We start from the raw sequence: 54,155 nt of genomic DNA, 5'->3' as shown, positions 1-54,155 counted from the left end.
TGCTAGAGTGGCGACCTGCCGGTGCTACACTGAGCGCCTATGGAGCGAGGCGGCAGTGGCCTTGGCGGAAGGCGTGGTAGAGTCTGCGGTCATCTCGACCCGCTGAAGCGAAGTCCGCACAATCAACAGTCGCCAACCCTAATGCATTGGTCGTTCCATTGATTGAAAAACTCGACATCCAAGGCTTCGCGATCTTCAAGCAACCGCTCGAATGGCGAAGGCACGGCGGCCTGAATCTCATCATCGGCGAGAACGATACCGGCAAGACGCATTTGCTGAAGTTGCTGTATGCCGTGACGCGGGTGGCCGAGGAGTACTGGAAGAAGGCGGCCGGCCCAAGCCCGGTGGAGCTGCCTGAGATCCTAGCGGCCAAACTGCGCTGGGTGTTTCTTCCGCAACAGATGGAACTGGGTCGGTTGGTCAGCCGGGGCGGCCACTACCGGCTCAAGGTTGACCTGGGCATGAGCGGGGACGGGTCACTCAGGTTTGAGTTCGGCAAAGACACGACGAGCAAGATTCTTCAATGGCAGAGCGATGGTCTGTCCGCGCTGAAGGGATTGCGCGCTAACTATCTGCCACCAAAAGAGATCCTGTCGATCTTCGATGCCATCGTCGCCACGCGTGAGGCGCAAGAGATTGCAGCCTTCGACGATACCTATTACGACTTGGTTCAAGACTTCCGCCAACCAACGACGGCCGGGAAATGGCAGAACAATGTGGCGCGCGCCGTGAAACATCTCGACCAAGTGACTTGTGGCGGCGAGGTGGAGATGGATGCTAAGGGTATCTGGTTTCGGCGCGGCAATGAGCGCTATAACATGCATCAAACGGCCGAGGGCATCAAGAAGATCGGCATCCTGCATCGGCTCATGCGCAATCGCCGTCTGACGCCAAAGGGTGGGTGCCTGCTGTTTGTCGATGAGCCGGAAACCAATCTGCATCCGAAGGCCGTTGTGCGTTTTGCGGAAATGCTCTTCGAGTACGCCCGCTCCGGGATTCAAGTCTATACGACAACACACAGTTACTTTCTGTTGAAGCGGTTGGAGCAGCTCGCGCGCGAGGGTCAAACGGATGATACCTTGTTGGATCTTCGGCGTGAGAACGGCGAAGGTGTTCGCGGCATGATCACGCGCCTGGCCGATGGCCTTCCGGATAGCCCGATTATCGAGCAATCGATGGCCTTGTTCGATGAAGATGTGCGCCTGGATTTAGGGTTATGACGCATGAATACATTGAGGAATCAGGCTTGCGCCTTGGTTTTCCGGCCGGAGCCGTTTTTCGCTTCCAGGATTTGGCCGGTTATCGCGCACTCTGCGGGCAATCGCTCAAGGAAATGGATTTTGCCTGGCGGCATGAGACAACACTCTACCTGCTTGAGATCCGAGATTATCGCAATCTTGCGCAAGCACTGTATCGTGACGATCTAGTACCTTCGATCAAAGGCGATGCCCCCTATCGCTTCCTGCAGTTGGTCGACAAGGTCACTGACAGTGTGTTGATGCTCTTGGCGTTGCGGGCCAATACAAGGCGAAGTCAGGCATTGCGCGACGGTTTGCCGGACTTCGCCAAGTCTCGAATTCGGCTGCGCCTGATCATCGCTTTGGGCTTGCCCGCGAACCTGAACATTCACTTGGGTGCTTTGCGACACACTGTTAACTCACGACTCAAGGGACGGATTGCGTTGGCGGATATTGATGCCATTTCCGTTCTGGACTATGACCGCCTCTGCGAAAAAGCGCCGCTATTGGGTATCGACTGCGAACCCATCGCCGATACTCGCAACGCTTGACCCTGAGGCCCATGAGTCTCCTCCGCCTCTACAGTTTCTTCCACCTCAACCTGGCCTACTCGGCCATTGAGGAAGATCGCCCGCACGTCATCGAGCGCTGTTACTGGTCCCTGCTGCGCCTGGCGCGGCAACGCGCTCTGCCGTTCGGCATCGAGCTGTCGGGCTATACGCTGGAGACGACTATTTCAGCGGGCATTTGGTCTTCGAGACGCCGGGGTGCCCGAAGATGACTGATCTGAATGCGGTTGAGCCGCGATTGATGCGGGTTGCCGGTGGGCTTGCGGTGACCGGGGTGGTGCCGACGCCGCTGGGTCCGATCGAGAAACGCTGGTTGATCGATGAGGCGGGTGGACGCGGCTTGGCGAACAGGCTCAAAGTCGCGCTATCCTGTAGATCAGGTATTCTAAAAGGCTGAAAAGATGGGCGCGGCTCGATTACAAAAACTCGCGTTGGGCAACTTTACGTTGTTTGACGAATGCGAGTTATCTTTCACGCCGGGCATCAATGTGATCCTGGGCGAGAATGCGACTGGCAAGACGCATCTTCTCAAACTGCTCTATGCCGTCTGCCGCTCCGTGGCGACGGCGAAGGACTTGGATTGCAGCAAGACGGGGTTCACGACGCATCTCAGCAAGCGCTTGGTTCGGAATTTTCAGGTGGATGCCGTGGGTCGCTTGGCTTCCCGTGTGCAAGGGCATAAGCACTCAACGGTGACAGTGACAGCAGAGGGCTCAATCTCTTTCGAATTCTCGGCCCGAGATCGGGAAGTGGACCTCCGGAGGTGGGAGATCGGCAAGCAACTCTGGCCTGATCCTGTTTACCTGCCGACCAAGGAGGTACTCTCCATGTTCCATGGGTTGGTGCCTGCGATGGCGGAATCGCATCTTGAGCTTGAGGAGTTGTATAGCGATCTGGCGCTGAAGCTTGGCGCGCGGGCTGGTGCGGGGAAGCGGGCGGATTGGCAGCAAAAGCTGATCATGCCGTTGGAGAAAATGCTAAAGGCCAGTATCGATTACGATGAGCATGCCCAGCGCTTCTATATCAAGCAACGCGGACTTGGTCGTGTCGAGGCGGGGCTTGCGGCGGAAGGCTATCGAAAGATCGGCATGCTGTTGCAGTTGGTGGCGAATCGCGGTCTTGCGGACAATGCGGTGCTGTTTTGGGATGAGCCGGAAGCCAACATGAATCCCGCCTTTGCTGAGCCTCTGGCCGAGCTGTTGGCGACATTCGCGCGACAGGGTACGCAAGTCTTCCTTGCTACGCATGACTATTTTACGCTTAAGTACCTCGCGCTCACTGCAGCGGCACAAAAGGCGCCAGTCCGATATTTCGGGTTGTACAGGGAGGTCCCGACGGATAAGTTTGTTCGCTTCAGCATCGAGAATCATCTGTATGATCTGGAACCCAACCCAGTCATCGATGCCTTTGAACGCCTCTATCAGCGTGAATCGAAACAGTTCTACTCGGGCAGGCTCAGACGTGAATCGAGGCCGTCGTGACGAATACTCCATGGAGTGATTGGGTATCCGAGTCGCCCTTTGAGCTGCGTTTTCGCTTGCCTTTTGTCGATTACGACGGGGCTGATGGGCCGTATGAGACCGTTCGGTTTTGTGGTCTGAAAGCAGCAGATTTTGCGATTGTCGATCCATCTCGTCAGGTGTTGTATCTGCTCGAAGTCAAGAGTGCCGAGTGGTTTCTTATCGATAAGGCGAGTGATTGGGATGCGAAGGTTTGCGACCTCTTTCGTTGTTTTATCGACTCGTTGGGGATTTGTGCGCGCCTGACTGACTCCCAGTGGCAGGATGTGCGTGATGCCGCGCGAACGTATCAGGTTCAGCTCGTGTTGTTTGCTGGTGATCATCCTGGCGACCCTGAAGCGCCGATGATCTTTGCCGAGACGATCAGGCGTTATCTGCGAAAGAAGCTGCGCGCGCTGGATATCGAACCCTTCGTCTTGGTGGAGACGTTGCCACATCAAACGCGTGAACTCTTTGAGGCGCGTATCGAAGACGATCAGCGCGCTCCTTGATGCTCGCTCGTGATCACGGCGTCCTCACAAAGAGACGTTGGATTGCGGTGATGATGTGATGCTGTTGCGATTCGGTGAGGGCCGGAAAGAGCGGTAGGCTGAGCGCCCGGCTGTAATAGGCCTCTGCGACAGGATAGTCGCCAAGATTGAAGCCCAAGCGTTGGTAGTCGGGCTGAGTGTGCACTGGAATGTAGTGCACGTTGACGCCGATGTCAGCGTCGCGCAGGGCTTGGAAGGTCTTGGCGCGCGTGGTGCGATCGGCGAGCTGAATGGGGTAGAGGTGCAGCGCTGAGCGATGTCTGGGATCTCGGTACGGTAGCCGTATCGGTAGGTCGGCTAGCAGACGGTCGTAACGCTCGGCCAGTGCGTGGCGGCGGGCGATGTAGTCATCCAGGCGCTGCAGTTGGCTGAGTCCGAGTGCGGCTTGGATATCGGTCATGCGGTAGTTGTAGCCGAGCGCGAGCTGTTGGTAGTACCAGGGGTCTCTCGATGTGCTCAGTACGGGCTCGCCAAACCTGGGCTTAGCAGAGACAGGCTCCGCTAGTGCAGCATGATGAGGCGTCGGCTGCCCAGAATCGGTTTGCATCCGCGCTGGGTCGCGGGTGATGCCGTGGCTGCGCAGGCGGGCCATGCGCTCGGCGAGTTCTGGGTCATTGGTGGTGGCCGATGGCCTTGGCGACATCGGTGATGCGATAGCTCGGGAGCTTGGGCACGAAGCGTTCGCCGCGGGCGTTGTTGAGCGCCCAACGCACCCTGTCGACGCCTTCTTGCAGGCTGATGTTGAAGCGGGTCATGGCCGGATCGGTGATCGGCAGCACGCCGGTATGGCGGCGCTCGAGGAAGAAGGGGATCACCGAGCCGCGACTGCCTATGACGTTGCCGTAGCGCACCACGGCGAAGGTGAGATCGCGGCTGCCTTTGATGCGGTTGGCGGCGATGAAGAGCTTATCCGAGCAGAGCTTAGTGACTGTCCATTTTCTACTTCCCGATCATCGCCCAACAGTGGCCCTCAAATCGGGAAGAAGTTGATGGACAGTTTCTTAGTGGCGCCTTAGAGGTTGACCGGCGCGGCGGCCTTGTCGGTGGACAGCGCGATAACCCGTTTGACGCCGCTATCGAGGTAGGACTCGATCAGGTTCTGGGCGCCAAGGATGTTGGTCTTGATGCACTCGAAGGGGTTGTACTCGGCGGCGGGTACCTGCTTGAGCGCGGCGGCATGCACCACGGTGTCGATGCCTTCGAGCGCGCGATGCAGGCGTTTGTGGTCGCGCACGTCGCCGATGAAGTCGCGCAGTCCCGGCTAGTCGGCCGGGCTGAACACCTGCGCCATCTCGAACTGCTTGAGCTCATCGCGGCTGTAGACCACCAGGCGCTGGATGTGCGGATGCTCGGCCAAGACGGTCTTGACGAAGGCCTGGCCGAAGGAGCCGGTGCCGCCGGTGATGAGCAGGCCTTGGATGTGGTGCATCGGTGTCTCCCAGTATCTCCCCAGGGCGTTCCAGGACGGCCGCGGTAGGGGATTGCGCAAGCCGCTGAGCTTAATCGATCTTGGGCCTGTTTGCCTGCGGTGACGTCGCTTGTGGTTGCGCTGGGGCAAGACGAAGCCGCCCCAGGCCATGGCTGATCAAGCCGATGTGGCAGCGCGTGATCCGGCCGATGCGCCCGCCACGCTCGATCAAACAGCGGCGCCAGCCAACCTGGCACACCACGTCTACATCCTGTTTGAGCACAAGCGCCAGACCGACGATTGGGTCTTGCTGCAACTGCTGCGCGACATCGCGCTGCAGGGCGAGGCCTACCGCAAGCAGCATCCCGAGGTCAAGACCCTGCCGCCGGTCTATCCGCTGGTGCTCTATCACGGCCAGCGCCGTTGGCGGATGCCGAGCGACTTCCACGCCCTGATCCGACCGCTGCCAGAGGCGCTCAAGCCCTCTGTGCCACAATTTCGCTACGCGCTGCAGGATCTCTCACCGCGCAGCGACGCCGAGATCAAAGGCGATGTGCTGACCCGCTTGGTGCAGCTCGTCCTGCGCTGGATCTTCAGCGACCAGCCACTGGAGCACCTTGAGCGACCAGATCGCCGACCGCGACACCGCGCTGCAGAGTCTGGAATCGCTGCTGCGATACGATGTCCAAGGGACACAACTAATGAACAAGCTTCTCAGTGGACGGCCAATCGTAGAAACGCTTCTTCAGCAGATCATCTAGCGGCCAGTGCGGCGAGCAGTTCGTCCATCTGCGCGGCGCTGGTGTTGTGCTCCAGCGTCACCGGATGAAAGGTGATCAGCAGGTGGCGCGAAGCCAGCCTGAAATCGAGGGCGGCTTCTCGCTCATCACGCGCCAAGAGTTTGAGACGCTGAATGTTATCGATGCCGAGCCCGCCGACGCGAAAGACCCGTTCCGGCTGTTCGCCGAGTTGAATCACCCGACGCCGATACTCTTCGGCAGCGACAAAGTGCAGGTGCGACATCTTGGTCAGGCTGTGTCGGATCGGCTCATCGATGACTCCCTCAGTGGTCTCGCCCCCATGCAGATGGGCAACGGGGACGCGCGCGATCATCGCGGCAGCGGTAGCGGAGAAGATCTCGTAGCGATTACCCAGCACCAGCATGAGATCTGGCTGTAAGTCCGCTAGCGCGTCAGCGAAGCCGATTAGGCCGAGGCCCATGGATTTGGTGACGCCGACCGCAGTGTCCGAGCTCAGCAGCATCTCAACCTTGCGATCGACCTGAAAGCCATCAGCCTTGATCGCCTCAACGGTGAGCCCGAATTCGGGCGAGAGGTGCATGCCGGTGGCGATGAGTTGCAGCTCCAGCACGGGTGACTGGCGGATGCCCTCCATGACCCAGCGCAGCAGACCGTATTCGGCGCGGGTGCCGGTGACGACGCAGATACGCTTAGGTTGTGTCTGCATCAGAGAGATCGGTAGCGGGTCAGGCTTTCTGGAGCAAGATCCTCGCCCTCGGGCCAACACAAGGCTCCGAGTGGATCAATGCCAACCTGTCGAAAATACCGCTCCTGGCGAAGTCGCCAGTACGCATCACGACGCTGAATCAATGGCTTGAGATCGATCAGCCATTGTTCGCCGCTGTTGAGCAACACCTGCAGTTGATATTGTTCAAGTGGTGTTGCCTTGACTACCTGTGGCCAAGGGGTTTCAGCCGCTAAGCTCATCCCACTTCTCCAACAACTCAGCGTTGTTATCGCAGATAAAGCGCTTGATCTTTTTTGACTGTGCGGGAGGCATCTGTCCAGCCATTAGTTCGCCATCATCAAGTCGAAAAGCGCCAGCGTAGTCGCCATAGATTGCATGGCAATGCGGGGTGCCGTGATCGTCCATGTACATGTAGATCGAAATTCCAAAGAAGAACGCGATTCTCGGCATCCAAATACCTCAGATTTCAAGCAGTTCATCGATAGTATAGTCGCGCCTAGCAATCCGGCCCATCACCTCATCCCAGCGCATCGGCGAGAGGCCGGTGCCGGGACGCTTGGCGGTGACATTCTCTGGTGTGAACGGTTCGCCAGCGCGGATGGGTCGAGCGGCGACCAGGGATTTGCGGGCGATGGGCCGGTTCTTGGCTTCGCTGGGGCTCGGGCGCTTGATGCCGCTGCGCGGGGTGCCGGCGGCGCAAGCGCGGCAGTGGCCGCCGCCGCCGAGTAGAAGGAGCGACTCCACGCTCGTCGGCTCTACTCAGGCCGCTGAGACCATCGGCGCCTGCTCATGCCGGCGCGCGAGAGGAACCACCAATCGGGCGAGCGGATGGGGCGTCTCGATCATCGTAAAATCCTGCCCTGTTGCCGAGCCGTCGCGCTGCCGATCTGCTTGCTTCTGAACCCGTTTGAGCGTGTCTAACACCTCTCCACCACGACCTGGTTGATAGTCCCTTACCCGCAAAATCTTGAACAAAATGACGAAGACTTTATTGCACCCGTCCGGCGAGCGCGGGGTTGATGAAGTACTCACGTAGGCAGAGCGCCGCGGTGGTCACGCGCCGCCCGAGCTTGGTGAAGAAGTACTTGTAGGTATGCCCGACCTTCTTGATCAACCCATGGGTGCGCAGGCGCTTGATCAGATAAGAAGCGCCACTGGTGCTGAGGCCGCTGATGTGCTGGCGCAGATCGCGCGCACGAAAGCCAGAGATCGACCACTCGCCGCGGGCCAGCGTCAGGAAGAGACGATAGTCGGGATCAAGGGCTTGTACCGATGCCAAAACTGACGCTGCTCCTCATCCGAGGCGCGTTGCAGCAGGAACAAGAACGCAGCGGTGGCAAACTGTGGCGGCAGCGTCGCATGGAGGTCGCCGAGCTGGTCACGCAACAGACGATCGAGCCACTCCACCGGCAACTGCCCGCCGAGCTGCTGCAAGCGTTCTCTGAACAACCGATACTCCGCAAGCGCGTTCTCCGGCGTGCCGTCGCCCCACTTGTAGAAGCGCATGGCCAAGGTCATCGTGCCCGATCCGGGGTCGATGATGTAGTAGTCGTACCAGGCTCGTGTTGACATCTTGGTCTCCCGATTCAGTACAGATCTCTACCGAGCAGCCTGCCTTGCCTTGCTCTTCAGTCGGAACTCTAGAGTAGGGAATGCGCGGTGGCGACGAAGGAGTAGGGCGTGGTGATGACCTCACCGGTGATGCGCAACACCTGCAGCGCGGTGAGCAAGGCCAGGGTGCCGTTGGCGAACAGCGTCAAGTGCTCGATGCCCAGAGACTCCGCGAGCGCTTCGGCCGGCGTGAGATGGCCTTGGACGTCCTGCGATGGCATCGGTGCCAGGGGCTCGCCATTCTAGGAGCGCCGACTTCTTGCTGTCGCTGGAATCCTGATCTGGCGCGATGCTCAAGAGCCGCCTGAAGACGCTATTCCGCCAAGCGGTTGCGCGACGAGCCTATGTGATGCACAGCGAGTATAGTGCGTCGATTCCCGCTGGTGGCTTGACGCGGGCCACCTACATGCGTGTTTCCTCAGAAGTTGCGGGCAAGCCAGAGACGTACCTGACATTCGCTGCAGCGCCGTCGAGCGTCGTCAAGGTCCGATCAGCACATCCGCGAGCTTGAGCACGACGCCGAGGATGGCGAGGCCGCCGATGAGCCAACGGGTCTGCGCGGCCAGCGCCTGGTGCAGGCTCACTTCGAGCTGGCTGATTCGCTCCTGTAAGCGCGCGTCGACCTCTTTGATCTGGAGTTCAAGGGCCTTGATGTCTTTCTGCAGCCGCGCTTCAACCTCCTTGATTTCCTTCTGCAAGCGCAGCTCGGCTTCGCGGACATGACCTTGGGTCGCGAGATCATTGAGCTGAGGGAAGCGGGCTTCGAGCGCATCAAAGGCCTGCGCAATCACCTCAGCGCGCTCCTCATCGCTCGAGCTGTGTTTCAATTTGGTGTAGAGATCAAAGGCGGCGCTCATCAGTGGTTGCTCTGGCAGGGGCGTTGGTGACCGACGCTGAGGCGCGGCGGGACGGGAGTCATCAGTATAGCGAGCAGCACAGGACGGCTGCACGACGCTAGCGCGGGTCAATGCGCAACCGGCGCAAGCTCGCGAAGAGGGAGAATCAGGGGCTTACCCCTCAATGCTGCGAGCAGCAGGCGGCTCGCTGTCAGACTCCAAGACGCCGGCCCGCTTGAGCGCAAACAGCGCCCGCGGCCTTGGCGATAGCGACCGTCTCATCGTGCGAGCCGGTATCGAGCACGATCATCGCATCGACCAGCGCGCGTGCGCTCTCGAGACAAACGCCGATCTGTGCTGCCTCCTCGCGGACGATGATGACGAGCGTTAGCCTGGGGGCGTGTCGGGTTGAAGGCATTGGTTCAGGCTGCGGCCTAGCGGAGCGCGGTAGTGCTACAGATATGTTGGTGTCGAGTCGATGACGCAATCTCAGTGACTGGATCATCGCCCCATGATGACGGGAGACATCCAGATCGAGAACACGTAGACCACCGGTGAGCACCCGAAAGGTATCAGCGGCGCTGCGCAGAATGCAGAGGAAAAACTTCGTGATCCAGCGTTTGCGTGACCGTGTAGGGGCATACGAGAGGAATACAGACAGATTTCCCATGGGCTTGCAAGGATTTGGTGGCAGATCGGTGCGCTTGCAGCCAAGCTTTGTCGAATAATTCGTTGAGTTAATGCTTCAAACTCGGTATTGCATCCAAGCGGGTTTGTGCTTGATCGCGCCACTCAGCCACTTCTTCAATCCAAACTTCAAGTGCGACACTGAAGTTAGGTTCTGCCTGCATCAGAGAGATCGGTAGCGGATCAGGCTTTCTGGAGCAAGGCAAGGTAGGTCCTCGCCCTCGGGCCAACACAAGGCTCCAAGTGGATCAATGCCAACCTGTCGGAATTCTCGAAAATATAAAAAATACATCTGAAATACAAGTGGTTATAAAAAATGCGACGAAGCGGAACTTGATGAGATGTGGAGTTTTGTGCGCGTTAAGTCAAACCAAAGGTGGCTTTGGCACGCGATTGATCACGAGACAGGAGAGGTGCTCGCCTATGTCTTTGGGAAACGCCAAGACGCTGTTTTTCAGCAACTTCAGGATCTTCTAAAGCCATTCGGAATCAAACATTACGCTTGCAAATTGTGTCTGAATTTTTTCCAGACAGACTCTAAGGCCGCGGCTGTTCCTTGTGCTCGGCGCGCAGGGAGTCGCAATCGTGGATGCTGTCGACGGTACAGCCACCCGCATCGGCGCTCGGTAGCAGCCGGAGGAGCCACCACCCCTTGACGCACCGCAATCGGCAAGGGATCGTATAGGCCATCTTGTCGTCACCTCATCAGGGCGTTTCGATCGCAGTGGCAGTACTCCGACCGCCTTCGGGCAAGGGCCGAGCCAATCCAGGCGGCCGTCTGCAGTTCCGGATCAAGAAGGGACTCGATATCCCGCTCGCCGGGGTGCCGAGCACCGAGATCGATGCCAGCCCGGTGGTCGGTCGCGTCGCCCACATCGGCTACGACTGCGCTGGTGTCAAGCGCCTGCCGACCCTGGAGATCGAGGTCGGCGATCGCGTCCGACTCGGCCAACCGATCACCCGCCGCAAGGCCTATCGCGAGGTCGCCGCGACCGCCCCTGGCAGCGGTATCGTCGAGGCCATCCATCGCGGCCCAAGGCGCATGCTGGAGACCATCGTCATCCGCCTCGATCAACCGCGTGATGGCAACAACCCGCTGCCGCCCGAGGATGAGCAGGAGACCTTCAACGCCTATCAGGCCAGTGAGCTGGATGGCCTGAACCGCGATCAGGTCAAGGAGAACCTGCTCGCTTCTGGCTCTTGGCTCGCCTTCCGTACCCGTCCGTTCAGCATGATCGCGCCACCCGACAGTGCCCCGGCGGCGCTGTTCGTGACCGCGATCGACAGCCATCCGCTGGCGCCTGATCCGGCCCAGATCATCGCCGATGCCGGTGACGCCTTTGGCGACGGCCTGCGGGTGATCAGCAAGCTCTGCGACGGCCCCTGCTACTGCTGCCAGCGCCCCGGCGTGGATCTGCGGGTGCCGGCGGCGTCCGGCTTTCAGGTCGCCGAGTTCGCCGGTCCGCATCCGGCGGGACTGCCGGGCACCCATGTCCATCTGCTCGCTCCGGCCAGCCTGCGGCGCAGGGTCTGGTACATCGGCTATCAAGACGTGATCGCCATCGGTCGGCTGTTCCGTACAGGGCGCATCGATCCGACCCGGATCATCTCGCTGGCCGGCCCCATGGTCGCCAATCCGCGACTGATCAGAACCCGGCTCGGCGCCAGCACCAACGATCTGATCCAGGGCGAACTCAGCGGTCGGCGCGAGGCGCGGGTGATCTCCGGTTCGGCCCTTAGCGGTCGGCATGCGGTTGGCACCAGCGCCTTTCTCGGCCGTTTCCATCACCAGATTACGGTGCTCGCCGAGGAGCGCGAGCGCGAATGGCTCGGCTGGCTGAAGCCCGGCAAGGGGCGTTATTCCGCGCTCAACCTGTTTTGGTCGCGCCGTGCCAAGGGCGAGCGGCTGCCGCTTGGCACCTCGCTGCACGGCAGTCCGCGAGCGATGGTGCCGATCGGCGCCTATGAGCGGGTGATGCCGCTCGACCTGCTGCCAACCCAGCTGCTGCGCGCGCTGATCGTCGACGACATTGAGGCCGCCGAGGCGCTCGGCGCGCTCGAGCTGGACGAAGAGGATCTGGCACTGTGCAGCTTCGTCGATTGTGGCAAGCACGATTTCGGGCCGATCCTGCGCCGCAATCTGACCAAGATCTGGCAAGAAAATCACTGATCCAATGCGTCGTGTAGCCATCTCCACCCAGGTCATAGTGACCCTTGCCCAGGGCACGACCGCCACTGATCAGTCGCGCTTGAGGTCTGCATGAGCAAGGCGCTACGCAAATTTCTCGACCGCCAAGAGCGCCACTTCCTGCGCGGTGGCCGCTTCGAGCGCTTCGGCGCTTTGTTCGAGCTGGTCGACACTTTTCTTTATACGCCGTCTACGGTCACCGCCGGCACGCCGCATCTGCGCGACAACATCGACCTGAAACGGGTGATGATCTTCGTCTGGATCGCGGTGCTGCCCTGCGCCCTGTTCGGCATGATCAACGTCGGTCTGCAGGCCAACAGCGCCATGGCGGCGATGGGGTTGGAGCAGGTCGAAGGCTGGCGCGGCGGGCTGCTGTGGCTGCTCGGCGCCAGCGGCAATGACGCCAACAGCCTGTGGGACAATTTCTGGCATGGCGCGGTCTACTTCCTGCCGATCTACATCGTCACCATGGCCGCCGGTGGCTTCTGGGAGATCCTGTTCGCCACCGTGCGCAACCATGAGGTCAACGAGGGCTTCTTCGTCACCTCGATCCTGTTCGCGCTGACCCTGCCGCCCGATATCCCGCTGTGGCAGGTGGCGCTCGGCATCTCCTTCGGCATCGTCATCGGCAAGGAGGTGTTCGGCGGCACCGGCAAGAACTTCTTGAACCCGGCGCTCACCGGTCGCGCCTTTCTGTTCTTCGCCTACCCGAGCGAGATCTCTGGTGATTCGGTGTGGACCGCGGTCGATGGCTTCAGCGGCGCCACGCCCTTGATGCTCGCCGCCGAGGGCGGAGTGGGCGCGATCCAGGCCGCCGGCGTGACCTGGTGGGACGCCTTCTTCGGCACCGTGCAGGGCTCGATCGGCTCGACCTCGGCCTTCCTGATCCTGCTTGGCGCCATGTTCCTGATCTACACCGGGGTTGCCTCCTGGCGCATCATGGCCGGTGTGCTGATCGGCCTGATCGGCACCACGTTGCTGTTCAACCTGATCGGTAGCGAGACCAACCCGGCCTTCGCGTTGCCCTGGCACTGGCATCTGGTGCTCGGCGGCATCGCCTTCGGGCTGGTGTTCATGGCCACCGATCCGGTCTCGGCGTCGATGACCGAGGCCGGCAAATGGGTCTATGGCGCGCTGATCGGCTTCATGACGGTGCTGATTCGGGTGCTCAATCCGGCCTATCCGGAGGGTGTGATGCTGGCGATCCTGTTCGCCAATCTGTTCGCGCCGCTGATCGATTGGTTCGTGGTTCAGGCCAACATTCGCAGGAGGGCCCGTCGCCATGTCAGCTGATTCGCGATTGCATGCCGGGGGAGCGGGCCTGACAGGCCTCATCGCCTCGATCAAAGCGGTGTTTAAGCTGCCGAATGATGATCCGCGCAAGACCCTGGCGGTCGCCCTCGTGCTCTGCCTGGCCTGCTCAATGGTGGTCTCGGCCACGGCGGTGAGTCTGCGGCCGCTGCAGGAGCGTAAGGCGGCGCTTGCACTCAAGTCGGAGATCGTTGAGGTCGCCGGCCTCGGCTCGGCTGAACTTGGCCTGGACGAGGCCTTTGCCCAGATCGAGACGCGGCTGGTCGATCTCGACAATGGCCGCTTCGTCGAGGGTGTCGATGCGCTGAGCTACTCCTATCGTGATGCGGCAAAGAACCCGGCGGCAAGCACTGCGCTGAGCGAGTCTGATCCGGCCGGAATCACCCGGCGCCCAGATCGTATGCCGGTCTATCTGGTGCGCGATGCGGGGCAGTTGGAGACCATCATCCTGCCGATCTATGGGGCTGGACTCTGGTCGACCATGCATGGGCTGCTGGCGCTGGCCCCGGACGGACGCACCGTGAAGGCGCTGACCTTTTATGAGCAGCGCGAGACGGCCGGACTCGGCAGTGAGGTCGCCGGCGAGCGCTGGCTCTCCGAATGGCCGGGCAAGGTCTTGCTGGATACGTCCGGCGAGCCAGTGATCGAGGTGGTAAAAGGCAATGTCGATCCGAATGCGCCGAACGCTGAGCACCGTGTCGACGGCCTCTCTGGCGCGACCTTGACCAGCAATGGTGTTACCAACCTGATGCGCTTCTGGCTCGGACCCCAGGGCTATGGTCCGTTCCTAGCAACAGTGTCCAGTCGCGAGCGCGGCTAAGGCTGGAACACTATCGGGAACATTAAGGGGTACGCACAAGATGGCAAACACATCCGTCCGGCTGCTGCTCGAGCCGATCGTCGACAAAAATCCGATCACCCTGCAGATCCTCGGCATCTGCTCGGCCTTGGCGGTGACCACCAAGCTGGCGCCCGCCATCACCATGAGCATCGCCTTGACCGCGGTGCTGATCGGCTCCAGCCTGATCATCAGCCTGATTCGGCGCCATATGCCGAGCAGCATCCGCATCATCATCCAGATGACCATCATCGCCTCGCTGGTGATCCTGGTCGATCAGATCCTGCAGGCCTTCGCCTATGAGCTGTCGAAACAGCTCTCGGTCTTCGTTGGGCTGATCATCACCAACTGCATCGTGCTCGGGCGCGCCGAGGCCTTTGCCTCGAAGAATCCGCCTTGGCCAAGCTTTCTCGACGCGCTTGGGCATGGCATCGGCTACAGCGTCATCCTGATCGGCGTTGCTGCGATCCGCGAGCTATTGGGCTCCGGCAGCCTACTCGGCGTGCAAGTCTTGCCGCTGGTGAAAGAGGGCGGCTGGTATGAGCCAAATGGGCTGATGCTACTGGCGCCCGGTGCCTTCTTCATCATCGGCCTGATGATCTGGGCGCTTCGCACCTGGAAGCCAGAGCAGCTCGAGAAGCCTGAATACCGTATCCACGTCGTCCATCGCACGGAGGCGCAGTGATGCCGATGCGTCAGCACTCATCACGGAGGCAGGTTGCGGTGGTTTGCGCAGGGGGCCGGGGCTGATGGAGCATTATCTGTCATTGCTGTTCAAGGCGATCTTCGTCGAGAACCTGGCGCTGGCCTTCTTCTTGGGCATGTGCACCTTTCTCGCGGTGTCGAAGAAGGTCGAGACCGCGATTGGGCTTGGCATCGCCGTGGTGGTGGTGCAGACCATTACCGTGCCGGTCAATGGCCTGATCTATCATCATCTGCTACAGGAGGGGGCGCTGGCCTGGCTCGGCCTGCCGGAGCTTGATCTCTCGTTCCTTGGCCTGATCACCTACATCGGCGTGATCGCGGCTATGGTGCAGATGCTGGAGATGCTGCTCGATCGCTACTTCCCGGCGCTCTATCAAGCCCTGGGCATCTTCCTGCCGCTGATCACGGTGAATTGCGCCATCCTCGGCGGGTCCCTATTCATGGTCGAGCGCGGCTACGACCTGGCCGAGAGCACCGTCTACGGCTTCGGCACCGGCTTTGGCTGGGCACTGGCCCTGGTGCTGCTGGCGGGCATCCGCGAGAAGCTCAAGTACAGCGACGTGCCGAACGGGCTGCAAGGGCTCGGCATCACCTTTATCACGACCGGGCTGATGGCCATGGCCTTCATGTCCTTCTCAGGTATCCAATTGTGAACAGCGCCCTTGACTGCTCACTGCCGAGCAGCGCTGCTGTTGGCATTGTTTCTTCGGCGGCTAATCTCTTTGTGACGACTGGTTTGTCTAACGTCCATGGCACATTGCCATCCCGACCGGTGAAGTATCCGTTTCAATGGACGATGGAGGTTGTCGCATGCTCGACCTGACCTTCGGCATCCTGGTCTTCACCGGCCTGGTGCTGGCGCTGGTGATGGTGATTCTGGGTGCGCGGCGCCTGCTGGTGCCGAGCGGCGCTGTGCATATCGACATCAATGAAGAGCGTGACATCGTCACCAGCGCCGGGCGTAAGCTGCTCGGCGCCCTGACCGATGCCGATGTCTTCGTCCCCTCCGCCTGCGGCGGTGGCGGCACCTGCGGTCAGTGTCGGGTCAGGGTGCTCGAAGGTGGTGGCAAGCTGCTGCCGACCGAGGCCAGTCTGATCAACCGGCGCGAGGCCGGGGAGGGTTATCGTCTCGCCTGTCAGGTCGCGGTCAAAGAGGATCTGCGCATCGAGGTGCCGCGCGAGGTCTTTGGCGTGCGGCGCTGGAATTGCCGCGTACGCTCCAACCGCAGTGTCTCGACCTTTATCAAAGAGCTGGTGCTCGAGCTGCCGCCAGGAGAGGACGTGGCGTTTCGCGCTGGCGGTTACATCCAGATCGACTGCCCGGCTTATCGACTCGATTATCGCGATATCGAGATCCCCGATGACCTGCGCGGCGACTGGGATCAGTACAACCTCTGGGATCTCAAGGCGGGCACCAAGCATCCGGTCACACGCGCCTATTCGATGGCCAACTATCCCGGCGAGGCCGGGATCATCATGCTCAACGTGCGCATCGCGACGCCGCCACCGGATCATCCCGATGTGCCGCCTGGCATCATGTCGAGCTACATTTTCGGCCTCAAACCGGGCGACGAGGTCACCATCGCTGGCCCCTTCGGTGAGTTCTTCGCCAAAGAGACCACGGCCGAGATGATCTTCGTGGGTGGCGGTGCGGGCATGGCGCCGATGCGCAGCCACATCTTCGATCAGCTCAAGCGCTTGAACACCAAGCGCAAGATGTCCTACTGGTACGGCGCCCGCAGCAAGCGCGAGATCTTCTACCAAGAGGATTTCGATGCCCTGGCCCGCGAACACGATAACTTCAAGTGGCACATCGCGCTCTCATCGCCGCAGCCGGAGGACAACTGGACCGGCGAGGTCGGCTTCATCCATAGCGTGCTCTACGAGCGCTACCTGAAGGACCATCCGGCGCCTGAGGATTGCGAGTTCTACATGTGCGGACCGCCGATGATGACCGCGTCGGTGATCGGCATGCTGCACAGCCTCGGTGTTGAGAACGACAATATCCTGCTCGATGATTTTGGGGGTTAGTGGTTAGTGGTTAGTGGTTAGTGGTTAGTGGTTAGTGGTTAGTGGTTAGTGGTTAGTGGTTAGTGGTTAGTGGTTAGTGGTTATTGTTGACGCTGACGTTGGGAGTCTTTGTAGGGGTTTTCAGGGTGGTAGGGGATGGTTGAATTCGGCTTTGCGTTGATTCTGTTCGTACTAGCCTTTGCTGGGCTTGCGCTGGGTGTGCTCAACGGCCGCGCCGAGCTTAAGGGCAGCTGTGGTGGTCTCAATCAGATTCCCGGGCTCCACGCTGATTGCGGCGGTGCCTGCAGTCGTGGCCAGATCTGTCCGAATCAGGCCGAGCATGCGCAAACGCCCACGCGCAGCGGCGATTTGGCCTAAGCTCAAGGCTGAGCGCGGTACCTTTTACTTTCCGATCGTTTCGGTCAGGAGCCAGCGATGAAAGAGACCAAGACGGCTAAGCAGGCGATGTCGAGGGGACTCGTGACCCTACAGCCGAGAATGGATGTCTTGGAGGCCTTACGCATCCTGGTCGAGGGGCGGCTGTCCGGGGCGCCCGTGGTGGACCAGATTGGTAATCTGGTTGGCATCCTGACTGAGCGCGACTGCATGAAGATCGCGCTCGGCGCTGGCTACCACAGCGAAGATGGCGGCCGGGTCGAGAACTTCATGACCCGCTCGGTGGTCACTGTGGATGCCAATACGCCCGTCACCGAGGTCGCCGAGCGCTTCGCGAACAGCAATTTTCGCCGTCTCCCGGTGATGGAGCGAGGCCGCCTGATCGGCATCATCAGCCGCCGCGACGTGCTCAAGCAGCTCGAAGCCGCCTGGCAGCCTGATCGGCATCGGATCTGAAAGCCAGATCTGAAAGCCATGGATCTGAAACCAAATACGATCCGCGTTATACTGAGCGGTTTTTGATTTCCGGGAGTGTTCCCTATGTTCGACGCCAGCATGCAGATCACCGGCTACGATGACGAGCTCGCACAGGCCATCCGCGACGAGGAGCGCCGCCAGGAAGAGCATGTCGAGCTGATTGCCTCTGAGAACTACGCCAGTCCGCGCGTGATGGAGGCGCAGGGCTCGGTGATGACCAACAAGTACGCCGAAGGCTATCCGGCCAAGCGCTACTATGGCGGCTGTGAGTACGTCGATGTCGCCGAGCAGCTCGCGATCGGGCGCGCCAAGGCCCTGTTTGGCGCCGATTATGCCAACGTGCAGCCGCATTCCGGCTCGCAGGCCAATGCGGCGGTGTTCATGGCCCTGTGTCAGCCCGGCGATACCGTGCTCGGCATGAGCTTGGCCCACGGCGGCCATCTCACCCACGGCGCCAAGCCCAATTTCTCCGGCAAGCTCTACCATGCAGTCCAATACGGGCTCGACGCCGCCACCGGCGAGATCGATTACGCCCAGGTCGAATCGCTGGCACGCGAGCACCAGCCGAAGATGATCATCGCCGGCTTCTCTGCTTACTCGCGCGTCATCGATTGGCAGCGCTTCCGCGACATCGCTGACGAAGTCGGCGCCTACCTGCTGGTCGATATGGCCCATATCGCCGGGCTGGTCGCCGCAGGCGTCTACCCGAGCCCGGTGCAGATTGCTGATGTGACCACCACCACCACGCACAAGACCCTGCGCGGTCCGCGTGGCGGGCTGATCCTGGCCAAATCCAATCCCGAGCTGGAGAAGAAGTTCAATTCGCTGGTCTTCCCAGGCACCCAGGGCGGCCCGCTGATGCATGTTATTGCCGCTAAGGCCGTCGCCTTCAAGGAAGCCATGGAGCCTGCCTTCAAGGATTATCAGAAGCAGGTCATCCTCAATGCCCAGGCGATGGCCGAAACCTTCCTCGCGCGCGGCTACGATGTCGTCTCCGGTGGCACCGACGATCATCTGTTCCTGGTTAGCTTCATTGAGCAGGGCCTGACGGGCAAGGACGTCGATGCCTGGCTGGGCGCGGCCAACATCACCGTCAACAAGAACGCGGTGCCGAATGATCCGCAGTCGCCCTTCGTCACCAGCGGCATCCGTGTGGGTACCCCGGCCATCACCACGCGCGGCTTTGGCCTCGATGAGGCTCGTGCTCTGGCGGGCTGGATGTGCGATCTGATCGATAGCCGCGGCGATCAGGCGGTGATCGAGCAGACCAAGGCCAAGGTGCTTGAGCTGTGCAAGCGGTTCCCGGTTTACGCGCGTTGAGCCAATCGCCCGACTGTAGCCGCCGGCCGATACCGGCGCGGACCTAGAGACGGCCGCATGCGCTGTCCTTACTGTGGTGCGCAAGACACCAAGGTGATGGATTCCCGGCTCTCTGGCGACGGCGATCAGGTGCGCCGTCGGCGCCGCTGTGGCGCCTGCGGCGAACGTTTTACCACCTATGAGGCCGCTGAGCTGAACCTCCCGCGCGTCATCAAGCGCGATGGAACCCGCGTTCCGTTCGATGAGCGCAAGTTGCGCACTGGTCTGATGCGCGCCGTTGAGAAGCGCCCGATTAGCACCGAGCAGGTCGAGGCCGCCATTGCCCGCATCCAACGCAAGCTGCTCGGGACCGCCGAAGGCGAGATCAGCGCGCGCAAGATCGGCGAGTTGGTGATGGACGAGCTGCGCGGTCTCGATCAGGTCGCCTACGTGCGCTTTGCCTCGGTCTATCGCAAATTCGAGGATGTGGCGGCGTTTCGTGAGGAGATCGAGCGTCTTGAACGCCATCAGACGCCTGAGGTTCGACGCGCCCAGCTCGATCTGCTCGACGCCCTCGACAAAGAGTCTTGAGTATGGATGCTGAGGGTGCTGCTCGACTGACGCTGATGGCGCGCGCTGTTCGGCTCGCCGAGCGTGGTCTCTATACGACCGATCCAAATCCGCGTGTTGGCTGTGTGCTAGCGAAACAGGGGCAGATTGTCGGTGAAGGTTGGCACCGACGCGCCGGTGAGCCGCACGCCGAGCGTCTGGCGATCGATGCGGCCGGCAAGGCGGCTCGGGGCGCGACCGCCTATGTCACCCTAGAGCCTTGCTGCCATCATGGTCGTACACCGCCCTGCACCGATGCCTTGCTCGAAGCGGGGGTCAGACGCGTCGTCGTCGGCATGGAAGACCCGAATCCGCTTGTGCACGGCCGCGGTCTCGAGCGGATGCGTGCGGCCGGGGTCGAGGTCATCACAGGCGTGCTCGAAGATGACTGCCGCGCGCTGAATCCGGGCTTCGATAAGCGGATGCGTCTCGGCTTGCCGTTTGTGCGGGTCAAGCTCGCGGCCAGTCTCGACGGACGCACGGCACTGGCCAACGGCGAGAGTCAATGGATCACCTCAGAAGCCGCGCGCACCGATGTGCAATGGCTGCGTGCTCGCTCCTCGGCGATCGTCACCGGCATCGGCACCTTGTTGGCTGATGATCCCTCGCTCAATGTGCGGCTTGCGCCGGCATCGATCGCGGCGCTGGAAGAGGGCGAGCCCGTACGGCAACCGCTGCGTGTGATCCTTGACAGCGCGCTGCGCTTACCACTCGCAGCGAAGATGTTGCCGCTGCCGGGCGCCACCCTGGTGGCGACCTGTGTGCAAGATGCCAGGCGCATCGCTGCCGTCACCTCCGCGGGTGCTGAGGTCTGGGTCGGCCCGCCGGATGCGTTCGGGCGTGTCGATCTCGAGGCCCTGTTGCGCTACTTGGCCGAGCGCGAGATCAACGAGGTGCTGATCGAGTCGGGGCCGACGCTCGCTGGCGCAGCGGTCCAGCAGCGCCTGGTCGATGAGCTGGTACTCTATCAGGCGCCGCATCTGATGGGCAGCGATGCGCGTGGCCTGTTCCAGCTTGGGCCGTTGGTCAGCATGAGCGAACGCGTGCCGCTAGACATCCTCGATGTCCGTCAAATTGGTCCCGATCTGCGTTTACGCGCACGCATTAGCGAATCAGGTCTTTGTAGCGCGTGAGTCCGTCATTGGCGGTTTCTCGGTGATCTCTGAGCGCACTAATGCGTAGTCCTTGCCGCGTGCTTGCTGCACCATCTGCTCGGCATCCTCGTCGGTGATGCCCAGCCCATCCAGGGTCTCTGCCGCTAGGCGCAGGCTGGCCTCGACTGCCTCGGGGAAGGCGCGGCTGGCGCCGGCCCGAAAGAGGGCATCGCAGGCGGTCAGGTCGCGCGCGCGTGCGACGATGATGATCTCAGGCGCATAGTGTCGGACCAGGGTCGTTGCCTCAATGCTCGCGTGTGGATCATCGATGGTTAGCACTACCACTTTGGCCTGCTCGACCTTGGCTGCGGCGAGCAGCGCGGGATTGCGGATGTCGCCATAGAACACCGGCTGGCCCTCGGCGCGCCAGCGCGCGACCAGCCCCGGATCTTGATCGAAGGCGATAAAGCGAATGCCATGGCTAGATAACACTGTGCCAATGGTATGCCCGACGCGCCCATAGCCAGCGATCACCGCCTGCGGTGCCTGCTCCTGGCTCGGCTGATAACGGAAGCGCTCGTCGACCTGCGGGTCTGAGCTCGGGAAGCGATCGGCCAGAAAGCCGCCGAGATGCACGAGCAAGGGCGTAATGAGCATGCTGCCGGAGATGAGCGCTGCCGCCATGGTAAAGGTGTCGGCATCGATGATGCCGAGCAGCTTTGCGGCTCCGAACAGAATGAAACCGAACTCGCCGGCCTGTCCGAGCATGAAGGCGACCTGCAGCGCACCGCTGCGCGTGCTGCAGAAGCCAAGCGCGAGCACAAAAATGAGTGACACCTTAATCGCGACTAGAACCAATAGGTGCAGACCGAAGAGCAGCGGCTGCGTCGTCAGCACGCCCAAATCGAGCGACATGCCCACGGTGACGAAGAACACGCTCATCAACAGACCCTTGTGCGGCTCGATGCTGGCGTGGATCTGAACGCTGTAGCGCGAGCCGGAGAGCATCATGCCCATCAGAAAGCCGCCCAGCGCCATCGACATCCCAGCGCGGTTCATCGCCCAGGCGGCGACGAAGACGGAGGCCAGGGTGACCAGAAAGAAGGCCTCGCGGTTGCCTTGTCGCGCCAGCAGGTCCAACACGAACGGCACCAGATAGCGACCGGAGACGATCACTCCGGCGAGCATCAGTATGATGAGGCCGAGCTGTTCCCACAGCGGTGGGCCAGGCAGACTTGTGCCGGTGCTGGCTGCCAGCGGCAACAAGGCCAACATCGGCACCACCGCGATATCCTGCATCAGCAGGACCGCGAAGGCGGTTTGCCCGCGCGGCGTGGCGATCTCGCCTTTCTCGTACAGCATCTGCATCACCAGCGCCGTCGACGACAGTGCCAGGCTCAGGCCGATCAACAACGCAACCGGCCAGGTCTCGACGAAGAGGCGAAAATAGAGCGCCAACGCCAGGCCTGAGAGGATGATCTGCGAGGAGCCAAGCCCGAACAGTGTGCGCCGCATCTCCCACAGTCGACTCGGATGCAGCTCCAGACCGATGACGAAGAGCAGCAGCACCACGCCCAACTCGGTAAAGTGGCGCAGGTCATCGACATTACCCGTCACCGATGGACCTGGTGTATAGGGTCCAATCAAGATGCCAGCGACCAGCAGACCGAGGATCGAGCCAAGACCGAAGTGTTTGAACAGCGTCACAGCCGCTGCAGCGGCAAGCAGCAAGAGGACGGACGATTGGACAAAGGCTTCGGGTTCCATGCGCGAAAACGCTCCAATGGGATCGAGGTCTACACTCGTTGATGATATACCAGCGGTCTCCTGTCGGCTTGCGGATACCGTCGATGGCTAGTTTGCGGCAGTCATGAGGTTGAGTCGTGACAAGAACGCCAATACCACCCGAGGCCCTTAGATCCATGTGCGAACTGTTTGCGATGTCGAGCCGAGTTCCAGCCACCTTGGGTTTCTCGCTCGAGCGGCTGGCGCGCCACGGCGGCGCGGAAGGCCCGCATCGCGACGGCTGGGGGCTCGCCTTTTACGAGGACACTGATTGCCTGCTGCTGCGCGAGCCGCGGCCCGCGAGTGAGAGTCCGTTGATGCAGTTCATGGAGAGGCAAGGTCTGCGCACTAAGCTCGGACTTTGCCATATCCGACTTGCGACCTTTGGTGGGCTGGCGTTGCGCAATACGCAGCCCTTCGCACGCGAGCTGGGTGGGCGGATGCACGTCTTCGCGCACAACGGCGATATGCCGTCGCTGGCCGATTTGCGCTCGCATTATCCAGCACGCTTTGTGCCAGTGGGTGATTCAGACTCGGAGCGCGCGTTCTGTGGTCTATTGACCGCGTTGGCACCGGTTTGGGATGACGCGCCTGGCAAGGTGCCTGACCTCGCGGTTCGGCTGGCCGTGATCGCAGACTATGCGCGCGAGATCCGTCCGCTGGGGCCGGCCAATTTCATCTACGCCGATAGTGACGCACTCTTCGTGCATGCGGACCGACGCACCCAACCCGATGGACAACTGCGCGCTCCGGGGATCTACTTCTTGCAGCGCTATTGCTGGCGAACCGCACCAGAGCTGCACGATGCCGGCGTCAATCTGATGTCGATCCGTCAGGACGTGGCGCTAGTGGCCAGCGTGCCTTTGACCGATGAACTCTGGGAGCCGCTGGGGGAAGGTGATCTCATTGCCCTGCGTGATGGGCTCTGTTACGGGGCTGACGGCTTGCAGGTCGAGCCAGAGCAAGCGGCCGGGAGGCAGCCGCTCCGACTCTGAACCTTTGGCGTCGCCTGGGCGTCAGACGCAGCCGGTAGGCTTCGGCAGACCGCCCCACTTGCAGATGAGCTTCATCGGGCCTTTCTTGAAGATGTTGTAGAGGTCTTTGGTCGAGACGCCTTGCTTCTTGGCAAAGATGCGGATGGGCGGCACCACGCCGTCGTTATCGTACATGCTGCGTGCTTCGCGGATGAGCTGCATGACCTGCTCGGTCATCTCGAACTCGTCTTGCTCGGCGAGTTCGACGGCCAGTTCTTCGGTCCAGTCGTCCCGATTGAGCAAGAAGCCTTCGTTGTCGAGCGGTACTGCTACGGTCATAGGTCACCTCGTCGTGTCGTGATCTGTGTTGTATCTGATGGCGTCGTTCGCAAGATGGCCCCGCGATGATGAGATTCCACCTTGCTTGATGTAAGGTTTTAGGGCTTGCCGCGCGCGCTCTGTACCGCTTCGAGCACGCCATCCCAAAAGCGGATGCGTGCGCAGATGGCCTCTTCGGCCGCGATGACCGCCTCGTCGAGCCGTTTTGGATCATCTTCGCAGAGCTGCTCGAGCATCGACATCGACAGCGGGCCGTGGAAGTCTTGGTCGAGATGGATGTGGCGCTTCAGGTAATAGTGGAAGGCCGGTGCGTCCTGTTCGTTGATCGCCATGCGCGTGAGCAATGATCGGAACATCTCCGGAATCACGCGCTCGCGGCCAACGGCCAGTGCCGCGGCGACGGCATGTGGCTTGTCTTCACGAATGAAGCAGAAGGTGGTCTCGGTGAAGTAGCGTGATGGCAGCGGGACCAGCTCCGAGTAAAGGGCGGCGTCGAGCCCCTTCTCCTGCACCAGGGCGGTAAAGCGGCGCGGGTTGTCGCCGTCGGCACCGATCTCGTGCATCGCCTGGCAGTAGAACTCGAAGTGACTGCTGTAGCTCGGTCCGCTGCGGCCTTCGATGGTGTCGGATTCTTCTTCCAAGACCAGCTGGTTGATGAAGTAGCGCACCGCCGGGTTGCCCTGTGGCACCCAAGGCACCTGCACCGGGGCGAGCTTGCCCTGCAGGTATTTGATCAGCGACATGAAGTCCCAGACCGAAAAGGCATGATGGGTCATGAACACCCGAAGATCGTTGATATCCTTGAGTTCGGCGTAGATCGGATGCTGATCGAGCTCTTCGACCAGCGGTTGGATGGATGTCAGGTCGGGTGCTGCCATGGTTGTGACCTCTCGAAGTCGTCTGTCGCATTGTACAGGCCAATATACGCCCTAACAGACGTGCTCCAAGCACCTCATGAGCTGAACACATGGGGTGAGCAGTTCCCGCGTCGGCGTGTATAGTACGCCGCTGCTGTGAATGCGCCGTCTCATCAAATCAACAACAGGGGGCACCAATGGAACAGGTTTCTGCGGTGATTGGTTCCATCAACGGTTGGGTTTGGGGCCCGCCGATGCTCGTGCTCATCCTCGGCACGGGTCTGTACCTATCGATCGGCTTGAAGGCGATGCCGCTGCATCGGCTCGGCTTCGGGTTTCGCATGCTGTGGCGAGGCCGCAAGGAGCAGGGCAGTGGCGACATCACGCCGTTCAATGCCTTGATGACCTCGCTGTCGGCGACCATCGGCACCGGCAATATTGCTGGTGTCGGTACGGCGTTGGCGATTGGCGGACCCGGAGCCCTGTTCTGGATGTGGATCACCGCGTTGGTCGGTATGGCCACCAAGTACGCCGAGGCGGTGCTTGCGGTGCGTTATCGTGAGGTCGACGAGAACAACAACCATGTCGGCGGGCCGATGTACTACATCCGCAATGGCTTGGGTTCGAAGTGGCTCTGGCTGGCCACCTTGTTCGCGATCTTTGGCGCTGTGGCCGGCTTCGGCATTGGTAACACCGTGCAGGCCAACTCGGTTGCGCATGCGCTGCAAACCAAGTTCGGCATTCCCGAGCTCGGCACCGGCTTGGTGATGGCGCTGCTCGTCGGGTTGGTCCTGATTGGCGGCATTCGTTGGATCTCGCAGGTTGCTGGCCGCTTGGTGCCTCTGATGGCGCTGGCCTATCTAGTCGCTGGTCTGATCGTGCTAGCGCTGAACCTGAGCGAGATTCCCGGCGCATTCGTGACCATCGTTGAATACGCCTTCACGCCCGCCGCTGGTGTTGGCGGCTTCGCTGGCGCCTCGGTGTTGCTCGCGATCCAAATGGGTGTCGCGCGCGGCATCTTCTCGAACGAGGCCGGCCTGGGTAGTGCACCGATTGCGCATGCTGCGGCCGAGACCGATAGCCCGGTTCGGCAGGGCACCGTCGCCATGCTCGGCACCTTCATCGATACCATCATTATCTGCACCATCACAGGGCTGGTGATTGTCGTTTCAGGGCAGTGGAAGGCAGAAAGCCCGGATTTCACGGACTGCGTCGAGCGCGGCGGTGTCATCGAGGAACGAGTCGATAGGACCTGGATGATCAGAAAGCCAAGTACCCTCTGCACGCTCGAGACTGAAGACGGCGCCACTGAAGAGCACAGTCGGACTATCACCGGTGCCGCGCTGTCGGCGATTTCATTCGGTGAAGAACTGCCCGGCAGTGGCGCCTACGTGGTCTCGATCGGGCTCGCGCTGTTTGCGTTTACGACCATCCTGGGCTGGAGCGTCTATGGCGAGCGTTGTGTCGAATATCTCTTCGGCATCCACGCGATCATCCCGTTCCGCGTCCTCTGGGTGGCGGCGGTGCCCTTCGGCGCGATCATGCATCTTGATTTCATTTGGCTTCTGGCCGACACCCTCAACGCGATGATGGCGATTCCAAATCTGATCGCTCTGCTCCTGCTAAGCCCTGTGGTATTCAAGGTGACCCGGGCATTTTTCAACGATTAGGTCGGCTCGATTTTAACCTGAATCTCCCGCGATTGATTTTTCGGGGTGGTGGAACGCCATGAGCGTTAGGGTCATGCTTCTGCGCTGGCGATGCTTGGATTCTGTTCATCAACGGCTTCCCGAAGCGAGCACCACTGGAGGGTGATGCTCGTGGAAGGCGATGCTCGGGAAGTAGAAACGAGACAGCGACTTGGTCGTCAAGCCGGGGCAGGTGGCGTAGTGCTGGGCTCTTCGGCCTGTTTGCTTCCACCCAAACATTCCGGCGACGCGGGCGCCTCGCCACCACCTTTGTCGAACCATTCTTGCGGCGTCCAGGCGTGGATGGCGAGCGCGTGCAGGCCGCTGGCGAACTCGTCGCGCACGAGGCCATTGACGCGGCGGTGCCGGTCAATCAGCTTCTCGCCGGCAAAGACCTCGCTGATCGCGAGCACCTTGAAGTGTGACTCAGCACCGTCGGGCACGTTGTGCATGTGGCTCTCGTCTGAGACCTCCAGGTGCATCGGCTTGAGGGCGGTGGTCAGTGACTCTTGAATACGAACTTTACGGCTCATCGGCGCCTCATTTAGCTAATCATCGTCCGCCAGAGGTTGGGTCGTTCGTGCGATGACCAAGCGCCCGATGAATCAAGCACCTGTCTTGATGGACACCCTGGAGACCTTCGTGCCGGGGCCTCTGAGGGCTCTCTGATAGCGGTCGAGTCAGCTCGCGCTGTTGCTAAAATTGTGGTTGGAGTCACTGTTGGGAGCGCGCTTCTCCACACCGGCAGTCTTGGGCTTGAGCAGCTCAAGGATCTGGCTATGCCCCTGTTCGCGGGCATGATCTGCGGCGGTCTTCGCCTCGAAATCGGGCAAGGTGGTGTCGGCACCGCGCTCCAGGAGCAATGCAACGGCCTCTTGGTGGCCTCGGTGCGCGGCCCAGATCAGTGGTGTGTAGCCTTGTGTCTGTTCTTTGGCGTCGATCATCGCGCCCTGGGCTAGCAGCTGCTGCATCACGACGGTATGGTTGTTGGATGCCGCCAGTAGCAAGGCCGTGTAACCGCCCTGATCGACTGCGTCGACCTCAGCGCCGGCTGCGAGTAGGCGCTCGACCGTCTCGACATGGCCATGTACGGCGGCCATCATCAACGGTGTCCACTGACAGCTGTTGCGCACATTGGCATCAACACGGCTGCCTAGTAGGCGCTCGACGGTCGAGACATCGCCCGTTTCTGCGCCGCTCAGAAGTGCTTCGGCCTGCTGCTGAGGGTCGCTTGTCTCGCTGCAGCCAATGAGCAACAGCATTGCAATGATGGTGGAGCTGGTCTTGATAGTCATCGGGATAGCGCTCTCGGCGGGCCTGCGAATCATGGATCAATGATTCACAGAGGTTGCCGGCTATGCCCATGACAACCCGCAAAACCTCCTGAATTTCTCGGACAAAGGATGGCGTAATGCAACTTGTCGGAATCCTGATCGCAGTCTCGTTGCTGCTGCTAGTCGGCCTTGGTGTTGCAGCTCTGTTCATGGCTGGCCGTAGTAGCCGTTCTGCAAACGATGATGATCCTGATTCGCGCGGCTGATCGCGGCGGGCATCGGACAGGCCGATCAGCCCGAGGCGTTAGCGAGCCATCCAGCAGCGCTGTCGGTTACAGCGTACAAGCATGGCATCGCGATCAATGCAACCAACGCGATGCAGCTCAACGGCCGCTTGATCGGAGAGGAGGATTGCGCCGATCTCGTCAAGCGTACAGCCTTGTTGCCGCGCGAGCTGCTCGGCATCGAAGGCCCAAGTGCCAATTCGGATGGCGGGCTGGAGGGTGGTTGCGGTCTGAGGCTGTGCTGCGTGAGGCACGAAGGGCCTAGGGTCTTGCTGATGTTTGCTGACGGTGTTGGGATCGAGGGGGACTGGGTCGCCGCTGTCGATGGTCCGAGCCGACTGCGGTTGCCGGCGATCTGTCTGCAGAGGCGCCGAGCGCTCACTGGCTCGGGTGAACTGCAGCCATTGCGCGCTCAGTGATGCCAGTGCCCGCTCCAGATTGGCTCGATAGGTTTGGGTAATATCGGTTGACCAGGAGCGTTCGGTGCCGGCCCGCCAGATCTCTGTAGCACTCAGCTGCGCGGTCACGCCGCCTTTGCTCTGGCTGAAATCAGCCCGGATACGCAGCAGGGTCTTCTCCGATCTGCGCGCATCGGCGGGTCCGGCGCTGGCCGGCTCGTCCAATGGGGTTTCAAAGATTGCATAGTCGCGTCCGCTGTCAACAAGCTGCCACCCTTTGATCAGGGCCGCATCGAGTGACAGCGCTTTGGCTCGTGGGACGGTCGCATCGGGGAGCTGAATGCTCGGGGCTCGAGTGCTGATGGGACTATCGGCGTCTGAGACCTGTCCGTGAGCGGACGTGCTGGTCTGGCCGAGGGCTACGAGGGTCATGAAGATGACGAGCCTGAGCGTGATGAGGTCAGGTGCAAAGACTTGGCGGCCGCTTGGTCTTTGCCGCTTAGTTGATATCACGGCAGACGCCGCCCTGGCAGCGTAGCAAGAGGTTAGGGCTACCAGTGCATTGTACCTCATAGAGTTCAAACGCTGTCGTCGTGCTGAGCAGCACCGCGCCGCGCTCACCGACGGCGCAGCCGCGCTCACGCGCTGAGGCCTCGGCGTAGAATGTCCACAGCCCGCGGCGGGCCTGGCCGTCGAGCACGAGCATCTCGTTGCTTTCGGTGGGCGTTGTTTCAGCGTTGAGGTCTTGCGCGGCGCTCACGCCCGAGCCGATGGGCTGGGTCTCTCGTGGTGCGTCGTCTCCGGTTTGCAGCGGCGGTGTTGGCGCCGGAGGTGTTGCGATGGGAGTTGCGATGGGAGTTGCGATGGGAGTTGCGATGGGAGTTGCGATGGGAGTTGCGATGGGAGTCGCCATGGCGGCCATGGTCGCGCCGTCCGTGCTAGGCTCGGCCGGTATGTTCAGGGCGGAACGGTTGCTGTCGCCGCTGGGTGGCGCAGTGCCGCCGTCGCTGACTGCGTCAGCCTCTGCGATGACGACCTGATCGGGATCGGGTGGTAGTGGGATCTCTGAAGCGATGCGCGTTCGGTTTTCCAGCCAGGCGCTCGCTAATGCATTCAGCGAGATCGTTAGCTGGTCTTGGTAATCGGCGGTGTAGTCGACGCGGCGCTCTTGTTCGGTTCCAGGGTTGACGATGACCGATGAGCTTAAGCCAACGACGACGTCGTTACCGCGCTCGCGCAGTCGAGTCTCAACCTGGAGCCTTGGACGGGTGAGCACGCCCTCTGGACTCAGCATCTGCGCCTGCGGAGAGCTTGCGGGCAATTCACGCTCAAGCAGCACCCGTTGATCATCGATCTCGGCGATCTTCCAGCCCTTGCTGCGCGCCATCCCCATCGCGAGCAGCTGTGCCTCCTCGACCCCGCCATCCGGTAGCAAGATCTCTGGCCCCGATGATCCGGCGATGCTGCCGACCCGAGTGGGCTGCGATGAGCAGCCGACAGCGAGCAGGGTCGCGCACAGGAAGTAAAGGAAGAGGCGCTGCTTCACGTCGAGCTCCGGGTGTTAACTTGGCCAAATGTGAGTCTGTATAGCATGAGGTTCTGGCGATGCTATGCGTTCTAACCGAATTCCATCGCCTGGCCCGATGCTAGCACAGTGCGTCGAGCGCTCAGATGCGCGTACCGCTATCACTCTGGTCGCAGCCGAGGTGGACAACCCGATACGCCTTTGGGCACCATTAGATCGCTAGATGGCTCTTACCCTCGGAGAGAAAGCGATGGCAGGTGGCGGTGTCAACAAGGTGATCCTGATCGGCAACCTCGGTGTAGACCCTGAGGTGCGCTATATGCCGAGTGGTAGTGCAGTGGCCAACCTGCGGATCGCAACCAGCGAGTCCTGGCGCGATAAGACGACTGGAGAACCGCAAGAGCGTACCGAATGGCATCGTGTCGCGTTGTTCGGCAAGCTTGCCGAGATTGCAGGTCAGTATCTACACAAGGGCTCCAAGGTGTATATCGAGGGTAAGCTGCGGACGCGTAAGTGGCAGGGCCAAGACGGACAAGATCGCTACACGACCGAGATTATCGTCGACATCAATGGTTCGATGCAGATGTTGGATAGTCGCGGCGGCGGTGGCGGTGGAGGTGCTGGTGACGGCGGCTATGGTCGGCCCACAGGCACTGGCGGGGCCGGTAGCGCGCCGGCACCAATGCGTGAGGAAGGAGGCTCGCAGGCCCCGGCGCCGGATATGCGCGGGGATGGGGGCGACTTTGACGACGATATACCGTTCTGATGCGATGTTGGCTCAAGCTGCCGTGCACGGGTTTTGTTTGTGCGCCGGGTCCGACGACGCATTGCGGGTTCATGACACACATGAGCCCGTCCTCAATAGCAGCTAGGCTGTGCTCACTGCAGCCGCTTCTCAGCGCTCGCGCTATCCCCTGCTTGACGACAAGGTTGACGACTCAACGATGACCGATACCCCACGCATCCTGCTCATTGGCGCCGATGGCCAAGTTGGTTGGGAGCTGCGACGTACCTTGGCACCCGTTGGCCAAGTAATTGCGGCTTCACTCTCAGGTCAAGATGGGCCTGCCGTTGACCTCACCGAGCCAGCTTCGGTGCGGCGGCTGTTCCACGAGACGGCGCCGGACGCGGTGGTCAATGCCGCGGCCTACACGGCTGTCGACAAGGCCGAAAGCCAGCCTGAGCTGGCCCAGGCGATCAACGGCGATGCGCTGGCGTTGATCGCCGAGCTGTGTACGGCGCCACGCATTCCGGTGATCCATTATTCGACTGATTTCGTCTTCTCCGGCGTCACCGATCATCCCTATCGAGAAGACGACCCCGCCGAGCCGCGCAGCGTCTATGGGCGCACCAAACTCGCGGGCGAGCAAGCGTTGCTTGAATCCGGCGCGCCGGCGCTCGTGTTTCGCACCGCTTGGGTCTATGGGGTGCGTGGCAGCAACTTCTTGCTGACGATGCTGAATCTGTTTCGTGAGCGGGCAGAGCTGCGGATCGTCGACGACCAGATCGGCACCCCGACCTGGAGTCGAATGCTGGCTGAGGTGACAGCCCAGATCGCCTATCGCGTGTTCCATGGCGGCCTCGATATCGAAGAGGTCAAGGGGCTCTACCATCTCACCGGGGCTGGTGCGACCTCCTGGTTTGGGTTTGCTGAGGCCATTCGCGAGGCGGCTGGCAGTCAATGTCGGCTGCTGCCGATACCGACCAGCGAATACCCGGCTCCGGCGCAGCGACCGGCCTACTCGGTGCTGGATACGGGCCGTTTTCGCAGAACCTTCGGGCTTGCGCTGCCGGATTGGCGTCACTCATTGGCGCTCTGCCTTGCCGATCTGCGTGAGCAACGTCCGCTCATGACGTCAGCGGCGAAAGGGCCGAAATGATCCAAGCGCCGTGTCGGGCGTTTCACATCACCCATCAGTCAGTGTGCCAGCTCCAAAGCTGGTGCGAACCTTGCGTCGTACTCGCTAAGACACAGGCAACCGGTCGAGCCTTGGTCGTTAGCAGGCTGACCATCACCGCATTTTCTAGGTAAGCAACCGAGGATATCCTCCACCATGACCACCACCCATGATGGCGCGTCGAGAACCAGTAACACCAAGCTCTTGAGCTGGGTCGATGAGATGGCCAGCCTCTGCAAGCCAGATCGCATCTACTGGTGCGACGGCAGCCAGGAGGAGTACGACCGACTCTGTAATGAGATGGTTGAAAGTGGCGCCTATATCCGGCTCAATCCCGACAAGCGTCCCAATAGTTTCCTCGCGCGCTCGCATCCAAGCGATGTCGCGCGGGTTGAGGATCGCACCTTCATCTGCTCCGAGCGCAAGGAAGACGCCGGGCCGACCAACAACTGGATGGACCCCAAGCAGATGCGCGCGACCCTACGCGAGCGTTTCGACGGCTGTATGCAAGGCCGCACCCTCTACGTGATCCCGTTCAGTATGGGGCCGATCGGCTCGCCGATTGCCCATATCGGTATTGAGATCACTGATTCCGCCTATGTGGTCACCAACCAGCGCATCATGACCCGGATGGGACAGGCGGTGCTCGATGCACTGGGCGCCGATGGCGACTTCGTGCCCTGCATGCACTCGGTTGGGGCGCCCTTGGCCCCGGGTGAGCAGGATGTGCCCTGGCCCTGTGCGAGCAATGTCGAGGACAAGTACATCACCCACTTCCCGGAGACCCGCGAGATCTGGTCGTTCGGCAGTGGCTATGGTGGCAACGCGCTGCTCGGCAAGAAGTGCTTTGCGCTGCGCATCGCCTCGGTGATGGCGCGCGACGAGGGCTGGCTCGCCGAGCACATGCTGATCCTGGGCGTGAAGTCGCCCGAGGGCAGCAAGCACTATGTCGCCGGCGCCTTCCCGAGCGCCTGTGGCAAGACCAACTTCGCGATGCTGATCCCGCCCAAGGGCTTTGAGGGCTGGGAGGTGACCACGGTCGGCGATGACATCGCCTGGATCAAGCCGAATCCGGAGGATGGTCGGTTCTACGCCATCAATCCGGAATACGGTTTCTTTGGCGTCGCGCCTGGTACCAATGAAAGCTCGAACCCGAACGCCATCGCCTCGCTGCGCAGCAATGCGATCTTCACCAACACCGCGCTGACCGATGAGGGTGATGTCTGGTGGGAGGGGCTGACCAAGGAGCCGCCCGAGCATCTGATCGACTGGCAGGGCAACGACTGGACGCCGGGCTGTGGCCGACCCGCGGCGCATCCGAACTCACGCTTCACCGCGCTGGCCAGTCAGTGCCCCTCAATCGACCCGGACTGGGAGAACCCCAAGGGGGTGCCGATCAGCGCCTTCCTGTTCGGCGGCAGGGTGAGTCGGAACTTCCCGCTGGCGTTTCAGAGCTACAACTGGGAGCACGGCGTCTACATGGCCGCGACCATGGGCTCGGAGGGCACCGCGGCCTCGATCGGCCAGGCCAACATGCGCCGCGACCCGATGGCGATGCTGCCGTTCTGCGGCTACAACATGGCCGAGTATTGGAAGCATTGGCTGCGCATCGGCCGCCAGCATGTGGCCACGCCACCGCGCATCTTCCGCGTCAACTGGTTCCGCAAGGATGCCCACGGCAAGTTCATCTGGCCTGGCTTCGGTGACAACATGCGGGTGCTGAAGTGGGTCATCGACCGGGTCGAGGGGCGCGCCGCGGGCATCGAAAGCCCGCTCGGTTGGCTGCCGGGCTGGGATGACCTGACCTGGGAGGGCCTGGAGTTCAGCCGCGAGCAGTTCTTCGCGATCATGAACATCGACAAGGAGGTGGCGCGCCAGGAGACGGTCGAGCAGGACGAGCTGTTCACCCGCTTTGGCGATCATCTGCCGCGCGAGATGGAGCTGGAGCGCGAGCTGCAATTGGCGCGGCTCTATCACTCGCCCGATGTTTGGGATCTGTCGCGCGCGGTCGCGTGCTGAGGCTGTTGTAAGACAATGAAAAATAACTATCCAGGTTTAACCACTGAAGAAGTCAAGGCGTCGCGCGCGCGCTGGGGCAGCAATGCCCTCACGCCGCAGGAGAGCGAGGGCTTTCTCGACAAGCTGAAAGCCAATTTCAAGGACCCGACGATCGTCGTGCTGATGATCGCCCTGGTGATGATCACCGCGTTGGCGCTGTTCGGCTATGCCGAATGGTACGAAGGGGTCGGTATTGCGATCGCGGTGCTGATCGCCGTGGGCGTGGCCACCTGGTCGGAGTACAAGAACGAGGGCGCCTTTCAGCGGCTGCTGACCGACGCCTCGCAGATCCAGGTCAAGGTGTTCCGCGATGGCTCGAGCCTAGAGATCCCGATCGATGAGCTGGTCGTCGGCGATAAGGTGTTGTTACAGCCAGGCGATAAGGTGCCCGCCGATGGCGTCGTCCTCTCCGGTGAGCTGACGGTCGATCAGGCCTCGATGACCGGCGAGTCCGATCCGGTGAACAAGCACGCGGTCTCGAGTCGGGACGCCGCCGCCGAGGTGGCGGATCTGCATGACCCGCATTGGGTCTTCCGTGGCTCGGTGATCGAAGACGGCGAGGCCGTGGTCGAGCTGGCCGCGGTCGGCGACAAGACCTTCTATGGGCGCCTGGCCCAAGAGATGAGCAGCGAGGCGCGCGAGACCCCGCTGCAGGCGAAATTGTCGGTACTTGCCGGTCAGATCGGTAAGTTCGGCCTGTTTGGCGGCATCGCCATCGCCTTCGCCTTCATGGGCCAGAAGCTGTTCATGGAGCGTGGTCTGACGCTGGCGACCCTTGGCCCCTTCCTCGCCGACTGGGCGAATTGGGGCGCCTTGATCAGTGATTTCGTCACCGCGATCATCCTCGCGGCGGTGATCATCGTCGTCGCCGTGCCCGAGGGGCTGCCGATGATGGTCGCAATCGTGTTGTCGATCAACATGCGCAAGCTGCTGCAAGACCGGGTGTTGGTGCGCAAGCTGCTCGGCATCGAAGCCGCCGGCAGCCTCAATGTGCTGTTCACCGATAAGACCGGCACGCTCACCCGCGGCCATCTGCAGGTCTCGACCGTGGTGCTCGGCGATGGTCGGCAGTGGCCGGATTTTGCCGCCTTGCCGGACCCAATCCGGGCGACGGTCGGCACCTCGATCCGACTCAATACCATGGCGGTGATCGATGTCAGCCAGCCCGAGGTGGTCAATATCATCGGTGCCGATCGCACCGAGCAGGCCTTGCTGCGCTTCGTCGAGCCGGTACTGCGCGAGCCGGACCCGGCCGCCGTGGTCGACATGATCGCCTTCAGTACCGCGCGCAAGTTCTCGGCGGTACAGCTCGAAGGCGGTCCGGCGACCACCCTGATCAAGGGCGCCCCGGAGATCATCCTGGCCCGCTGCACGCAGATGCTCGATGCCGAGGGTCAGCGGCGGCCGCTGACATCGGCCGAGCTGGAGCCGACCCTGAACGCGCTCGCCGAGCGCTCGATGCGCCTGCTGGCGCTGGCCGTCTCGGACGCGCCGATCGGCGAGCATAAGGAGCTGCCCGAGCAGATGACGCTGGTGGCGGTGGTCGGCCTGCGCGACGAGCTGCGGCCGGAATCCCGCGCCGCGGTGCGCACCGCGCGCGAGGCTGGGGTGCATGTGGTCATGGTCACCGGTGACCGCCACGAGACCGCGCGCGCCATCGCCACCGATGTCGGCCTGCTCGACCCGGGCACCGGGGTGGCGATGACCTCCAAGGAGATCGAGGCGCTCTCGGATGAGGAGCTGAAAGCGGTGCTGCCGCGCCTGCAGGTGGTCTCGCGCGCCTATCCGCACACCAAGAGCCGACTGGTGCAAGCCGCGCAGGAGATCGGCCTGGTCGGCGGCATGACCGGCGATGGGGTCAACGACGCCGGCGCCCTAAAGCGCTCCGATGTCGGCTTCTCGATGGGCAGCGGTACCGAGGTGGCCAAGGAGGCCGGCGATATCGTCATCCTCAACGATAACTTCTCGTCGCTGACGCGCGCCGTGCTCTATGGCCGCACGCTGTTCAAGTCGATCAGGAAATTCCTGATCTTCCAGCTCACGGTCAATGTCTCGGCGATCCTGGTCGCCTTCCTCGGGCCGTTCTTCGGCTTCGATCTGCCGCTGACCATGGTGCAACTGCTGTGGATCAACCTGATCATGGACACGCTGGCGGCCTTGGCCTTCTCCGGCGAGGCGGCGCTCGATCGCTACATGCGCGAGAAACCGATCCCACGCGATACGCCGATCATCAGTGGCGATATGTGGTCCTCGATCCTGATCAATGGCTTCGCGATTGCTGGGCTGAGCATCATCTTCCTGACCTTCGCGCCCATTCGCGGGTTGTTCAGTAGCGAGGCGGCCTTCCTGACCGGCTTCTTCGCCTTCTTCGTGTTCATCAACAACTTCAACAAGTTCAATGCGCGCACCGAGAACACCGATCTGTTCGAGCATCTGACCGAGAACCGGTTGTTCATCATCGTCGTCGCGCTGATCTTCGCGCTGCAGATCATCTTCACCTACTTCGGTGGCGAGGTGCTGCGCACCGTGGGGCTGAGCCTGAGCGAGTGGATCTGGGTACTGCTGTTCTCGGTGTTGATCATCCCGATCGACCTGGCGCGCAAGCGGGTGCGCGACAAGCTGGGGCTGCATCCGGTGGAGCCGTTCGAGCAGGCCGAGGCAAAGGCCGAGGCCACGACCGCGCGGTAACACTGGGCGGTCGTCACACCCGACGCATTGCGCATGGATGCGCAATGCGCCTGCGGCGCCTCATCAGGAGGCAGCAGGGCTTGGTTGTTGCTCCTGATGCCGCTGCGCCGGGTCTGCGCTGCTGAGCCTGGTCGCGCTTGGTCGCGCTGGCTTTCCGATCAGCGACCCATGGCCGCGCGTCCGACGATGTGCTCGGCCCAGGCGCTGTGGGTGGCCAGCTCGCACATCGAACCCCCGAATTTGAACACGGCGCGGTCGTCATTTAGGATGCGTTGCGCGGCCTTGAGGTCGCTCGGGGAGACGCGGAAGCGGCTGTCGATCAGCGGCAGCTGATCGGGATGGATCGCGGTCTTGCCGCAGAGGCCGTGGGCGAGGTCTTCGCCGAGCTCTTCCGCGAGGATCTCGGGGCAGTCGATGTGCTCGAACACCGGCGCGGTGAGTTCGAAGCCATGCGGCTTGAAGACGGTGACCAGGTTGGCGATGGTCAGCCCGAGCGGGGTGCGATAGAGGGTGCGATCACGCGGGCGCCGGATGCCGAGGAGCGCCAGCAGATCGTTGCCGCCGATGCGTAGCGCGAGGATCTGGTCTCGATAGCCGCGCTCGAGCATGTAGTCGCGCAGCTCGGCCATGCGCGCGGGATCGAAGACGTCGCGGGTCTCGAGCGTTGGCATGCAGTGGAAGCGGGCCCGACCGCCACCGAGCCGATAGCCATCGATCTGGTCCATGTAGACGTCGATGTTGCTCATGTCGAGCTTGGGCAGGACGAAGCCGTCGAGCTTGTCGATGCCGGGAAGATCAAGCAGCCAGGTCAGGATCTCGGGGTTGCGCACGCGCACGAAGCGCAAGGTCTCAGTGCTCGGGCGCATCCGGTCGAGGCAGTGGCGCAGGTTGTCAAGCGCCGAGCCCAGGGCCTCGGCGGCCACTGCGTCCTCGGTGCAGAAGATGACTGAGCGCAGCTTAGGCCATTTGCGGCCGTTGGCGATCTGTAGGCAGTCCTTATGCGTCACGGGGACATACAAGGAGCCGCCCAGACGATAGGCGTCAAGCATTGGTGACCGCTCTGGAAGACTGAAAAGGCTAGGCCGCTTGTTCCGGAAGAGGGAGCTGGAATCTTCCGGCCACGACACCCGCAACGGTCAGGTCTTCATCCAATGCGTCCCAACGAAGCGCATAACCGTTGACCTCAATGGTCACTTGCTTTAGCTGCTCCTGAGTCGCTGCGCTGAGCAGCTTAAAACGATCCGCCGGGAAACCAACGATGCGCCCGTCCTTCAGCTCAAGGTAAATCATTCTCGCCTCGGCCCAAGCACGCAGGGCGCATGGCTCATGGTCAATCGCCGTGGTATTCATGGAATTGCTCCAGCAGAAATGCTTGGTGATTATAAATGATTCTCTCGATCTCTCTGAGCTGATGCGCTGGAATGCCCCGGTTTCGTGCAAGTGAGCTAGGCGACAGCCAGAATTTACACTCACCTTCAGCGCCGCGAATATGGATATGAGCCGGCTCTGTCCCTTCGTCAGAGTAGAAATGGAATCTCAAGCCTTTGATTCTTAGGACGGTTGGCATGCCTTGATCAACGCAACGGCTTGATAGGGCAGGCTGGGATCGATCTCGCAGCGGACGGCCTTTTCGTTGGCGAGCTGGCGCAGGTGCGCCACCTCGGGGATCGCGGCGTCGCGCAGGATCAGCAGCTCAGGCACGCGCCGGAGCAACACGCGGGTGGCCTCGCCGATGCCTGGCTTGATCAGGTTCTCGTCGCTGATGGCGAAGCGGTTCTTCAGCTCGGCGATGAGGTGCCGCGAGCGTGTCCGTGCCGAGCTTGGATCGATGGGGACGGGGTTGGGCCGGTAGCCAGCCGCGAGCTGCTCGCGAATGGCCTCGCGCAAGGCCTCGACGAACCAGACCGAGCGATCCTGGGGCGCGAACTCGGCGTAGTAGACGCAGCCGTGGAAGTCCCGCGGGCCGATCTGCTCGTTGAGGATGGAGCGGCTGACGAGTCCTGATAGGGTCGCGTTCATGATGCTCGAGGGGATCAGGTAGTCGGCATCCGAGGGCGCAATCCCGACCCCGGCGAGATCGGTGAGGGCATAGAGGTTTGGGTCTAGGCACAGGCTCGGGAACCGGCGTTGGTGCTGGTCCTCGTTCTTGGCATCGCCTTCGTCCTCGCCATCGCCCTTGCCCTCGTCCTTGCAGCGATGCTCGCTGAAGTCGGCGATGGCGCGCCGCAATTCTCGCGCGATGACGCCTTTTCCGGTCCAGCCGTCGATGAAGACGATGCTGGCCGGATCATGGCCGGCCTGCTCGAGCACATAGCGCAGCGCCTGCTGATCGATGCCGCGATCGCGAATGATCGAGAGCGAATAATGGGTTGTCGGACGCGCGAAGAGGTCAGTCAGGGTGTGCTTGAGCACCGCGCCGACCGGTGTGCCAGCGCGCGCCAGCGACAGCAGCGTGATGGCATCGGCTCGCTGGTTGGCGATGATGGCGGCGAGATCCAACAGTCCCTGCGCCATGCGCGCCCGATTCATCGTCCAGGCCTGCTCGAAGAGGGTCATGTAGCGCGGCGAGGGCAGGGACTCGCGGCTCAGCATCTCGCTGTAATGACGCTGTCCGCTCTGGATCAGGCGTTCCTTCTCGGCGACGGGGGTCGGCTCGAGCTGGATCGGCGTGAGCAGGAAGCGCACATCCTCGGGGCGGTAGCTGCCGTGAAAACAAGCGCCTTGGGCAGGCTGCTGTTTAGGTAGCGACCGCAGCTGCGGCTGGGACTGCTGCTGCGGTTGCGACTGCTGCGGCTGTGATTGCTGCGACGGTGGCTGCTGTGACTGTGGCTGCTGTGACTGTGGCGGCGGCTGCTGCGACTGCGGCTGCGATTGCTGCTGCGGCTGCAACTGCAGCGACTGGCGGTGGTGTTCCAGCGGATCTCGGTCCATGGGAAGTGCGCGGCGATGAAGATTGAGCAGGATGCGACGAGCAGGTTGAGCCGGCGAGCGCTAGAGCAGCGGGCGGCCGAAGGTCGCGGCGAAGAGCTGGGTATCGCGCGGGGTGATGCAGTAATCGCAGGCGGCGATGAAGGCGCCGTCGATGAGACTGTCGCCAATGCCGATGGTCAGCAGCGCTTCGCCATCATCGTTGAGGCGGTCGATCAGATAGCGCACGGCGTGCTCCTTGCCGATCCCGCGCGGGATCACGGCGAGATTGTTGTCGTTGCGATGCACGCGATAAGCGTCGCCCTGCGCGCTCAACCACGGCTGGATCAACTCGGCGTCGAGCTGGGCCAGGTCTTCATCGCGACCGTCGCGATACTTGGCGACGAAGTAGAAGGGCAACTCGAACTCGCCGACCAGGCGGACTCGGGCGGCGAGGTCGTTTGCTTGAATAGAGGCTTGCGCCTGCTCGAGCAGATCCAGGAGATCGCTGCGTGCATCATTGGACACCCCACGCATGCGCTCCAGCCACTCGGGATCGGGCGTGCCACTCGGATCGAGTAAAACACCGCCATAGACCAGGATCGACCAGCTCTGGAATGGCAGGTCGACCCGGCGCAGCGCATCCAGGTCGCGCGCCGTGGTTGGCACCAGGGTGGCGTCGGCCGCGAGCCAGTCCCAGAACGCCCGCTGTTTGCCGGTCATGAACGAATGCGCGCTGCCATCCCGTAGCCGGGCCACGGGGTGCAGCGCCTCGTCTGGCGCGCATTTGCGATGGCTCTGGAACAGGGTGTCGTCCAGATCCAGGAACACGAGCTTGCGCATTCGGGGGGCGCTCGTTAATCGATATAGCCCCAAGATCTGAAGCGTTCTTGCAGATCGGGCTCATGCTTGAACGCCTGAAAGTAGAGAAATTCAGGAGCAAGGTCTGCACCATTTGGCCAAACGATCGTGTCGAGTTCGGTATCGACACGCAACTGTGAGAATACCTCAACATCCAAAAGGGGTTCAAACGCCGGGCCGGATAAGGCTGGGCGAAGGTCTGCGACACCTTGGCGGCCATCGTTGAAAAAGAGTTCAACTGTGTAATCTCGAAGGTGGCGGGCTTCGCGGACGTGGAGGAACATGATATTACTCCAGAGGCTCTATTGGTTTAGGCGCATTACGTGTTTGGCAAAGGTGCCAGTCTTCCAGAAGCTCGTCGCGGTGCAAATCATGCCACTCGAGGACATGATGGAGTGCGCGTTTTGGAAACCTTCCCTGGATGATTCCCGTCACGATGTCCACGGTGATCTCATACTCACCATATTTCGCATGGAAATGAGGTGGCGAATGATCATCCCAGTACATGGCGATGATAATCCCGAGAAATCGACTAATGACAGGCATTCTGGAAGAACGTGACTCAGCGCTGATGCGTGCGGATCTAGGCCAGCTCGAATTCAGCCGGATTGAGGTTGAGTTCCATCGCCAGTTTGCGCGCAACCCGCTTCTCGTCATCATCGAAGACGCCGTCGGCGCCGGCGATGGCGATGATCAGGCGCATGATCAGGCGTGCCGCCGAATCATTGCTCTTCATCTTGCGTACCGCCTCATAGGCCTTGGTCTCGCCAAGATCCTTGTCGAACTCGATCTGGCTGACGATGTTCTGGAAGCTGTCGATCAGCTCCTTGCTCGAAAAGACAGACAGCGCCTCATAGTTCTCGATGAAGCGCATCATCTTCTGCTTCTCGTCCGATGAAATATGACCATCGGCCATGGCGATCAGGACCGAGCCACTGACGGCGGCGTTCATGAAGTCCTTGTTCTTGAACTTGAGGGCCTCGTTCTTGAGCTCGGATGCCTTGTTCTTGAGGTTGTCGAGGAAGTTTTGAAAGCTCATGCTGATGTCTCGGGTGTTGATGGGTTGTAAGGCAAGAATGCCGGGGTGTTGAATGCGTACAGCGGTATTGGGCGTGCCTGGCCTGCTCGGCCTGTTCAGCCTGCTTGGCCCGCTTGTTCAATCCTTGCTTCCTGAGGTCCAGCGCAGGCCCCAGTGATGGGCCTGGTCGACGTCGCGATGGCCGCGATAATAATCCACCAGCTTGGTGATGCGTACCGCGCCGGCGTCGTTCTCGAGGAGGGCGATGGCGCACATGGGCTGATGGTTGCTCTGTGAGTCGAGCCGAACCTCGATCTCGGGCTGGCCGGGCGTCTTCAGGCTGATCCTGGCATCGGCCTCGGCCCAGTTGGGCGCGCCCTCGTAGATGAAGGCATAGATGAGCACGCGCCGGATGGCATCCCAGTGCTGGCCATTGATGCGCAGGTTCTCGCCTTCGCTGCTGTTGCCGCTCCGGTCATCGGCATCCAGCGCGATATAGGGCGGGTTGAGCAGATCACCGAAGTTATTGCCCAGTGCCTGGATCGCGCCCTTTTCGCCGGTTTGCAGCTCGATCAGGCAGCCGAGGTCGAGATCGATTTGGCTTGCGCGTTTGCCGCCGAACAGGCCGCGTTTGACGGCGGCGGATGCGGCTGGGCGCCAGCTCAGATTGATCAGGATCTCGCCATGCTCGGCATGGCCTGGCTTTTCGAGCGAGACGCGGTTGCCCTTCTTCTCGAGCGTGATCTTGCTGAGATTGAGCGGCGGTGTCTTGGGCTGAGACGGTGGCGATTGCGACGCTGGCGGGGGGGAGGCCTGCGAGGTTGGCGGCCGCGTCGTTGTCCCCTGCAAGGTTGGCGACTGCGGCGGTGCGGCCGCTGGCGTTGGCTCGGCGACCGTGCCACCAAAATGCTCGACCAGGGCCGCGAGCCCACCGTTGAAGCCCTGGCCGATGGCACAGGTGCGCCAGACGCCGCCCTTGCGATAGACCTCGAGCAACATCAACGCCCGCTCGGCGGCGAAATCGGCTCCGCTGAAGGCGAAGCGTCCGCGCTCGGTCGCGCCGTCGAGAAAGCGCACATGGCCTTGACCAATGTTCGACATCGCCCCCGTCCCGTCGATCGCCGCGGTGATGGTCAGCCGCTCGATGCTGGGCGGCAGCTTGCCAAGATCGATGTCGAAGCAGGTCTGATCGCCCGGCTGACCAGAGGGACCACCAGCGTGGGCGGCAGACGGGCCACTTGCGGCGGCACCTGCCGGCGCGCTCAGCCGTACCCCGCCGCAGGGCGAGGTTGGCTGGTTGAAGAAGGTCATGTAGCGCTCATCGGCGAGCTTGCCGGCGGCATCCAGCCCGAAGCAGGCGACGTCGATGCTCAGGCCCGGTGCCTGGATGGCGACACCGAGCCTGAAGTGCTCGCCGTTGGCGATCAGGTCCGTGATCTTGGCGCGTTGTCCGCGGGTCAGGTCCATCCGCGGTTAGCCGACGTTAACGCCATGCTGCTGGGCGAGTGCCTTGAGGCCGCCGGCGTAACCTTGGCCCACGGCCTTGAACTTCCAGTCGCCGCTGTGGCGATAGATCTCGCCGAAGATCATCGCGGTCTCGGTCGAGTAGTCTTCGGACAGATCGAAGCGCACCACCTCTTGGTTGTTGTCGCGGTTGACGATACGCACGAAGGCGTTGCTCACCTGACCGAAGTTCTGGCGACGGGCCTCGGCATCGTGGATGGTGACGACCACGACCAGGCGTTGGATGGTGGCTGGAACCTTGGAGAGGGTGACATGGATGGTTTCGTCGTCGCCTTCGCCCTCACCGGTGAGGTTGTCGCCGGTGTGCTCGACCGATCCGTCCGGTGAGGTCTTCTGGTTATAGAAGATGAAATGGCTGTCATCTGGCACCTTGCCATCGTCCTTGACCATGAACAGGCTGGCGTCGAGGTCGAAATCCTGGCCGTCGGTTGCCCGCGCGTCCCAGCCCAGGCCGACGAGCACATTCTCCAGATTAGGTGCTTCCTTGCTCAGATTGACGTTACCGCCTTTATTCAAGCTGATTGCCATCGGTGCCTCCGCTTGGGGTTGAGTGTGGGGTTGCTGGTTGGTGCAGGTTGGTGCAGGTTGGTGCAGGTTGATGCAGGTTGATGCTGGTTAGGCTAAAGACATGCCAAGGTGATGCTCGATACGCTGCGCTGGGTGAGGCACCCTGGGGACAGGCGAATAGCCAGCCTTGACTAGGCACAGGTCCCAGGGGCTGAGGTCTGGTAAGGCACGCAGCGCGCGCCGAGCTGCGCACGCACATCCATTAAGCTGTCGCTCGGGGTCTCGTGACAGAGGATGATGCGGGCATAGGCATTGGGGTCGACATTGTACAGATAGTTCGGGATGCCTTCGCCATAATTGTCCTCAAAGACCAGACGTTGGCTGATATCCGCGCCACAGAGGATGGGCGAGCGGGTCGTCGACTGCACGCGCACATTGCGCCCCTCGCGCTCCAAGGCCCGGCCAACCCGGAACGCCGGGTGCATCAGCTCCCCGGTGCCGAGCACCAGCAGCGGGGCGTCCAGCGACAGATCGTCCACCAGCGTGGCGATATCCGCCGCGCAGAGCGGCCAAGGTTGGCTGATGCCGAAACGCCCGCCCATGGCGGCGAGCTGATCCGGGCGTCGCTGAGTGTCGCCGACCGCGCTTGGGGCGGACTGCGCGGCGAGCCGAGGGGCTGGACTGAAATCGATCTCGGCATCCAGGGCGCTGATCAGGCTCACCGGCAGCCCGAGCTGCTCGCTGAAGGCCGCGGCACGTTGTTGCCCACTGAAATTGGTGATCGAGACGAAGTGGATGCGCGCTAGGTCTGGATTGTGTGCCCGATAAGCGGTCGCCAGATTGCAGAGCGTGGAGCCGGTGCTGATCTCGTCATCGATCAGGATCAGCTCGCGTGCCGTGGCGAAGCGCCGCTGGTGTTCGGGGTCGAGCGGTTCATAGAGGATCTGATCCGGGGCGTGGCAATGGGCCTCTTGGAAATCCAGTGCGCGGCAGCCGGGCACCCGATAACGGGTCGAGTGCAGGAACAGGGCGTTGGCGTCAGGTTGCTGGGCGAGCAGGGCCTCGAAGATCCCCTGGCCCAGCCCCGTGGCGGTCTCCGCCATGGCGACGAACAGCCAGGGACCCGGGCTTGACCCGAGGTGTTGGGCGAGGGCTTGGGCAAGATGCTGATGGATCTGCTCCATCGCCGCTGGCCGTGCTGGCCAATGCTTACCGAGCACCTTGCTGACGAACAGGAAGCCGCGCTTGGGATTGGCGCGCGCGGCAAACCCGCAGAGTTGATCGAGCGGGAACGCCGCGCGCGTGACCTGGACCTCGAGCCTGCCAGTGGCAAGCTCGACGTGCAGGGTTTGGTCTCGGCTCACAGATGTGGCTTGATCTGCGGCAGCAGTTCCTCGAAGGTCCGTCCGCGGCCGACCTCACCGATCGCATGCATCTTCCACTCGCCATTGTGGCGGTAGACCTTGGCCATGATCATCGCCGAGTGGCCGCCCTGGCAGGAGAGGTCGTAGCGGGCGATCTCGCTGTTGTTGGCGCCATTGACGATGCGGCAAAAGGCGTTCTCGACCTGCGAGAAATCCTGGCCGGTGTAGTTGTTGACGGTGAAGACCAGGCTCTTGACATTGCCCGGCACTGCGGAGAGATCGACCTTGATCTGCTCGTCGTCACCGTCGCCCTCGCCGGTGCGATTGTCACCAGTATGCTCGATGCTACCGTCCTTGCTGCGCAGTTGGCGGAACCAGATCGCATCGAGCTGATTGCCCTGCTCGTCGAATAGCAGGCAGGAGGCATCCAGATCGATACTACCGCCGCCGCCACCGCCGCCGAATAGGCCGCCGAGCATGCCCGATTTCTTGCTGTTTGCGGCGTCCCAGCCGAGGCCCATGATGATCCGGCTCAAGCCGCCGCCGGCCTCCTTCTCTAGCGAGATTTTCTGACCCTTTTGCAGGTTGATGCCCATCTTGTTTGTCCTCGTGTCGGGTGAATGATGCGATCGTTGTGTTGACGGGAGTGACCTTGGCTAGGCCGCCAGCCAGCGAGGCGTCACGGCTTCAGTTGCCGCCCTTTGCCTGGAAGAGGCTGCGGTTGCGCGAGCAGATCACCACCTTGCCTTGGCCTCGGAAGCGGATCACCAGCCCTTCGCCGGAGGTCACGGAATTGACGATGTTGCCGAAGAAACCGCCCCCGGTCTGTGGCATGCCAACCTCGAACGAGAGGTTCGACGACCAGGCGACGGCATGGCTGTTGTCGATCACCGTCTCGCGCTCGGGGCTGACATCAAGGGTGAAGATCGAGCCAAAGCCGGAGACGGCCAGCTTGCCCGTGCCCACCGCCTCCATGATGACGAAGCCGCCGGTACCACCGAAGAAGCCGCCACCGACGGTGTTCATCTTGGGGCGCACCTGAACGCCTGATTCGGCGGCGACGAAGCTACCGTCCGACAGGGTGTAGGAGGTGCTTGGGCTGACGTCGAGCAACTCGATCGACCCGGGTAGGGCCGGCGAGAGCAGGCAGTCGCCGTCGCCAGTGACCGCCTCGATCTCCTGTTGAAAGAAGGACTCGCCCGTGGCCAAGCGCCGCATCAAGGCGTTGCCGATGCCACCGCGCATCTGGCCCTTGACCTGCAGGGGCGCTTCCATCATCACCATGGCGTCGGATTCACAAAAGATCTTCTCGCCCTTGCTGAGACTGACGTGCAAGAACGGGTCGATGTCACCGGTAATGGTGAAGGCTGGCATGCGCCTGTTCTCCAGCGGTTGGGATTGAGCACCAGGGGCGCTTGAGCCCCCTTGGGATCGATCTGGGCTGGGGACGGCATGGCTCCTGCTTCAACGTCGCTGACCAGGGTTGGCGCAGCCCGTCCCAGCCCGTCACATTGGATCAGCCGAGGTTGACGCCGTGGTCTTTGGCGAGTGCTTGCAGCCCACCGGCGAAGCCCTGGCCGACGGCCTTGAACTTCCACTCCTCGCCGTGGCGATAGATCTCGCCGAAGATCAGCGCGGTCTCGGTCGAGTAGTCCTCGGACAGATCGTAGCGCGCCAACTCGGTGTTGGAATCCTTGTTGAGCACGCGCATGAAGGCGTTACGCACCATGCCGAAATTCTGCTTGCGGCTCTCGGCCTCATGGATGGTGACGGCAAAGACGATGCGTTTGGCATCGGCGCTGACGCCGGGCAGGTTGATCGAGACCGTCTCGTCGTCGCCTTCACCCTCGCCAGTGGTGTTGTCACCTGAGTGCTCGACGGCGCCATCGGGGGAGGTCTTCTGGTTGTAGAAGACGAAGTGCCCGTCAGACAGCACCTTGCCGCTGTCGCCGACGATGAAGACGCTGGCATCCAGATCGAAGGCGGCGCCATCGGTGGAACGGGCGTCCCAGCCAAGCCCGACCAGCACATTGGTCAGACCCGGATCGGTCTTGGTGAGACTGACATTGCCGCCTTTTTGCAAGCTGATGGCCATGCTGCTTTTCCTCTCAGTTAGGTGAGATCTAGGTGAAATCTTGGTGAGGCCTAGGGAAGGCCTAGTGAAACCCAGTGGATCGTTTGGTTCGCTTTTTGCTCTATCGCTAGTCTACAGTCAAGACGCCTGTGGCGAAAATCTACTGTACGCGGATTGGGCTCGGATTGGAGTCGGATTCGCGCCAGGTTATGGGGTGCGCGCCAAGGCCCAGATGTCGATGCGCTCGCAGCCGGCCTGTTTCAGTACCCGCGCCAGCTCAGAGACTGTGGCGCCGGTGGTGACCACGTCATCAAGGATCGCGATCCGCCGCGGCACCGCGGAGGTGACCTCGAACGCACCAAGGATGTTACTGAAACGCAGTCGCTCGTTGAGCTCCGACTGGGCGTGGGTTGCCCGCCGGCGTCGGCAGCAGCAGTGGTTGATCGGGATGGCCAGTCGGCGACTGACCACGCGCGCCAACTCTAACGCCTGATTGTAGCCACGGACCCGCAGTCGCTGCGGATGCAGAGGCACAGGGAGGATCGCGTCTGGTGTCTCACAGCCGGGATGCTGGCTCTCATCGGCGAGTGCTGCGGTGAGCGAATCGGTGAGCGAACCGGTGAGCGAATCGGCGAGCGAATCGGCGAGCAGGTCGCCCAGCAGCCGGATCAGGTTGAGCTTCGATTGAAACTTGATGCCGCCGACCAGTGTTGGCAGCGGGTCCTCATAACGAAACGCGGCCGCGCAACGCTCATAGGGTGGCGGTTGGTGCTGACAGCGAACGCAGATGCCTGCTGCCTCTGAGCCAGACTCGCCGGACTGATGCTCCCGCCCCGAGAATGGCTGCGCACAGCGTGCGCAATGCGGTCCGAGCAGCGGTAGGTCGGCATGGCAGCCGGCACAGAGGTCACGCCCAGCCGCGCCGGGAGCGCCGCAGAGCACGCAAGTGGGTGGATAGAGCAGCGTCAGGGCCTGTTCTGCAAAACGCTGCCAAGCAGTCGTTTGGCGAGCCTGACCAACGCACCGATTGGATGCCAGCCTCAAGGGTTCCAGAACTTGATCAGACCGACGCTGATACCGGCGACACCGATAATGGTTCCGAATGACCAGATCATGAACCGGTCGATGCGGCGGGTCATCGCCTCGAAGCGTAGATCCATGTTGGCTTGCATCGCTTCGAAGCGCTTGTCGGACTGCTCGAAACGCTTGTCCATGTTGTTTTGCATCGCTTCGAAGCGTTTGTCGACTTGCTCGAAGCGTTTTTCGACTTGTTCGAAACGCTTGTCCATGTTGGCCTGCATCGCTTCGAAGCGTTTGTCGATCTGTTCAAAGCGTTTATCAACCTGTTCGAAGCGCTTTTCCATCTTCGAAAAGCCCTCGCGCATCAGCTCGCGCTGATGCTTGAGCTCTTCCTCGACCCTCACCATGCGCTCGCGCAGCTCGATCTCGTAGACCGCCGTCGGCTTGCCGAGACTCTGCTCGATCAGCCAGTCGGCCATGTTGTCTTTGATGAAGTCGATATCGTCTTGGGTCAGCGTCATGGCGATTCCTCTTTGCCTACAGTGGTCGAGTATAGCAATCGTCTGAATTGCCGGCTTTGCGGGCTCTCACATGAGGTCTGCTCTCATGCACATCGATTGGCGCTCATGTCTGGCGCAGCCTTTGCCTAGGCCGGCGCTCAGCCAGCCCGGCATAGCCCGCGTGGTATAGACTAGTCAACCAAAACGCCGAGATTTGGTTGACAGCGCTGAGCCGATGGTTAGTCTATCAGCCTCGATTGCGATCGCTTTCTGCGCCGCGACTTCCGCAAACCGCTGTCGGACTCTGTTATGTCACCTTCCCCAAAGCACGCTGATCTGGCTTCTCAGGGCGGTGCGCCACTGCGTCATGATTGGTCAATCGATGAGGCCGCTGTGCTCCTGGACCAGCCGCTCAACGACCTGCTGTTCGCCGCGCAAACCGCCCATCGTCGTCATTTCGATCCGAACCGCATCCAGGTCAGCACCCTGCTCAGCATCAAGACCGGCGCCTGTCCGGAGGACTGCGGCTATTGCTCTCAGAGCGCCAAGCACGACACCGGCCTGGAGCGCGAGCGCCTGCTGCCGGTGTCCGAGGTGCTCGACGCGGCACGGGCGGCGCGCGAGGAGGGCGCCACCCGCTTCTGCATGGGGGCGGCCTGGCGGAATCCGACTGATAAGAATCTAGAGCAGGTCATCGCCATGATCCGCGGGGTCAAGGCGCTGGGCCTGGAGACCTGCGTCACCCTCGGCATGTTGGAACAGCAGCAGGCGCAGCGCCTGCGCGAGGCCGGGCTCGACTACTACAACCATAACCTCGATACCTCGCCCGAGTTCTACGGCCAGGTTATCAGCACCCGAACCTACCAAGACCGGCTCCAGACGCTGGACTACGTGCGCGAGGCCGGGCTGAAGACCTGTAGTGGCGGCATCCTCGGCATGGGCGAATCGCGTCGCGACCGCGCCTCGATGCTCTGTCAGCTGACCAATCTGCCGGCGCATCCCGAATCGGTGCCGATCAACCTGCTGGTGCAGGTGGAGGGCACGCCCTTGTTCGGCACCGAAGCGCTCGATCCGTTCGAGCTGGTGCGCACCATTGCCACCGCCCGGATCATGATGCCAGCCTCTTATGTGCGACTCTCGGCCGGCCGTGCCAGCATGTCCGACGAGCTGCAGGCCCTCTGCTTTGCGGCTGGCGCCAATTCGGTGTTCCATGGCGATCGGCTGCTCACCACCGACAATGCCAAGGCCGCGCGTGACCAGCGGCTCTTCGCCCGTCTTGGCCTGCAACCCGAGGAGGCCGAGCTGGAAGGGCGCGATCAACCCGGTGGTTGCCATCAGTCGATCGATCGGCCAACCCCTGACCAGCACCCGCATCCCGCGCAAGTGTCGCAGGCAGCGGCACCAGGGCATCGGCGATCGCCACAGGATCGGCCCGCCGCGCCAACGGGGCAGGCCGCGAGCCTCTGAACGTGCTGGGTCGCTCAGGCTCGGCCCAGGCGTGGCCAAGATGATCGAGCTTGCGCCTGAACTCGACCGCCTGCGCGCCGCTGGCCTCTACCGCCAGCGGCGGCGGCTCGCCGGCCCGCAAGCGGTGCGGCCGCGCATCGATGGCCGTGAGATGCTCGCCTTCTGCAGCAACGATTACCTCGGGCTCGCTGCCCATCCGGCGGTGGTCGAGGCCTTGCGCGAAGGGGCCGCGCGCGACGGCGTCGGCAGCGGTGCCTCGCATCTGATCACCGGCCACCATGAGGCACACGAGGCACTTGAAGCGGCGCTTGCCGCCTTCGTGGGCCGCGCGCGCGCGCTGCTGTTCTCGACTGGCTACATGGCCAATCTCGGCGTCATCCAAGCCCTCTGCGGGCGTGGCGATCAGATCTTCGCCGACCGGCTCAACCATGCCTCGCTGCTCGATGGTGCCCAGTTGAGCCAAGCCCGGCTGCGCCGCTACCCCCATGTCGATGTTGACCGGCTTCAGGGCATGCTTGGCCATGGCCATCGACAGGCTGACGGCTGCCGTGAAGACAGCGTTGGCGGCAGCTACAATGACTGCAGCGGCAATGATCGCAGTGGTGGCGGCGATCGCAAGCAGCGCCGCTTGATCCTGACCGATGGCGTCTTCAGCATGGATGGCGACCTTGCGCCGATCCCCGCCCTGGCCAGCCTTGCCCGCCACGGCGATGCCCTGCTGATGGTCGATGATGCCCATGGCATCGGCGTGCTCGGCGCTGGCGGTCGGGGTACGCTCGCGCACCTTGGTCTCGACGGTCCCGAGGCCGAGGCTGCAGTGCCAATCCTGGTCGGCACCCTCGGCAAGGCGATCGGCACCTGTGGCGCCTTCGTCGCTGGCAGCGCTGAGCTGATCGAGTTCCTGATTCAACGCGCGCGCAGCTACATCTATACCACTGCATTACCTCCGGCCATCGCCACCGCCACCCTCAAAGCGCTCCAGATCGCGCGGCAAGAACCGGAGCGCCGCGACCAGTTGCAGCAGTTGATCAGCCGCTTTCGCGCCGGCGCCGCCAGCCTCGGACTGGCCCTGGCCGACTCGCCGACACCGATCCAACCGCTGATCGCCGGCGATGTCGCGACCGCCCTGCGCTGGAGCCAATACCTGGAAGGCAACGGCATCCTGGTCACCGCGATCCGCCCACCCACGGTCCCGCGGGGCTCGGCGCGCTTAAGAATCACCTTCTCAGCAGCGCACCAAGCGACCGATGTCGATCGGCTCCTCGAGACCCTGGCCAGGCTTCCAGCGCAGGAGCGGGACAAGGAGCAGTAGGCCAGCGAACCGCATTCATGCCCGTTATCCGCACCAATCACCGATCAACGATGCACAACGACCGACCGAATCTCGTCCTCCTCCACGGCTGGGGCATGAACAATGCTGTCTGGGATGCGCTGCCGGCGACCTTCACCGATCGCTTCCATCTACACCCCATTGAACTGCCCGGACACGGCCACGCGCCCTTTGAAACAGACTGGCGCGACCTCCCAGACTGGGCCGACGCCGTGCTCGCCCAAGCCCCCGAGCAGGCGCTCTGGCTCGGCTGGTCGCTTGGTGCCCTCGTCGCCCTGCAAGCCGCGTTGCAGACGCGCGTTCCCGGCCGCCCGCTTGGACCAGGACAGCAGGTACCCGCGGAAGACAAGCCCAGCTACAGCTTCGCAACAAGAGACGGCTGGCCTTCAAACAGCGACAAAGTAGGAAGCCCCAGTTCGGCATTGAGATCCAGCCACCTAAGCCGCAGTCAGCCAACAAGCCGCAGCAACCAGCGATCAAGTCGCATCAGCGCCTTGATCCTGGTCACCGCCAATCCGCGCTTCGTCCAGGCCGCCGACTGGCGAGCGGCGATGCCGGATGAGGTCTTCGAGGGCTTCCACGCCGCGTTGCTCGATGATCCAAACGCCACCCTCGAGCGCTTCCTCGCGCTGCAAGTGCGCGGTAGCGAAGAGGCCCGCGAGACCCTCAGACGTCTGCGTACTGGCATCGCTGAGCGTCCGCAGCCACAGCCCGACGCCCTGCAAGTCGGCCTCGATCTGCTGCGCGAAGAAGACCTGCGCGCGCGTCTCGCCGATATCCCACAACCCGCGCTCTGGCTGTTCGGCGAGCGCGATACCCTGGTGCCAGCCACGGTTGCCGAGCGCGTCGCGCTGCTGATGCCGACTGCCCGCTGTCAGACGATTCCAGGAGCGGCCCATGCGCCACTGCTGTCGCATGGCGATGCCGTTGCCGCGGCCATCGCTGACTTCCTCTACGGCACCTCGGCATCAGTCTGAGCATCGTCATGAGTCTGATCCTATGAGTCCGATTATCAGTGCAACCATGGACCCAAGCACGGGCCCAATCATGGGCTCAACCACAGGCCCAAACACCGGCCAGTGCATCAGCCCAATCGACAAACGCGCCGCGCGCCGCGCCTTCGAGCGCGCCGCGGTCAGCTATGATGAGGCCGCGGTGCTGCAGCGCGAGATCGGCACTCGCATGCTCGAGCGGCTCGACTATGTGCGTCTCAAGCCGCGGACCATCCTCGATCTCGGCTGCGGCACCGGGCAGGGCATCGACGCGCTCGCCAAGCGCTGGCGCAGGGCCAAGATCATCGCCCTTGATCTGGCCGAAGCGATGTTGCAACGCGCACGCCGTCGGGGCACCTGGATGAACCGGCCACGGCCGCTCTGTGCCGACCTGGAAGCCCTGCCACTGGCCGATGACGCGGTCGACCTGGTGATCTCCAACGCTAGCCTGCAGTGGGCCGGCGATCTGCCACGCGCCTTCGCCGAGCTGCGCCGCGTGCTGCGCCCCGAAGGCCTGCTGATGTTCACCACCTTCGGCCCAGATACCCTGATCGAGCTGCGTCGCGCCTGGGCGCTGGCGGACGCGGGCGCCCATGCCCATGTCAGCCCGTTTCTGGATATGCACGACATCGGCGATGCGCTGATGCGGGCCGGATTTGCGGACCCGGTGATGGACGCCGAGCGTATCACCATGACCTACGAGACCGTCCAGGGTCTGATGCGGGATCTGAAGGCGATCGGCGGCCGCAATGCCTTGCGGGATCGCCCCCGCGCGATGACCGGGCGGCAACGGCTCAGTGCGCTCGAGCAGGCCTACGAGCAGGAGCGGCGTGACGGCCGGCTGCCCTCGACCTGGGAGGTTGTGTACGGCCAGGCTTGGATGCCAGAGGGTGCCAAAGTCCCCACGCAGCAACAGACCGCCGATGGCATCGCAATCCCGCTGTCGGCAATCCCGCGGCGAGTGGCGCGATGAGTGGCGAGATGAGTGGCGCGATGAGTGGCGCGATGAGTTGGTCCGCGCTCTTCACTGACCGGGGGTTGAAGCGGAGTGGAGTCTGCGTTGTCAAGACAATGTCTGGCGGCTATGATGGGGGCTTGATCACTGGAGACGCCTATGCTGAACACTCAAGCCCGAAGCTCCAAGCTCGATCTGCGGCTCACACCGGAGGCCAAGGCGCGGCTCAGTGCCGCGGCCCGCGAACGGCACCAGTCAGTGAGCCAGTTCGTGTTGAGCGGCGCACTGGAGCGTGCCGACGAGACTTTGGCTGATCGCCAGCATTTTGGGCTCGATGCCGAGCACTGGAGCGCCTTTATGGCTGCGCTTGAGAGGCCGCCCCGCGGACTCCCACGCCTTGAGCGCCTATTGCATGAGCCGACGCCCTTCGACCCGCCTGACGCGGCATGACGGCCGGCTTTCGGATCGAGAAGCTGCGGCGCGACCATCCGCTCGACGGGTTCTCGAGCGGAACTGAGTCACTCGATCGTTTCCTGCTGCGCCATGCCTTGACCAATCAGCAGGCCAACGCCTCGCAGACTTACATCGGTCTGCATGATGATGAGGTGATCGGCTTCTACACGCTGGTGGTGGGGGAGGTGGCCTATGAGGATGCCCCAGAGCGACTGACCAAGGGGCTCGTCCGCCATCCTGTCCTCATCATGCTGCTCGCTCGGCTCGTCGTCGCCGTCACCTGGCAGCGTCGTGGCATCGGCATGGGCTTGCTCAAAGACGCCATGCGCCGCACACTTCAGGCCGCTGAGATTGGTGGTATCCGCGCCTTCGCGGTCCACGCCAAGGACGACGACGCCCGTGGCTTTTACGCCCACTTTGGTTTCGCCCCCTCACCGACCGATCCGCTTCATCTGTACCTGCTGGTCAAAGACCCACGGCAAATCCGTTCTAGCCAACGGGAGCTGTTTGGGCAGCACGGGGGTTGGAGTTCGCTGTCATACCCAGGTAGTCGAAGACACGGCGGACCTTGCGGGCAAGCTTATCAATGGTTGCCGAGACG

The 54,155-nt window shown here is 62.1% G+C and carries 63 protein-coding genes and 3 pseudogenes; 31 read left to right on the top strand and 35 right to left on the bottom strand.

From position 1 onward, the window contains the following. The first annotated feature begins 158 nt into the window (after positions 1-158). Genes CCR96_RS09155 through CCR96_RS09130 form a run of 6 tightly spaced genes read left to right on the top strand, consistent with a single transcriptional unit; the run spans position 159 to position 3,818 of the window. A complete protein-coding gene (locus CCR96_RS09155; protein WP_201219826.1) occupies positions 159-1,220 on the top strand; it encodes an AAA family ATPase in 1,062 nt (353 codons plus the stop codon). Further along, positions 1,217-1,789, top strand: coding sequence for a hypothetical protein (locus CCR96_RS09150; RefSeq protein ID WP_201219825.1), 573 nt, complete (start codon positions 1,217-1,219; stop codon positions 1,787-1,789). Before CCR96_RS09155 ends, CCR96_RS09150 begins: the two co-directional genes overlap by 4 nt. Before the next feature lie 11 nt (positions 1,790-1,800). Continuing rightward, entirely contained in the window at positions 1,801-2,019 is a 219-nt protein-coding gene (locus CCR96_RS09145) for a hypothetical protein (RefSeq protein WP_201219824.1), read from the top strand. After that, positions 2,016-2,204, top strand: a complete 189-nt coding sequence (locus CCR96_RS09140) for a hypothetical protein (RefSeq protein WP_201219823.1) — start codon at positions 2,016-2,018, stop codon at positions 2,202-2,204. Before CCR96_RS09145 ends, CCR96_RS09140 begins: the two co-directional genes overlap by 4 nt. Positions 2,205-2,208: 4 nt before the next feature. Beyond that, positions 2,209-3,288, top strand: coding sequence for an AAA family ATPase (locus CCR96_RS09135; RefSeq protein ID WP_201219822.1), 1,080 nt, complete (start codon positions 2,209-2,211; stop codon positions 3,286-3,288). Next, positions 3,285-3,818, top strand: a complete 534-nt coding sequence (locus CCR96_RS09130) for a hypothetical protein (RefSeq protein WP_201219821.1) — start codon at positions 3,285-3,287, stop codon at positions 3,816-3,818. Before CCR96_RS09135 ends, CCR96_RS09130 begins: the two co-directional genes overlap by 4 nt. Before the next feature lie 13 nt (positions 3,819-3,831). Here the strand turns inward: CCR96_RS09130 and CCR96_RS09125 are convergent, their stop codons facing one another. The 3 genes and pseudogenes from CCR96_RS09125 to CCR96_RS25065 all read right to left on the bottom strand — a co-directional run bounded on the left by CCR96_RS09125 (position 3,832) and on the right by CCR96_RS25065 (position 5,286). Continuing rightward, entirely contained in the window at positions 3,832-4,500 is a 669-nt protein-coding gene (locus CCR96_RS09125) for a DegT/DnrJ/EryC1/StrS family aminotransferase (RefSeq protein ID WP_201219820.1), read from the bottom strand. Next, positions 4,469-4,741 carry a polysaccharide biosynthesis protein gene (locus tag CCR96_RS25070; RefSeq protein ID WP_338035856.1) on the bottom strand — a complete coding sequence of 91 codons (273 nt, stop codon included), beginning with the start codon at positions 4,739-4,741 and terminating at the stop codon, positions 4,469-4,471. The genes CCR96_RS09125 and CCR96_RS25070 overlap by 32 nt, the downstream gene beginning before the upstream one ends. A 128-nt stretch (positions 4,742-4,869) precedes the next feature. After that, a pseudogene (locus CCR96_RS25065) lies at positions 4,870-5,286 on the bottom strand (polysaccharide biosynthesis protein). Between the two features lie 148 nt (positions 5,287-5,434). Here CCR96_RS25065 and CCR96_RS09115 point away from each other — a divergent pair. Continuing rightward, complete coding sequence (locus tag CCR96_RS09115) at positions 5,435-6,094, top strand: Rpn family recombination-promoting nuclease/putative transposase (RefSeq protein WP_201219819.1); 660 nt, start codon at positions 5,435-5,437, stop codon at positions 6,092-6,094. Here CCR96_RS09115 and neuC read toward each other — a convergent pair. The 9 genes and pseudogenes from neuC to CCR96_RS09070 all read right to left on the bottom strand — a co-directional run bounded on the left by neuC (position 6,019) and on the right by CCR96_RS09070 (position 9,618). Beyond that, positions 6,019-6,732 carry a UDP-N-acetylglucosamine 2-epimerase gene (gene neuC / locus CCR96_RS09110; protein ID WP_242518782.1) on the bottom strand — a complete coding sequence of 238 codons (714 nt, stop codon included), beginning with the start codon at positions 6,730-6,732 and terminating at the stop codon, positions 6,019-6,021. The two genes, CCR96_RS09115 and neuC, sit on opposite strands and share 76 nt — an antisense overlap. Next, on the bottom strand, positions 6,732-6,992 hold the full coding sequence (locus tag CCR96_RS09105) for a DUF2442 domain-containing protein (RefSeq protein WP_201219818.1): 261 nt from the start codon (positions 6,990-6,992) through the stop codon (positions 6,732-6,734). Before CCR96_RS09105 ends, neuC begins: the two co-directional genes overlap by 1 nt. Beyond that, entirely contained in the window at positions 6,976-7,203 is a 228-nt protein-coding gene (locus tag CCR96_RS09100; RefSeq protein ID WP_201219817.1) for a DUF4160 domain-containing protein, read from the bottom strand. The genes CCR96_RS09105 and CCR96_RS09100 overlap by 17 nt, the downstream gene beginning before the upstream one ends. A gap of 9 nt (positions 7,204-7,212) precedes the next feature. Further along, complete coding sequence (locus CCR96_RS25315; protein ID WP_338035852.1) at positions 7,213-7,497, bottom strand: SAF domain-containing protein; 285 nt, start codon at positions 7,495-7,497, stop codon at positions 7,213-7,215. 244 nt (positions 7,498-7,741) lie between these two features. Beyond that, positions 7,742-8,032: a hypothetical protein gene (locus CCR96_RS09090; protein ID WP_201219816.1), complete on the bottom strand. Its 291-nt coding sequence runs from the start codon at positions 8,030-8,032 to the stop codon at positions 7,742-7,744. After that, positions 7,987-8,325, bottom strand: coding sequence for a hypothetical protein (locus tag CCR96_RS09085; protein WP_201219815.1), 339 nt, complete (start codon positions 8,323-8,325; stop codon positions 7,987-7,989). Before CCR96_RS09085 ends, CCR96_RS09090 begins: the two co-directional genes overlap by 46 nt. Before the next feature lie 71 nt (positions 8,326-8,396). Next, positions 8,397-8,543, bottom strand: a pseudogene (locus tag CCR96_RS09080) (DegT/DnrJ/EryC1/StrS family aminotransferase); the annotation flags it as partial. 300 nt (positions 8,544-8,843) lie between these two features. Next, positions 8,844-9,221, bottom strand: coding sequence for a hypothetical protein (locus tag CCR96_RS09075; RefSeq protein ID WP_201219814.1), 378 nt, complete (start codon positions 9,219-9,221; stop codon positions 8,844-8,846). Between the two features lie 190 nt (positions 9,222-9,411). Next, positions 9,412-9,618, bottom strand: coding sequence for a glycosyltransferase (locus CCR96_RS09070; protein ID WP_201219813.1), 207 nt, complete (start codon positions 9,616-9,618; stop codon positions 9,412-9,414). A 592-nt stretch (positions 9,619-10,210) separates the two neighbouring features. Between CCR96_RS09070 and CCR96_RS25525 the strand changes: the two are divergent. The 12 genes and pseudogenes from CCR96_RS25525 to ribD form a co-directional block, all read left to right on the top strand. Next, positions 10,211-10,381, top strand: a pseudogene (locus tag CCR96_RS25525) (IS1 family transposase); the annotation flags it as partial. Between the two features lie 230 nt (positions 10,382-10,611). Then, on the top strand, positions 10,612-12,057 hold the full coding sequence (locus tag CCR96_RS09060; protein ID WP_338035851.1) for a Na(+)-translocating NADH-quinone reductase subunit A: 1,446 nt from the start codon (positions 10,612-10,614) through the stop codon (positions 12,055-12,057). A 90-nt stretch (positions 12,058-12,147) separates the two neighbouring features. After that, a complete protein-coding gene (locus tag CCR96_RS09055; protein WP_201219811.1) occupies positions 12,148-13,368 on the top strand; it encodes an NADH:ubiquinone reductase (Na(+)-transporting) subunit B in 1,221 nt (406 codons plus the stop codon). Then, positions 13,358-14,206, top strand: coding sequence for a Na(+)-translocating NADH-quinone reductase subunit C (locus CCR96_RS09050; protein WP_201219810.1), 849 nt, complete (start codon positions 13,358-13,360; stop codon positions 14,204-14,206). Before CCR96_RS09055 ends, CCR96_RS09050 begins: the two co-directional genes overlap by 11 nt. Positions 14,207-14,246: 40 nt before the next feature. Further along, a complete protein-coding gene (locus CCR96_RS09045; protein WP_201219809.1) occupies positions 14,247-14,909 on the top strand; it encodes an NADH:ubiquinone reductase (Na(+)-transporting) subunit D in 663 nt (220 codons plus the stop codon). 64 nt (positions 14,910-14,973) lie between these two features. Next, positions 14,974-15,582, top strand: a complete 609-nt coding sequence (gene nqrE, locus CCR96_RS09040) for an NADH:ubiquinone reductase (Na(+)-transporting) subunit E (RefSeq protein WP_201219808.1) — start codon at positions 14,974-14,976, stop codon at positions 15,580-15,582. A 157-nt stretch (positions 15,583-15,739) separates the two neighbouring features. Beyond that, positions 15,740-16,960: an NADH:ubiquinone reductase (Na(+)-transporting) subunit F gene (gene nqrF, locus CCR96_RS09035; RefSeq protein WP_201219807.1), complete on the top strand. Its 1,221-nt coding sequence runs from the start codon at positions 15,740-15,742 to the stop codon at positions 16,958-16,960. Positions 16,961-17,095: 135 nt separating this feature from the next. Next, positions 17,096-17,317, top strand: coding sequence for a (Na+)-NQR maturation NqrM (locus CCR96_RS09030; RefSeq protein ID WP_201219806.1), 222 nt, complete (start codon positions 17,096-17,098; stop codon positions 17,315-17,317). Positions 17,318-17,374: 57 nt separating this feature from the next. Then, positions 17,375-17,791, top strand: coding sequence for a CBS domain-containing protein (locus CCR96_RS09025; RefSeq protein WP_201219805.1), 417 nt, complete (start codon positions 17,375-17,377; stop codon positions 17,789-17,791). An 84-nt stretch (positions 17,792-17,875) separates the two neighbouring features. Further along, the gene (glyA, locus tag CCR96_RS09020) at positions 17,876-19,132 is read left to right on the top strand and encodes a serine hydroxymethyltransferase (protein ID WP_201219804.1); all 1,257 of its coding nucleotides are present in this window, start codon (positions 17,876-17,878) and stop codon (positions 19,130-19,132) included. Between the two features lie 57 nt (positions 19,133-19,189). Continuing rightward, the gene (gene nrdR, locus CCR96_RS09015; protein ID WP_201219803.1) at positions 19,190-19,702 is read left to right on the top strand and encodes a transcriptional regulator NrdR; all 513 of its coding nucleotides are present in this window, start codon (positions 19,190-19,192) and stop codon (positions 19,700-19,702) included. Positions 19,703-19,704: 2 nt separating this feature from the next. Next, positions 19,705-20,853: a bifunctional diaminohydroxyphosphoribosylaminopyrimidine deaminase/5-amino-6-(5-phosphoribosylamino)uracil reductase RibD gene (gene ribD, locus CCR96_RS09010; protein WP_242518770.1), complete on the top strand. Its 1,149-nt coding sequence runs from the start codon at positions 19,705-19,707 to the stop codon at positions 20,851-20,853. Here ribD and CCR96_RS09005 read toward each other — a convergent pair. Further along, a complete protein-coding gene (locus CCR96_RS09005) occupies positions 20,833-22,581 on the bottom strand; it encodes a cation:proton antiporter domain-containing protein (protein WP_201219802.1) in 1,749 nt (582 codons plus the stop codon). The genes ribD and CCR96_RS09005 overlap by 21 nt on opposite strands. A 155-nt stretch (positions 22,582-22,736) precedes the next feature. On the opposite strand from CCR96_RS09005, the gene CCR96_RS09000 reads away from it, so the two are divergent. Beyond that, positions 22,737-23,594, top strand: a complete 858-nt coding sequence (locus CCR96_RS09000) for a class II glutamine amidotransferase (RefSeq protein WP_201219801.1) — start codon at positions 22,737-22,739, stop codon at positions 23,592-23,594. A 21-nt stretch (positions 23,595-23,615) separates the two neighbouring features. On the opposite strand, the gene CCR96_RS08995 is transcribed toward CCR96_RS09000, so the two are convergent. Together CCR96_RS08995 and CCR96_RS08990 are read right to left on the bottom strand one after the other, a co-directional pair. Further along, positions 23,616-23,912, bottom strand: a complete 297-nt coding sequence (locus CCR96_RS08995) for a TusE/DsrC/DsvC family sulfur relay protein (RefSeq protein WP_201219800.1) — start codon at positions 23,910-23,912, stop codon at positions 23,616-23,618. 98 nt (positions 23,913-24,010) lie between these two features. Next, a complete protein-coding gene (locus tag CCR96_RS08990; RefSeq protein ID WP_201219799.1) occupies positions 24,011-24,790 on the bottom strand; it encodes a DUF3050 domain-containing protein in 780 nt (259 codons plus the stop codon). Between the two features lie 176 nt (positions 24,791-24,966). Between CCR96_RS08990 and CCR96_RS08985 the strand changes: the two genes are divergently transcribed. Next, the gene (locus CCR96_RS08985; RefSeq protein ID WP_242518769.1) at positions 24,967-26,439 is read left to right on the top strand and encodes an alanine/glycine:cation symporter family protein; all 1,473 of its coding nucleotides are present in this window, start codon (positions 24,967-24,969) and stop codon (positions 26,437-26,439) included. Between the two features lie 197 nt (positions 26,440-26,636). Here CCR96_RS08985 and CCR96_RS08980 read toward each other — a convergent pair whose 3' ends face one another. The 4 genes from CCR96_RS08980 to CCR96_RS08965 form a co-directional block, all read right to left on the bottom strand. Next, positions 26,637-26,990 carry a BolA family protein gene (locus CCR96_RS08980; RefSeq protein WP_201219797.1) on the bottom strand — a complete coding sequence of 118 codons (354 nt, stop codon included), beginning with the start codon at positions 26,988-26,990 and terminating at the stop codon, positions 26,637-26,639. Positions 26,991-27,137: 147 nt separating this feature from the next. Then, positions 27,138-27,752: an ankyrin repeat domain-containing protein gene (locus CCR96_RS08975; RefSeq protein ID WP_201219796.1), complete on the bottom strand. Its 615-nt coding sequence runs from the start codon at positions 27,750-27,752 to the stop codon at positions 27,138-27,140. 283 nt (positions 27,753-28,035) lie between these two features. After that, the gene (locus CCR96_RS08970; RefSeq protein ID WP_201219795.1) at positions 28,036-28,845 is read right to left on the bottom strand and encodes a hypothetical protein; all 810 of its coding nucleotides are present in this window, start codon (positions 28,843-28,845) and stop codon (positions 28,036-28,038) included. A gap of 67 nt (positions 28,846-28,912) precedes the next feature. Then, complete coding sequence (locus tag CCR96_RS08965; protein ID WP_201219794.1) at positions 28,913-29,959, bottom strand: hypothetical protein; 1,047 nt, start codon at positions 29,957-29,959, stop codon at positions 28,913-28,915. Positions 29,960-30,188: 229 nt separating this feature from the next. Here CCR96_RS08965 and ssb point away from each other — a divergent pair, with 229 nt between their 5' ends. The 4 genes from ssb (at position 30,189) to CCR96_RS08945 (ending at position 36,582) form a co-directional block, all read left to right on the top strand. Continuing rightward, positions 30,189-30,704, top strand: coding sequence for a single-stranded DNA-binding protein (gene ssb, locus CCR96_RS08960; protein ID WP_201219793.1), 516 nt, complete (start codon positions 30,189-30,191; stop codon positions 30,702-30,704). A gap of 178 nt (positions 30,705-30,882) precedes the next feature. After that, positions 30,883-31,818, top strand: coding sequence for a dTDP-4-dehydrorhamnose reductase (gene rfbD / locus CCR96_RS08955; protein WP_201219792.1), 936 nt, complete (start codon positions 30,883-30,885; stop codon positions 31,816-31,818). Between the two features lie 174 nt (positions 31,819-31,992). Then, the gene (locus CCR96_RS08950) at positions 31,993-33,855 is read left to right on the top strand and encodes a phosphoenolpyruvate carboxykinase (GTP) (protein ID WP_201219791.1); all 1,863 of its coding nucleotides are present in this window, start codon (positions 31,993-31,995) and stop codon (positions 33,853-33,855) included. A 15-nt stretch (positions 33,856-33,870) separates the two neighbouring features. After that, the gene (locus CCR96_RS08945; protein WP_201219790.1) at positions 33,871-36,582 is read left to right on the top strand and encodes a calcium-translocating P-type ATPase, PMCA-type; all 2,712 of its coding nucleotides are present in this window, start codon (positions 33,871-33,873) and stop codon (positions 36,580-36,582) included. 158 nt (positions 36,583-36,740) lie between these two features. On the opposite strand, the gene CCR96_RS08940 is transcribed toward CCR96_RS08945, so the two are convergent. The 16 genes from CCR96_RS08940 to CCR96_RS08865 all read right to left on the bottom strand — a co-directional run bounded on the left by CCR96_RS08940 (position 36,741) and on the right by CCR96_RS08865 (position 48,378). Next, positions 36,741-37,631 carry an HpcH/HpaI aldolase/citrate lyase family protein gene (locus CCR96_RS08940; RefSeq protein ID WP_201219789.1) on the bottom strand — a complete coding sequence of 297 codons (891 nt, stop codon included), beginning with the start codon at positions 37,629-37,631 and terminating at the stop codon, positions 36,741-36,743. 28 nt (positions 37,632-37,659) lie between these two features. Next, positions 37,660-37,932, bottom strand: a complete 273-nt coding sequence (locus tag CCR96_RS08935) for a DUF2442 domain-containing protein (protein WP_201219788.1) — start codon at positions 37,930-37,932, stop codon at positions 37,660-37,662. Further along, positions 37,913-38,149: a DUF4160 domain-containing protein gene (locus CCR96_RS08930; protein ID WP_201219787.1), complete on the bottom strand. Its 237-nt coding sequence runs from the start codon at positions 38,147-38,149 to the stop codon at positions 37,913-37,915. Before CCR96_RS08930 ends, CCR96_RS08935 begins: the two co-directional genes overlap by 20 nt. Next, on the bottom strand, positions 38,134-39,513 hold the full coding sequence (locus tag CCR96_RS08925; protein ID WP_201219786.1) for a cysteine protease StiP family protein: 1,380 nt from the start codon (positions 39,511-39,513) through the stop codon (positions 38,134-38,136). Before CCR96_RS08925 ends, CCR96_RS08930 begins: the two co-directional genes overlap by 16 nt. Before the next feature lie 60 nt (positions 39,514-39,573). Beyond that, the gene (locus tag CCR96_RS08920; protein WP_201219785.1) at positions 39,574-40,332 is read right to left on the bottom strand and encodes an HAD family hydrolase; all 759 of its coding nucleotides are present in this window, start codon (positions 40,330-40,332) and stop codon (positions 39,574-39,576) included. Between the two features lie 14 nt (positions 40,333-40,346). After that, positions 40,347-40,634: a DUF2442 domain-containing protein gene (locus CCR96_RS08915; RefSeq protein ID WP_201219784.1), complete on the bottom strand. Its 288-nt coding sequence runs from the start codon at positions 40,632-40,634 to the stop codon at positions 40,347-40,349. 4 nt (positions 40,635-40,638) lie between these two features. Next, positions 40,639-40,896 (bottom strand): DUF4160 domain-containing protein, encoded by a 258-nt coding sequence (locus CCR96_RS08910; RefSeq protein WP_201219783.1) that lies wholly within the window; start codon positions 40,894-40,896, stop codon positions 40,639-40,641. 37 nt (positions 40,897-40,933) lie between these two features. Further along, positions 40,934-41,389 carry a tellurite resistance TerB family protein gene (locus CCR96_RS08905; protein WP_201219782.1) on the bottom strand — a complete coding sequence of 152 codons (456 nt, stop codon included), beginning with the start codon at positions 41,387-41,389 and terminating at the stop codon, positions 40,934-40,936. 117 nt (positions 41,390-41,506) lie between these two features. Next, positions 41,507-42,835: a TerD family protein gene (locus CCR96_RS08900; protein WP_201219781.1), complete on the bottom strand. Its 1,329-nt coding sequence runs from the start codon at positions 42,833-42,835 to the stop codon at positions 41,507-41,509. A 6-nt stretch (positions 42,836-42,841) separates the two neighbouring features. Then, complete coding sequence (locus tag CCR96_RS08895) at positions 42,842-43,420, bottom strand: TerD family protein (protein WP_201219780.1); 579 nt, start codon at positions 43,418-43,420, stop codon at positions 42,842-42,844. 170 nt (positions 43,421-43,590) lie between these two features. Continuing rightward, positions 43,591-44,763: a phosphoribosyltransferase domain-containing protein gene (locus CCR96_RS08890; protein ID WP_201219779.1), complete on the bottom strand. Its 1,173-nt coding sequence runs from the start codon at positions 44,761-44,763 to the stop codon at positions 43,591-43,593. Continuing rightward, a complete protein-coding gene (locus tag CCR96_RS08885; RefSeq protein WP_201219778.1) occupies positions 44,760-45,359 on the bottom strand; it encodes a TerD family protein in 600 nt (199 codons plus the stop codon). The genes CCR96_RS08890 and CCR96_RS08885 overlap by 4 nt, the downstream gene beginning before the upstream one ends. 91 nt (positions 45,360-45,450) lie before the next feature. Further along, a complete protein-coding gene (locus CCR96_RS08880; protein WP_201219777.1) occupies positions 45,451-46,137 on the bottom strand; it encodes a TIGR00266 family protein in 687 nt (228 codons plus the stop codon). A 142-nt stretch (positions 46,138-46,279) separates the two neighbouring features. Then, positions 46,280-46,858, bottom strand: a complete 579-nt coding sequence (locus CCR96_RS08875; RefSeq protein ID WP_201219776.1) for a TerD family protein — start codon at positions 46,856-46,858, stop codon at positions 46,280-46,282. Between the two features lie 186 nt (positions 46,859-47,044). Then, positions 47,045-47,881, bottom strand: coding sequence for a ComF family protein (locus CCR96_RS08870; RefSeq protein WP_242518768.1), 837 nt, complete (start codon positions 47,879-47,881; stop codon positions 47,045-47,047). Further along, entirely contained in the window at positions 47,878-48,378 is a 501-nt protein-coding gene (locus CCR96_RS08865) for a hypothetical protein (protein ID WP_201219775.1), read from the bottom strand. The genes CCR96_RS08870 and CCR96_RS08865 overlap by 4 nt, the downstream gene beginning before the upstream one ends. 288 nt (positions 48,379-48,666) lie before the next feature. On the opposite strand from CCR96_RS08865, the gene bioB reads away from it, so the two are divergent. From bioB to CCR96_RS08835, 6 genes are all read left to right on the top strand, one after another. Beyond that, the gene (gene bioB / locus CCR96_RS08860) at positions 48,667-49,824 is read left to right on the top strand and encodes a biotin synthase BioB (protein ID WP_201219774.1); all 1,158 of its coding nucleotides are present in this window, start codon (positions 48,667-48,669) and stop codon (positions 49,822-49,824) included. A gap of 40 nt (positions 49,825-49,864) precedes the next feature. Beyond that, positions 49,865-51,136, top strand: coding sequence for an aminotransferase class I/II-fold pyridoxal phosphate-dependent enzyme (locus CCR96_RS08855; protein ID WP_201219773.1), 1,272 nt, complete (start codon positions 49,865-49,867; stop codon positions 51,134-51,136). 50 nt (positions 51,137-51,186) lie between these two features. Then, on the top strand, positions 51,187-52,131 hold the full coding sequence (locus CCR96_RS08850; RefSeq protein ID WP_201219772.1) for an alpha/beta fold hydrolase: 945 nt from the start codon (positions 51,187-51,189) through the stop codon (positions 52,129-52,131). Between the two features lie 70 nt (positions 52,132-52,201). Further along, positions 52,202-53,119, top strand: coding sequence for a malonyl-ACP O-methyltransferase BioC (gene bioC / locus CCR96_RS08845; RefSeq protein WP_201219844.1), 918 nt, complete (start codon positions 52,202-52,204; stop codon positions 53,117-53,119). Between the two features lie 141 nt (positions 53,120-53,260). Further along, a complete protein-coding gene (locus CCR96_RS08840) occupies positions 53,261-53,551 on the top strand; it encodes a type II toxin-antitoxin system TacA family antitoxin (protein ID WP_201219771.1) in 291 nt (96 codons plus the stop codon). After that, positions 53,548-54,155: GNAT family N-acetyltransferase (locus CCR96_RS08835; RefSeq protein ID WP_201219770.1), on the top strand; the 608-nt coding region annotated here is incomplete at its 3' end. The genes CCR96_RS08840 and CCR96_RS08835, both read left to right, overlap by 4 nt.

It is taken from the genome of Halochromatium roseum (genome assembly GCF_016653315.1).
Taxonomy (GTDB): Bacteria; Pseudomonadota; Gammaproteobacteria; order Chromatiales; family Chromatiaceae; genus Lamprobacter; species Lamprobacter roseus.
The sequence above is the reverse complement of the archived record's forward strand: the minus strand, read 5'-3'. Positions and strand labels throughout refer to the sequence as shown.

Coding starts and splice junctions, on each gene's coding strand:
- ssb (WP_201219793.1), top strand. CDS start 30,189: ATGGCAGGTGGCGGTGTCAACAAGGTGATCCTGATCGGCAACCTCGGT.
- CCR96_RS08940 (WP_201219789.1), bottom strand. CDS start 37,631: ATGCTTGACGCCTATCGTCTGGGCGGCTCCTTGTATGTCCCCGTGACG.
- CCR96_RS09045 (WP_201219809.1), top strand. CDS start 14,247: ATGGCAAACACATCCGTCCGGCTGCTGCTCGAGCCGATCGTCGACAAA.
- CCR96_RS08970 (WP_201219795.1), bottom strand. CDS start 28,845: ATGACCCTCGTAGCCCTCGGCCAGACCAGCACGTCCGCTCACGGACAG.
- CCR96_RS08935 (WP_201219788.1), bottom strand. CDS start 37,932: ATGAATACCACGGCGATTGACCATGAGCCATGCGCCCTGCGTGCTTGG.
- CCR96_RS08900 (WP_201219781.1), bottom strand. CDS start 42,835: ATGGACCTGACCCGCGGACAACGCGCCAAGATCACGGACCTGATCGCC.
- CCR96_RS09085 (WP_201219815.1), bottom strand. CDS start 8,325: ATGTCAACACGAGCCTGGTACGACTACTACATCATCGACCCCGGATCG.
- CCR96_RS08945 (WP_201219790.1), top strand. CDS start 33,871: ATGAAAAATAACTATCCAGGTTTAACCACTGAAGAAGTCAAGGCGTCG.
- CCR96_RS08995 (WP_201219800.1), bottom strand. CDS start 23,912: ATGACCGTAGCAGTACCGCTCGACAACGAAGGCTTCTTGCTCAATCGG.
- CCR96_RS09125 (WP_201219820.1), bottom strand. CDS start 4,500: ATGTCGCCAAGGCCATCGGCCACCACCAATGACCCAGAACTCGCCGAG.
- CCR96_RS08885 (WP_201219778.1), bottom strand. CDS start 45,359: ATGGGCATCAACCTGCAAAAGGGTCAGAAAATCTCGCTAGAGAAGGAG.
- CCR96_RS08975 (WP_201219796.1), bottom strand. CDS start 27,752: ATGACTATCAAGACCAGCTCCACCATCATTGCAATGCTGTTGCTCATT.
- CCR96_RS09100 (WP_201219817.1), bottom strand. CDS start 7,203: ATGCCGAGAATCGCGTTCTTCTTTGGAATTTCGATCTACATGTACATG.
- neuC (WP_242518782.1), bottom strand. CDS start 6,732: ATGCAGACACAACCTAAGCGTATCTGCGTCGTCACCGGCACCCGCGCC.
- CCR96_RS08915 (WP_201219784.1), bottom strand. CDS start 40,634: ATGTTCCTCCACGTCCGCGAAGCCCGCCACCTTCGAGATTACACAGTT.
- CCR96_RS09000 (WP_201219801.1), top strand. CDS start 22,737: ATGTGCGAACTGTTTGCGATGTCGAGCCGAGTTCCAGCCACCTTGGGT.
- nqrF (WP_201219807.1), top strand. CDS start 15,740: ATGCTCGACCTGACCTTCGGCATCCTGGTCTTCACCGGCCTGGTGCTG.
- CCR96_RS08880 (WP_201219777.1), bottom strand. CDS start 46,137: ATGCCAGCCTTCACCATTACCGGTGACATCGACCCGTTCTTGCACGTC.
- CCR96_RS08920 (WP_201219785.1), bottom strand. CDS start 40,332: ATGCGCAAGCTCGTGTTCCTGGATCTGGACGACACCCTGTTCCAGAGC.
- CCR96_RS09030 (WP_201219806.1), top strand. CDS start 17,096: ATGGTTGAATTCGGCTTTGCGTTGATTCTGTTCGTACTAGCCTTTGCT.
- CCR96_RS08865 (WP_201219775.1), bottom strand. CDS start 48,378: ATGACGCTGACCCAAGACGATATCGACTTCATCAAAGACAACATGGCC.
- CCR96_RS09115 (WP_201219819.1), top strand. CDS start 5,435: ATGGCTGATCAAGCCGATGTGGCAGCGCGTGATCCGGCCGATGCGCCC.
- CCR96_RS08910 (WP_201219783.1), bottom strand. CDS start 40,896: ATGCCTGTCATTAGTCGATTTCTCGGGATTATCATCGCCATGTACTGG.
- CCR96_RS08840 (WP_201219771.1), top strand. CDS start 53,261: ATGCTGAACACTCAAGCCCGAAGCTCCAAGCTCGATCTGCGGCTCACA.
- glyA (WP_201219804.1), top strand. CDS start 17,876: ATGTTCGACGCCAGCATGCAGATCACCGGCTACGATGACGAGCTCGCA.
- CCR96_RS09025 (WP_201219805.1), top strand. CDS start 17,375: ATGAAAGAGACCAAGACGGCTAAGCAGGCGATGTCGAGGGGACTCGTG.
- CCR96_RS08990 (WP_201219799.1), bottom strand. CDS start 24,790: ATGGCAGCACCCGACCTGACATCCATCCAACCGCTGGTCGAAGAGCTC.
- CCR96_RS08895 (WP_201219780.1), bottom strand. CDS start 43,420: ATGGCAATCAGCTTGAATAAAGGCGGTAACGTCAATCTGAGCAAGGAA.
- CCR96_RS09140 (WP_201219823.1), top strand. CDS start 2,016: ATGACTGATCTGAATGCGGTTGAGCCGCGATTGATGCGGGTTGCCGGT.
- CCR96_RS08980 (WP_201219797.1), bottom strand. CDS start 26,990: ATGAGCCGTAAAGTTCGTATTCAAGAGTCACTGACCACCGCCCTCAAG.
- bioC (WP_201219844.1), top strand. CDS start 52,202: ATGGGCTCAACCACAGGCCCAAACACCGGCCAGTGCATCAGCCCAATC.
- rfbD (WP_201219792.1), top strand. CDS start 30,883: ATGACCGATACCCCACGCATCCTGCTCATTGGCGCCGATGGCCAAGTT.
- CCR96_RS09145 (WP_201219824.1), top strand. CDS start 1,801: ATGAGTCTCCTCCGCCTCTACAGTTTCTTCCACCTCAACCTGGCCTAC.
- CCR96_RS08855 (WP_201219773.1), top strand. CDS start 49,865: ATGATCGAGCTTGCGCCTGAACTCGACCGCCTGCGCGCCGCTGGCCTC.
- CCR96_RS09135 (WP_201219822.1), top strand. CDS start 2,209: ATGGGCGCGGCTCGATTACAAAAACTCGCGTTGGGCAACTTTACGTTG.
- nqrE (WP_201219808.1), top strand. CDS start 14,974: ATGGAGCATTATCTGTCATTGCTGTTCAAGGCGATCTTCGTCGAGAAC.
- CCR96_RS09105 (WP_201219818.1), bottom strand. CDS start 6,992: ATGAGCTTAGCGGCTGAAACCCCTTGGCCACAGGTAGTCAAGGCAACA.
- CCR96_RS09050 (WP_201219810.1), top strand. CDS start 13,358: ATGTCAGCTGATTCGCGATTGCATGCCGGGGGAGCGGGCCTGACAGGC.
- CCR96_RS09150 (WP_201219825.1), top strand. CDS start 1,217: ATGACGCATGAATACATTGAGGAATCAGGCTTGCGCCTTGGTTTTCCG.
- CCR96_RS08930 (WP_201219787.1), bottom strand. CDS start 38,149: ATGCCAACCGTCCTAAGAATCAAAGGCTTGAGATTCCATTTCTACTCT.
- CCR96_RS09070 (WP_201219813.1), bottom strand. CDS start 9,618: ATGCCTTCAACCCGACACGCCCCCAGGCTAACGCTCGTCATCATCGTC.
- nrdR (WP_201219803.1), top strand. CDS start 19,190: ATGCGCTGTCCTTACTGTGGTGCGCAAGACACCAAGGTGATGGATTCC.
- CCR96_RS08925 (WP_201219786.1), bottom strand. CDS start 39,513: ATGGACCGAGATCCGCTGGAACACCACCGCCAGTCGCTGCAGTTGCAG.
- CCR96_RS08985 (WP_242518769.1), top strand. CDS start 24,967: ATGGAACAGGTTTCTGCGGTGATTGGTTCCATCAACGGTTGGGTTTGG.
- CCR96_RS09005 (WP_201219802.1), bottom strand. CDS start 22,581: ATGGAACCCGAAGCCTTTGTCCAATCGTCCGTCCTCTTGCTGCTTGCC.
- CCR96_RS08850 (WP_201219772.1), top strand. CDS start 51,187: ATGCACAACGACCGACCGAATCTCGTCCTCCTCCACGGCTGGGGCATG.
- CCR96_RS08875 (WP_201219776.1), bottom strand. CDS start 46,858: ATGGCCATCAGCTTGCAAAAAGGCGGCAATGTCAGTCTCACCAAGACC.
- CCR96_RS08905 (WP_201219782.1), bottom strand. CDS start 41,389: ATGAGCTTTCAAAACTTCCTCGACAACCTCAAGAACAAGGCATCCGAG.
- CCR96_RS09055 (WP_201219811.1), top strand. CDS start 12,148: ATGAGCAAGGCGCTACGCAAATTTCTCGACCGCCAAGAGCGCCACTTC.
- CCR96_RS08950 (WP_201219791.1), top strand. CDS start 31,993: ATGACCACCACCCATGATGGCGCGTCGAGAACCAGTAACACCAAGCTC.
- ribD (WP_242518770.1), top strand. CDS start 19,705: ATGGATGCTGAGGGTGCTGCTCGACTGACGCTGATGGCGCGCGCTGTT.
- CCR96_RS09075 (WP_201219814.1), bottom strand. CDS start 9,221: ATGAGCGCCGCCTTTGATCTCTACACCAAATTGAAACACAGCTCGAGC.
- bioB (WP_201219774.1), top strand. CDS start 48,667: ATGTCACCTTCCCCAAAGCACGCTGATCTGGCTTCTCAGGGCGGTGCG.